This window comes from uncultured Chloroflexus sp. (genome assembly GCF_937129525.1).
Lineage (GTDB): Bacteria > Chloroflexota > Chloroflexia > Chloroflexales > Chloroflexaceae > Chloroflexus.
In genome coordinates this window covers 1-41,320 of record NZ_CAKZNK010000081.1, presented here as the reverse complement: position 1 = coordinate 41,320, position 41,320 = coordinate 1, and the positions used below count along the sequence as shown (strand labels likewise).

Annotated in this window: 29 protein-coding genes and 1 rRNA gene; 18 read left to right on the top strand and 12 right to left on the bottom strand. The window is 56.6% G+C overall.

Annotated elements, in window-relative coordinates; translation table 11 throughout:
- Positions 1–107: 107 nt before the first annotated feature.
- Entirely contained in the window at positions 108–581 is a 474-nt protein-coding gene (locus Q0650_RS10170) for an iron chaperone (protein WP_298818580.1), read from the bottom strand.
- A 246-nt stretch (positions 582–827) separates the two neighbouring features.
- Between Q0650_RS10170 and Q0650_RS10165 the strand changes: the two genes are divergently transcribed.
- The 4 genes from Q0650_RS10165 to phoU all read left to right on the top strand — a co-directional run bounded on the left by Q0650_RS10165 (position 828) and on the right by phoU (position 4,823).
- Complete coding sequence (locus tag Q0650_RS10165; protein ID WP_298818578.1) at positions 828–1,073, top strand: sulfurtransferase TusA family protein; 246 nt, start codon at positions 828–830, stop codon at positions 1,071–1,073.
- 171 nt (positions 1,074–1,244) lie between these two features.
- The gene (locus Q0650_RS10160) at positions 1,245–2,384 is read left to right on the top strand and encodes an NAD(P)/FAD-dependent oxidoreductase (protein WP_298818576.1); all 1,140 of its coding nucleotides are present in this window, start codon (positions 1,245–1,247) and stop codon (positions 2,382–2,384) included.
- A 180-nt stretch (positions 2,385–2,564) separates the two neighbouring features.
- Positions 2,565–3,998 (top strand): tyrosine phenol-lyase, encoded by a 1,434-nt coding sequence (locus Q0650_RS10155; protein WP_298818575.1) that lies wholly within the window; start codon positions 2,565–2,567, stop codon positions 3,996–3,998.
- 174 nt (positions 3,999–4,172) lie between these two features.
- A complete protein-coding gene (phoU, locus tag Q0650_RS10150; RefSeq protein WP_298818572.1) occupies positions 4,173–4,823 on the top strand; it encodes a phosphate signaling complex protein PhoU in 651 nt (216 codons plus the stop codon).
- 58 nt (positions 4,824–4,881) lie between these two features.
- Here phoU and Q0650_RS10145 read toward each other — a convergent pair whose 3' ends face one another.
- Entirely contained in the window at positions 4,882–6,390 is a 1,509-nt protein-coding gene (locus tag Q0650_RS10145; RefSeq protein WP_298818570.1) for a potassium/proton antiporter, read from the bottom strand.
- 896 nt (positions 6,391–7,286) lie between these two features.
- Positions 7,287–7,472, bottom strand: a complete 186-nt coding sequence (locus tag Q0650_RS10140) for a hypothetical protein (RefSeq protein WP_298818568.1) — start codon at positions 7,470–7,472, stop codon at positions 7,287–7,289.
- 123 nt (positions 7,473–7,595) lie between these two features.
- Between Q0650_RS10140 and Q0650_RS10135 the strand changes: the two genes are divergently transcribed.
- From Q0650_RS10135 to Q0650_RS10125, 3 genes are all read left to right on the top strand, one after another.
- A complete protein-coding gene (locus Q0650_RS10135; RefSeq protein WP_298818566.1) occupies positions 7,596–9,248 on the top strand; it encodes an FAD-binding protein in 1,653 nt (550 codons plus the stop codon).
- A 315-nt stretch (positions 9,249–9,563) separates the two neighbouring features.
- Positions 9,564–10,475, top strand: a complete 912-nt coding sequence (locus Q0650_RS10130; protein ID WP_298818564.1) for a restriction endonuclease — start codon at positions 9,564–9,566, stop codon at positions 10,473–10,475.
- 167 nt (positions 10,476–10,642) lie between these two features.
- Positions 10,643–11,563, top strand: a complete 921-nt coding sequence (locus Q0650_RS10125; RefSeq protein WP_298818562.1) for a VOC family protein — start codon at positions 10,643–10,645, stop codon at positions 11,561–11,563.
- Between the two features lie 72 nt (positions 11,564–11,635).
- Here Q0650_RS10125 and Q0650_RS10120 read toward each other — a convergent pair whose 3' ends face one another.
- From Q0650_RS10120 to guaB, 3 genes are all read right to left on the bottom strand, one after another.
- Positions 11,636–12,892 (bottom strand): MFS transporter, encoded by a 1,257-nt coding sequence (locus Q0650_RS10120; protein ID WP_298818560.1) that lies wholly within the window; start codon positions 12,890–12,892, stop codon positions 11,636–11,638.
- 1,084 nt (positions 12,893–13,976) lie between these two features.
- Positions 13,977–15,161 (bottom strand): diphosphomevalonate/mevalonate 3,5-bisphosphate decarboxylase family protein, encoded by a 1,185-nt coding sequence (locus tag Q0650_RS10115; protein ID WP_298818558.1) that lies wholly within the window; start codon positions 15,159–15,161, stop codon positions 13,977–13,979.
- A 30-nt stretch (positions 15,162–15,191) separates the two neighbouring features.
- Positions 15,192–16,673 carry an IMP dehydrogenase gene (gene guaB / locus Q0650_RS10110; RefSeq protein ID WP_298818556.1) on the bottom strand — a complete coding sequence of 494 codons (1,482 nt, stop codon included), beginning with the start codon at positions 16,671–16,673 and terminating at the stop codon, positions 15,192–15,194.
- Between the two features lie 431 nt (positions 16,674–17,104).
- Here guaB and Q0650_RS10105 point away from each other — a divergent pair, with 431 nt between their 5' ends.
- A complete protein-coding gene (locus Q0650_RS10105) occupies positions 17,105–17,542 on the top strand; it encodes a hypothetical protein (RefSeq protein WP_298818553.1) in 438 nt (145 codons plus the stop codon).
- Between the two features lie 50 nt (positions 17,543–17,592).
- On the opposite strand, the gene Q0650_RS10100 is transcribed toward Q0650_RS10105, so the two are convergent.
- A complete protein-coding gene (locus Q0650_RS10100; RefSeq protein WP_298818551.1) occupies positions 17,593–19,797 on the bottom strand; it encodes a serine/threonine protein phosphatase in 2,205 nt (734 codons plus the stop codon).
- Between the two features lie 443 nt (positions 19,798–20,240).
- Between Q0650_RS10100 and pcs the strand changes: the two genes are divergently transcribed.
- Complete coding sequence (pcs, locus tag Q0650_RS10095; protein WP_298818549.1) at positions 20,241–25,715, top strand: propionyl-CoA synthase subunit Pcs; 5,475 nt, start codon at positions 20,241–20,243, stop codon at positions 25,713–25,715.
- Positions 25,716–25,806: 91 nt separating this feature from the next.
- Here pcs and Q0650_RS10090 read toward each other — a convergent pair whose 3' ends face one another.
- The 3 genes from Q0650_RS10090 to recN all read right to left on the bottom strand — a co-directional run bounded on the left by Q0650_RS10090 (position 25,807) and on the right by recN (position 31,949).
- Complete coding sequence (locus Q0650_RS10090; protein ID WP_298818547.1) at positions 25,807–26,829, bottom strand: MraY family glycosyltransferase; 1,023 nt, start codon at positions 26,827–26,829, stop codon at positions 25,807–25,809.
- Between the two features lie 37 nt (positions 26,830–26,866).
- A complete protein-coding gene (locus Q0650_RS10085) occupies positions 26,867–30,040 on the bottom strand; it encodes a hypothetical protein (RefSeq protein ID WP_298818545.1) in 3,174 nt (1,057 codons plus the stop codon).
- 148 nt (positions 30,041–30,188) lie between these two features.
- Entirely contained in the window at positions 30,189–31,949 is a 1,761-nt protein-coding gene (gene recN, locus Q0650_RS10080) for a DNA repair protein RecN (RefSeq protein ID WP_298818543.1), read from the bottom strand.
- Between the two features lie 207 nt (positions 31,950–32,156).
- Here recN and Q0650_RS10075 point away from each other — a divergent pair, with 207 nt between their 5' ends.
- The gene (locus Q0650_RS10075) at positions 32,157–32,684 is read left to right on the top strand and encodes a hypothetical protein (protein ID WP_298818538.1); all 528 of its coding nucleotides are present in this window, start codon (positions 32,157–32,159) and stop codon (positions 32,682–32,684) included.
- A 347-nt stretch (positions 32,685–33,031) separates the two neighbouring features.
- On the opposite strand, the gene Q0650_RS10070 is transcribed toward Q0650_RS10075, so the two are convergent.
- Positions 33,032–34,081, bottom strand: coding sequence for a trans-acting enoyl reductase family protein (locus Q0650_RS10070; RefSeq protein ID WP_298818537.1), 1,050 nt, complete (start codon positions 34,079–34,081; stop codon positions 33,032–33,034).
- 180 nt (positions 34,082–34,261) lie between these two features.
- Here Q0650_RS10070 and Q0650_RS10065 point away from each other — a divergent pair, with 180 nt between their 5' ends.
- The 7 genes from Q0650_RS10065 (at position 34,262) to Q0650_RS10035 (ending at position 39,817) form a co-directional block, all read left to right on the top strand.
- Positions 34,262–35,692, top strand: a complete 1,431-nt coding sequence (locus Q0650_RS10065) for an amidase (protein ID WP_298818535.1) — start codon at positions 34,262–34,264, stop codon at positions 35,690–35,692.
- Between the two features lie 54 nt (positions 35,693–35,746).
- Positions 35,747–36,802 (top strand): hypothetical protein, encoded by a 1,056-nt coding sequence (locus Q0650_RS10060; protein ID WP_298818533.1) that lies wholly within the window; start codon positions 35,747–35,749, stop codon positions 36,800–36,802.
- The gene (locus tag Q0650_RS10055; RefSeq protein WP_298818531.1) at positions 36,780–37,457 is read left to right on the top strand and encodes a class II aldolase/adducin family protein; all 678 of its coding nucleotides are present in this window, start codon (positions 36,780–36,782) and stop codon (positions 37,455–37,457) included. The genes Q0650_RS10060 and Q0650_RS10055 overlap by 23 nt, the downstream gene beginning before the upstream one ends.
- Positions 37,458–37,474: 17 nt before the next feature.
- Positions 37,475–37,756, top strand: a complete 282-nt coding sequence (locus Q0650_RS10050; RefSeq protein WP_298818529.1) for a DUF507 family protein — start codon at positions 37,475–37,477, stop codon at positions 37,754–37,756.
- 12 nt (positions 37,757–37,768) lie between these two features.
- Entirely contained in the window at positions 37,769–38,437 is a 669-nt protein-coding gene (locus Q0650_RS10045) for a DUF6962 family protein (RefSeq protein WP_298818527.1), read from the top strand.
- A gap of 163 nt (positions 38,438–38,600) precedes the next feature.
- Positions 38,601–38,906, top strand: coding sequence for a FixH family protein (locus Q0650_RS10040; protein WP_298818525.1), 306 nt, complete (start codon positions 38,601–38,603; stop codon positions 38,904–38,906).
- Between the two features lie 14 nt (positions 38,907–38,920).
- On the top strand, positions 38,921–39,817 hold the full coding sequence (locus Q0650_RS10035) for a thioredoxin family protein (RefSeq protein WP_298818522.1): 897 nt from the start codon (positions 38,921–38,923) through the stop codon (positions 39,815–39,817).
- Here Q0650_RS10035 and Q0650_RS10030 read toward each other — a convergent pair.
- Positions 39,807–40,802: a CaiB/BaiF CoA-transferase family protein gene (locus Q0650_RS10030; protein ID WP_298818520.1), complete on the bottom strand. Its 996-nt coding sequence runs from the start codon at positions 40,800–40,802 to the stop codon at positions 39,807–39,809. The genes Q0650_RS10035 and Q0650_RS10030 overlap by 11 nt on opposite strands.
- Positions 40,803–41,246: 444 nt before the next feature.
- On the opposite strand from Q0650_RS10030, the gene Q0650_RS10025 reads away from it, so the two are divergent.
- Positions 41,247–41,320 (top strand): 16S ribosomal RNA (locus Q0650_RS10025); the annotation flags it as partial.

The window sequence follows — 41,320 nt, the reverse complement described above, 5'->3', positions numbered from 1 at the left end:
GCCAGCGTCTGTGCCGGGTCGCGCTTGCCCGCATCTCAACGCGCAGCGGGCGGGGGGCGCGCAACCTTGCCGGTCACGGGGCGGCGTGGGGAGTGCGCTGCCAGTGCCTATGATTGCTCACTCGCCACCGCTCGTCGCACCAGCGCAGCGATGTGTTCTTCGACTTCCGGAGTAAGCCCGGTCACGGCGAAAGCGGTGGGCCACATTGCGCCGTCATCGAGCCGGGCGCTATCCGAAAACCCAAGGGTGGCGTAACGGGTCTGAAACTTCTGTGCGCTTTGGAAGAAGCAGATTACCTTGCCCATCAGCGCGTATGCCGGCATTCCGTACCAGAGTCGCGGCGCTAGCATTGGGGCGTTGGTCATGATAATCTCGTGCAGGCGAGTGGCCAGCGTTCGATCTGGTTCCGGCATTTCAGCAATCTTTTCAAGCACTGCGTTCACGTCATCGGCGCCAGAACCCTTTCCGCGTCGGCGCGAGGCTTCCTTCAACTCTTTGGCTCGTTCGCGCATTGCTGCCCGCTCTGCCGCCGAGAATCCGCTCTGATCGTCGTCTTCAGTTGATTGCTTTTCACGCTTCATGTGGCTTTCCTCTTTCATTATTGCTTGAAATTATCGAACAAAAGTTCGTAATTGTCAAGCTGCGTCCCGGTCGATTGTAAAGATTCTCTCCCCCTGGCGTCCTTGTCCAGAACTCAATTACGCGCGCCGGCAATGGTTGCAGTCTGCACAGAATATGTTGTCGCTTCTTTCTGCAGAACGTATAGCATACATGCTATAGTTGTCACGAGGAATCTTAATGGTCAATGTTGACCACAGGAGACAACAATGACAACCCCTCACATTACCATCGACAAAGAGATCGACGCTCGCGGTAGCCATTGTCCTGGTCCGATGATGGAACTGATCCGCGGCATCAAAAGCGTGCCGGTTGGCTCAGTTGTCGCCGTTCTTTCCAGCGATCCCGGTTCGGCAAAAGATATTCCGATCTGGGTGCAGAAAGCGGGGCACGAGTTTATCGGTGCGTTCCCCGAGCAAGGCTATACCCGCTTTGTTGTTCGCAAGACCCGGTAATCGACGGTCTGGCGCGAAGGCACAGTTCGCAGGTTGGAACCTGTTCCTTATGCTGGGCAGCCCCTCTGACCAGCCTCTATGCCTTCGCGTCTGTCTCTAACAGGTTTGCGCTGGCAATGCCTGGCGCAAGGTTTGTGTCGGGTGTTTTCCGATACGCAGAAGGTAAAACGTATGACAGTCAAAAATATTGTCGTTTTAGGCGGTGGCGTTGGCGGCACGCTAGTTGCCAATTTGCTCGCCAGCCAGTTGACGCGCAAGCAAGCGCAGATCACCCTGATCGATCGGACAGGCAAGCACGTCTATCAACCCGGCTGGCTCTACGTGCCGTTCGGCGGCGCGCCACCTGAGCGCTGGGAGCGTAATGAACGCTCGTTGCTGCGCCGTTCAGTTGATCTGATCATTGGCGATGCGGTGAAGATCGATCCCAACGAGCGTTACGTCGAAATGGCCGATGGCGCTCAGTTGCCATTTGATTATCTGGTTATCGCAACCGGCGCCCGACTTGAGCCGGATGCAGTGCCTGGCTACCGCGAAGGCGCCCATCATTTCTACAGCGCCGAAGCGGCGTTGCGCCTGCACGCCGCGCTGCGTGAGTTTACCGGCGGCACTGTCGTCATCGGTGTGGCCGATATTCCTTACAAGTGTCCACCCGCGCCGCTTGAGTTTACGTTTATGCTGGAAGATGAACTGCGCAAGCGCGGGTTGCGCGACAAGACCGAGATTGTCTATCTCTCGCCGATTGGGCGTGTCTTTACCATCGAGAGTGTTGCCGAGTTTGTTACTCCCATGCTAGAGGAACGTGGGATCAAGTACGAACTCTTCTTCAATACCGAAGCGGTCGATCCGGTGGCGCGTACCGTTTCATCGCTCGAAGGCGCCACCCTGGCTTACGATTTGCTGGTGCTGGTGCCACCTCATCGCGGCGCTCGCATCATTACCGACTCTGGTCTGGGTGACGCGCAGGGATGGCTGCCGACCGATCGCGAGACCCTTCAGCACAAGCAGTTTCCGTACATCTACGGCCTGGGCGATGCAACCGATCTACCGGTGAGCAAGAGCGGCGCAGCGGCTCACTTTGAGGCTAAGGTTATCGCTCATCGCATTGCCGGCGAAATCAAAGGTAAACCGAGCGACGAACGCTACCACGGTCAGGTGATGTGCTTCCTTGAAACCGGGCGCGGGCAGGCGACTCAACTGGTGTTTGACTATACCCATCCACCGCATCCACCCAAACCGAGCGCCTACTATCATTACGAGAAGGCGCTCCTCAATCGGGCTTACTGGCATCTGGTGCCGACGGGAATTGTGTAATGTGTAAGTGGGTATGAGGTCAGGCAGATATGCTTTAGTCGAACCTTGATGCGTTCTCGGCAGACAACGTTCTGCCTGATCTGAAACTTTGCGATGTCCCTATCCTGGATAACGTGGTTTCACGGGGCGACAATGGCGTCGCCCCCTTTTTGCATGAGCCGTGTGAAGGAGGTAAGCGCAATGGAAATGGATCAGGATTTCCCGCGCACAATGGGGCAACAATTCGGTCGCCGTTCGTGGGCCGAACCGTGGAAGATCAAGATGGTCGAACCGCTGCGCATCATCAGCCGCGCTGAACGCGAAGCGGCGCTCAAAGCGGCAGGATACAACACCTTTCTGCTTCGTTCAGAGGATGTCTACATCGATCTGCTGACCGATAGCGGCACCAATGCGATGAGCGACCGCCAGTGGGCGGCATTGATGATGGGTGATGAAGCTTATGCCGGCAGTCGCAGCTTTTACCGACTCGAAGCGACGGTGCAGCAGACGTATGGCTATCGCCACGTCATTCCAACTCATCAGGGGCGCGGCGCCGAGCATCTCATCAGTCGGATCGCTATTCAACCCGGCCAGTATGTGCCGGGCAATATGTACTTTACGACGACCCGCCTTCATCAAGAACTGGCTGGCGGCATCTTCGTTGATGTGATTATTGATGAAGCGCACGATCCCCTGAGTCAGCATCCGTTTAAGGGCAATGTCGATCTCGATAAGTTACAGATGTTAATCAATCGGGTAGGCGCTCGCCAGATCGCCTATGTCAGTCTGGCCGGCACTGTCAATATGGCAGGCGGCCAACCGGTGAGCATGGCGAACGCGCGCGCATTGCGCGAACTCTGTGACCGGTACGGCATTCGCATTTTCCTCGATGCGACCCGCCTGGTTGAGAACGCCTTCTTCATCAAAGAGCGCGAGCCTGGCTATGATTCTCGCACTATCGCCGAGATTGTGCGCGAGTTTTGTCGTTATACCGATGGCGCCTGGATGAGCGCTAAAAAAGATAGTCTGGTCAACATTGGTGGCTGGCTGGCGCTCAATGATGATCAACTGGCTGATGAGGCTCGCAATCTGGTGGTGGTGTACGAGGGGTTGCATACCTATGGTGGCATGGCCGGGCGCGATATGGAAGCGTTGGCCGTTGGAATCGAAGAATCGCTGCAAGAGGATTACATCCGGGCGCGAATCGGGCAGGTGCGCTATCTGGGTGAATTGTTGCTTGACTGGAATATCCCGATTGTGGTGCCAATCGGTGGCCATGCTATCTTTCTTGATGCCCGTCGATTCTACCCTCATCTGGCGCAAGACCTCTTTCCGGCGCAGACCCTGGCTGCCGAACTTTATCTCGACTCAGGTGTGCGGGCAATGGAACGCGGTATCGCCAGCGCCGGACGCGATCCAAAGACTGGCCAGCACCACTATCCTAAACTGGAATTGACCCGCCTCACTATTCCCCGTCGCGTCTACACGCAAGCTCATATGGATGTGGTGGCTGAAGCGGTGAAAGCGGTGTACGATCAACGTGAACAAGCGCGGGGATTGCGGATGGTTTACGAGCCGCGTTACCTCCGCTTCTTCCAGGCGCGATTTGAGCCGATCTCCGAGCAGGTTCGCTGATTATGCGCCTCGGCATACCTGCAAGTGCCGATAGCCGATGACCCATTGGACATGTCTGAGTGCGCTATGGAAACAAATCCGGTTGCTATATTCTCGATGATACTGCTAGCATAATGCGCGCAAAACGTGTATCCTGGAGTCACGGGAGCAACATGCAAGTGTAAGGAGCATTCCATGCGACCGCGTGAGCATTTCGATCAGGAATTGAATGCCCTGCGTCAGCAGGTGTCCGAGATGGGGCGGGTGGTCAGCGCGGCGCTCGAACGAGCAATTACGGCGCTAGAACGGGGTGATGTCGAGCTGGCGAAGGAAGTGATAGCCGGTGATGCAGTCGTCAATGAAGCCAAAGATGCAATCGAGCAGCGAGTCGTCAATCTGATCGCCACGCAGCAGCCGGTAGCGCGCGATCTGCGTCGCTTGATCGCGGCACTGTCGATCAGTTACGAATTGGAGCGGATTGCCGACTATGCCAAGGGGACAGCTAAGATGGTGGTCGGTAGCCCTGATCCAAACCGGGGGCCATTGTCTGCTCCGGCAGAGCTGATTGCTCTGGGCCAAACGGCAAAAGCCAATCTCGATCGCGCGCTCGCGGCGCTTGATAATGGTGGCGCCGATGCAATCAAGGACATTGTTTCACACGAAGATGAGATTGATCACGAGTACAAGCGGCTGAAGCGGGCGCTGGTGGCGCAACTCACGCCGCCTGAAACAGCCGATCTGCTCTTCATTGCCCACAACTTTGAGCGGGTGTCTGATCGCGCGCTGAACATGGCCGAAAAGATTATCTATACCACGAGCGGTGATCAGGTTGAGTTAAATGATTAAAGGGTAAAAGGGCAGGCACGGCGCGCTTGCGTGCTTGCGCAGTGTCGCCGTGCCCTGGCTATCGCGCCTGCACTTGTCCCTGGGCGCCAAGCTGGATCGGCCCCAATGGCGAAAGGCTACAGCTCGCGCACAGTTCGGTCACAGCTTGAAGCGCCGTTGGCGCAACGAGCAGCACCAGCCGGTCATTCGGGGCAAAAGTGGTGCTGCCGTTGGGAATGATATAGCCGCCTTCGCGCTGGATCTGTACAACCAGCAGACCCCGCGGCAGATCGAGATCGATCAGCGTTTTACCGATCAAGGCCGAGTCAGGTGGAATGTGCGCTTCCAGGATCTGACTCGCTCCACTCACTTCAGGCACAAAGAGGTGACTATCGACACTTTCCGGCTGCGCGCTCATCACGCCTAACCGGCGGGCAACCCAACTGATCGAAATACCCTGCATCAGCACCGATACCAGCACGATGAAGAAGACCAGGTTAAACAGCAACGGCGCGTCAGGCACGCCGGCCAGGAGCGGAAAGGTTGCCAGCACAATCGGCACGGCGCCGCGCAAACCGGCCCAGGCGATCATCAACAGTTGCGCCAGAGAGCGTCGCTTCCAGCCTAACGCGATGAAGACCGACAACGGTCGCGCCACAAACACCAGCCAGAGCGCCATCGCCAAACCTTGCCAGGCAACTGCCGGCAATTGAGAAGGAAAGACCAGCAAACCCAGAATCAGGAACATTGCGATCTGGCTCAACCAGGCCACACCGTCGTGAAAGCGCAGGATCGAGCGTTTATGCACGATATTGGCGTTGCCGAGCACAATCCCGGCCAGATAGACAGCCAGAAATCCATTCCCGCCGATCAGCGCAGTGAAGCCATACGTGAGCAGCGTCAACGCCATAGTCAAAACGACATACAAACCTTCCTGTTGCAACCGGATCCGGTTGATGACCCAGATCATGAGCCGGCCAAAGGCGTAGCCGCCGGCTGCGCCGAGCATCATCTGAAACACAAAGGCCGGAACAAGCTCAACAATCGATGCATCCGGATTGATGATCAGTTGGGTAAAGCCGATGGTGAGAAAGACGGCGATCGGATCGTTACTACCCGATTCGAGCTCAATCAGCGGTTCGAGACGATGTTTGAGATGAATGCCGCGGGTGCGCATCACACTAAACACCGCCGCTGCGTCAGTCGATGAGACGATTGCGCCCAACAAGAGCGCTAGTGGCCAGTCGAAACCAAGGATCAGGCGAGCGCCGACTGCGGCAACGAGCGTGCTGACCAGCACTCCCACATTGGCCAGAACAAGGCCTTCGACCAGCACCGGTTTGATGATCGGCCAATCCGTATCCAACCCACCTGAGAAGAGAATGTAGATCAGCGCAATCACACCGATGAGTTGAGCCAGGGCAGCGTCGGTGAAAGCAATCCCGCCGGGGCCGTCAGAGCCGGCCAGCATACCAATCGCCATAAATAAGATCAACGCCGGAACGCCAAACCGGTTCGAGGCGCGGGTGGCGGCTACGCTGATTGACAATAGTAGTCCGGTGGCAAGTAACAATGGTTCAATCGTCATATTACATACTCCGTGATGCCAGTATTACTAGCATATCACGGTTAGACAGGATTGCCCGTGAGTTGTCTGATCAAATTGTCGGCCTGAAGTGGCGCGTGCGTTGCTTGTTTCTATGTGTTCTGGAATGAGGCAGTGTTTTACAAGATGCTGTGATTGGGAGCTAGCAACCTGTGGCTCCTATTTGGTGGAATGTGTGGTGGCAGGCAATTCTTAGATCAGCAGGTCATGGCTCTGAGTGATCGGGCGGTTTAACCGGTAATGATGCGTGTCCATTGGCTACACCACGTAGACCTGCTTGCCTGAATAATGGATCATTCATCGTCGATTCTGGTGTATGTTGTCGCAGCAGATGCCTTTTCAGCACTGAGGAAAACGAGCATGTGATAGCGCCTGCGCTACAGATGATTGCCAGATGCCTGATGTAACGTCAGCCAAGCAAATCATCTCGGCAAGACGTGCCTGAGTGAGGGGCTGTTCTGGTAGGAAGGCATCTGTCATATTATCAGCACTGCAAAACCTCCTACCGCGGGCGCGCCGTCATTAGCGCGTAGTGTTCCCGATTACAAACCTGCGCTTCGTGACTTCGTGGCACTGATCACTCTGTGCTTGTCCCGCTGTGTGCCTCTCTGTTTCGCCTGTGCGGGTGAGGCGCAAGCATCTGTTTCATTGCCTTAATGCCGTTGGCGGTCGGCAACCGCGCGCATGCATCAGCGCAAGACGTGTCCGGCCTGTCCAGGTGTGGTATGTTCGCGACAGGCCGGTTCTTTGGCGGCAAGCTACTCCACCAGCTACCTCTCGACATCCACGGGCAGAACATGCCTTACAGTAGGCAGCGCATCACCAGGCGCAGGATCGCGATGAAGGATTACCTGATGCTGCCCGGCGACACGCGGCTTCTACGCCGATGTGCCAGCGCAAAGACCATTATCGACCGGCGCAAACACAGTGCGCAGAGTGCGCGCGCTTGTCATCGCCACGCCAACCGTGTGGGTGGCCTGATCGTTGACTGTCACCAGCGAGAAAGTTATCGCTCGGCCCCGGCGCTGGCTATCCGCCGTTGCTGACTGATCCGTAACTGACATTAAAATATTCTTGTCTGAAACCAGTGACTTGTTAAAGAACATTGCCCGTGGATGTCCCGCTGCACCGGCAGGACATCTACGGCAGCGAAAGGCCATGGATGTTTGCATACAAAGGAGTGGGCGATGAACGACGCATCCAATCGGGTTGTGGTGGTCGGTAGTGGTGCTTCCGGGCTGGTCGCAGCGCTGGCGGCAAAGGAAGCCGGGATGGATCCGGTTGTGGTTGAAAGCATGAGCGTGGTTGGTGGCTCATCGGCAATGTCTGGCGGCGGGATGTGGATTCCGAATAACCCTCTCATGCGGCGAGCGGGAATTCTGGATTCTTACGAGCGCGCGCGGTTGTACATGGATACTGTCATTGGTGATGTAGGTCCGGCTAGCTCGCCTGTCCGTCGTGAGACCTTCTTAAAACAAGGGCCGGTGATGGTGGAATGGCTGGCGAGTCTTGGCTTCCGTTTTTTCTATCGTCCGGGTTATCCAGATTACTATCCTGAGTTGCCGGGAGGGTGCAAAGAAGGTCGCTCGATTGAGCCGGCCCTGTTTGATCTGAATCGATTGGCGCAGCCCTGGCGCAAGAGATTGAATATTCCGCTCCCGATTCCGATGCATACCGTTGATGCAGCGCAAATCTGTGTCGCCTTCCGCGCAGCGCCGGCCTTTTTCCGCGCTGCCGAAGTCTTTGGTCTGCGTCTGATCGGTGGGCGTCTGCTCGGCAAACGATTGGTCGGGTTGGGTGGTTCCCTGATTGCTCAGTTGCTTTCACTCCTGTTGGCGCGGGGTGTGCCGGTATGGACAGACACGCCAATGGTGGAACTGATGCATGAGCAACAGCGGGTAACCGGTGTGATCATTGAAAAAGAGGGGCGCCGGATAGAGCTTGCGGCCAGAGCAGTGATTCTGACGAGTGGCGGTTTTGCCCATAATGAAGCAATGCGGCAGCGTTATCAGCCGCATCCGATTACCACTCGATGGACGGTTGCCTCACCCGGTGATAAAGGGGTAGCAATCGAAGCGGCCATGGCGCTAGGTGCTGCAACGGCGCTTATGGATGATGCCTGGTGGGGCGCTGCGTTTGTTGATCATAACGGCAAGGCCAATTTTATGCTCTGGGAACGGTCGCTGCCATACGGTATCATTGTCGATCAGTCGGGCCAACGATTTGTCAACGAGTCCACTTCATACGTCGATTTTGTCCATCGTCAGTACGAACGGCATCGCGAGGTGCCGGCAATTCCGGCTTTCTTTATCGGTGATGCACGCCATCGCGCGTATTATCCCTTCGGTACCATTCCGCCCCGGTTTACGCCGCGTGCCGCTCTTGAGTCGGGCTTTATCATCCGGGCCAATACCATCACCGATCTGGCGCGGGCCTGTGGAATCGATCCGGGTCGGTTGGAAGCAACGGTCAACCGTTTCAACGATTTTGCTCGCGCCGGCAAAGACCTCGATTTTCATCGTGGTGATAGCGCATACGACCGCTTCTACAGCGATCCCACCGTCAAGCCCAACCCCAATCTTGGGCCGATTGAACGACCGCCGTTCTTTGCCGTGCGGGTCTGGCCGGGCGATCTGGGGACAAAAGGCGGTCTACTGACTGACGAATGCGCGCGCGTCTTGCGCGAAAATGGCAGGCCGATAGAAGGGCTGTACGCCGCCGGTAATACATCAGCTTCAGTCATGGGCCGTACCTATCCGGGGCCGGGTTCGACGCTGGGGCCGGGAATGGTCTTTGGGATGATTGCCGGACGCCACGCGGCCAGGTTGGCGGAGCGGTAACGGTGAGCGGGGATTGGGGCAGGGGCATGTCTCGCTCCTGCCCGTGTGGCCTGGGGAGATGAAGGTACGCTCGTGCTGGTAATGTAGACAAAAGAGTCTGCTTTCTCTACCGAGCTGGCATCGATCCCTGGGCAGCAGCAAGCTGTCTTCGTCCCGGTTACTTTTCGTTTCCGCCTGATGGCACAACATCAGGCGGTCTTTTTACTCTACTTTATGGTCTGCGAATAGAGTCATACAACGATATGATAGTGATGGTAAAATTAGAGCATTCAATCTGTGACCGCAGTCCCCTGAATACCAGAAGCAGAGTGCTTTATGTCGATCCCTGATTTTCAAACGCTGATGCTACCGTTATTGCGCGCGCTGGCTGATGGGCAAGAGCATGCAATTCGCGATCTGGTCAATCATCTCGCTACAGAATTTCAGCTCACCGAAGCAGAATTGAGCCAGTTGATCCCAAGTGGAAAACAGCCGCTCTTCTACAATCGAGTTGGCTGGGCCCGCACATATCTGGTCAAAGCGGGTCTGCTGGAAATGACGCGACGGGCTACTTATCGGATTACAGCACGCGGTCAACAGGTATTGGCAAGCAATCCGCCGCGCATCGATATACAATTCCTGGAACAATTTCCTGAGTATCGCCGGTTTCGTGAAGGTGATCGTGACCAGGAGCGAGAGCGCGAATTTCCACAGAGAGTATCTCCAGATCGAACGCCGCAAGAGTTGCTCGAAGCCGCTTACCAGGAGATACGTGATAGTCTGGCTCAAGAGCTACTCACTCTGGTCAAGCAGTGTTCGCCGGTATTCTTTGAACAATTGGTAGTTGAACTGCTGGTAAAGATGGGTTATGGTGGTTCGCATCGCGACGCAGCGCGCGCAGTAGGCCAGGTAGGCGATGAGGGGATTGATGGAGTTATCGATGAAGATCGGCTTGGGCTTGATAGGATCTACATTCAGGCCAAGCGCTGGGATACCGTTGTTGGCCGTCCAGAGATTCAGAAGTTTGCCGGCGCTTTAATGGGAAAACGAGCGCGCAAAGGTGTTTTCATCACAACAGCGAGTTTTTCAGAAGAAGCCAGACGCTATGCCGAGAGTATTGATTATAATATCGTCTTAATTGATGGTAAGCGATTGGCCGATTTGATGATTGATTATAATGTTGGTGTAACAATTGTCTCAACCTATCACCTGAAACGGATCGACTCCGACTATTTCGGGAATGAATAAGAGCGATCTGGCTCTGCGGCTCATTTCAGGCAGAGCGCATCGGCTGTTATGTGGAGCAGTTGCTGTTGCAGTTACATCCATTGCTGCCTTTTCGCCTCACCATAATCGTAAGCATGAACCGATACCGATTGCGCTGAAACGCAGATTGTTGCCAGCAGGAGCAACCTATGAACCTGTCTCCTCCCCAACCGGTCGCTATTGCCCGGCATCGCATCCATCCCGACACAAGACCCGCTTACGTCCACCTGAACGTTGCCGATCTGGAACAACAACTGCGTTTCTATCAGCAGGTGATCGGCTTACAGATAAATTGGCGAGATGGGCAGCAGGCAGGATTGGGGGTAGACGAACGCGATCTGGTGCGACTGACGCAGCTTGCGCGCGGGAAACGGTACCGTGGCGTCACCGGGATCTACCATTACGCCATCCTCTTCCCCAATCGGCGAGAGCTGGCGCGCGCAGTTGGACGCTTGTTTGCGCTCCGCTGGCCCAACTACCCGACCGATCATGTGATGACCAAAACAACATATCTGGCCGATCCAGAGGGTAATGAAATCGAACTCTACTGCGAGTCACCCGAAGATGGAGTGTTTGGATTCAACGAGCGTGGTGAATTCTACGCGGTATGGGCCGATGGTCGCCTGAGTAATGGCCGTGAGCCGCTCGATCTCGATGCGCTGTTTGCGCATCTCTCTCCCACCGATCGGCTGGATACCCCGGTTCCACCTGACACCCGAATCGGTCACTTTCATCTGTATGTCGCCAGTCTGCCGGCTACTCGTCACTTCTACCACGATCTGCTCGGATTTGACGATATGGGCATGGCGCGCAGCTTTCGGATGGGCATGGTCTCGGCAGGCGGCTACCATCACCACATCGGCTACAACACCTGGCAAGGCGAAGGCGCGCCGCCACCACCATCAGATGCATTGGGTCTAAATCATATCGCTTTTACGCTACCCGATCAGCCAGCCTGGGATAGCCTGCTGAGCCGGATCGAATACCTTCAGCTCCCGTATGAGCAAACCGAAGCGGGCCTGATGCTTACCGATCCGGCGCAGAATCGCGTGTTGTTCAAGTTGTCGTAAGGTAGCCTGACAGGTTTGTCTGCGGACTGCATCGACGCTGACCCAGAGTGCAAACTGCCGCTGGCATGACAACTAATCTGCCGTAGCCGGGACTGGCGCGGGAGCAGGCTGGCGACCATTGGTGTAGGAACGCAGGATGGGTACCTTTGCGGCGACCATGGCTGTCATCGATACGCAGGCCAGGCCACCGAGCGCCACCGAGAGTTGTGTGCCGAGTAACCGTGCCGCTACGCCGGCTTCGATTTCGCCGAGTTGCGGGCCACCCGCGAAGAAGAGCATATTGACCGCTACCATCCGACCACGCAGTTCGTCCGGCGTTTCGAGGTTGCGAATATTGCCACGCACAACCATACTCACCGTGTCAGCGGCGCCATTGATGGCCAGCATGAGCAGGGACAGAGCAAAATTGGTGCTCAAACCAAAAATAGCTGTGCTGAGACCGTAAATAGCGACGGCCCACAACAACAGCGGTCCTTGCCGATTACCGGCTCCCCAAATTGAGCAGATCACGCTGGCGATCACCGCGCCGACCGATGGCGCGGCGTAGAGTAACCCTAAACCTTGCGGCCCGACCTGCAAAATTGACTGGGCATAGATCGGGAGCAGCGTGGTCGCGGCACTGAAAAAAGTGGCGAGAAAATCGAGCAACATCGTGCTCCAGATCAGGGGGGTGCGCCAGACAAATCGCAACCCTTCAATAGCGGCCTGGAGACTGATGTCACGCTTTTCGCCGATCAGAGGGCGCGGACGCATCAAGAGCAAGGCGAGCAGAATCGCCGAAAAACTGACTACATCAACCCAGTAGACGAGGCCAACGCCGCCAGCTTCGATCAGAAGACCGCCGAACGTCGGTCCAACGATGGTTGCCAGTTGCCAGGCAACGATATTGAGACTCAATGCGCCGGCGAGATGTTCGCGTGGCACCAGCGATGGAATGATCGCCTGGCGGGCCGGCAAGCCGAGTGTATGGGCGGCAGCGGCCAGCGCAGTTACGCCGTAGATCAACCAGAGTCCGACGAGGCCAAGATTGGTCGTGAGCGCCAGGGCAAGCGAGCAGAGCATCATCGCAATCTGCGCGCCAATCATCAATCGCCGACGGTCGATAGCATCGGCCAGCACACCGCTCCCGATCGCCAGCAACACCAGCGGAACGAGACGTGCTGCGCCGATGGCGCCGAGCGCCAGTGGGTCGCTGCCGGAAAGTTCAAGGATGTGCCAGCTTACGGCGGCGCGCGTCATTTCGGTGCCGGTCAGCGAGACGATATTCCCAAACCAGAGTAGTCGAAAATCGCGGGAACGAAATGCGGCTAGCGGCAGATGGGTTGTCATGACTGGTCATTGTGCCGGGCAGGTAAACTACCCGCGCGCTGGTGCTTGATGTGATAGTGCTGGTCAGGTAAATATTGGACAATACAGATAAATTATAACCGAAAAATAGAATTTGCTGGCGCTTCATTCACACCTGAGCGGGATTGTTAATCGCAGTGTTCCTGGTTGTCGGCGTGAGGATGTATCTGCTCAACCTCTGGTGGAGTCGTTGAGTTATTCTGCGGAATCGTGGGCGAAATCGCTACCGCACCTGCGCTACTAGCACGGAACCATGTCGGGCGACTGAGATTGCTCTGTTGACCAATCTGTTGATGTACCGACTGATGGAATAGAACCAAACGGGAACGTTGAAGAAGCATGGATTGCGCAGTCTGGCCCGGTCGATCGAATCCAGCGCGATCTGTTCTCACCTGCCCGGCACAACAGATCAGGTATACAATCGAGTGGCAATGTTGCGCCGGGATCAGATTGTCGTCAATGACACTATGGGCAATTTTGTCGATTGGGGTTATCTGAAAAAATATTCGTGAAACTGACAAGAGCGACTGCCGGGATTTGAATTGCTGAAGCTGCGGCACCGATCATTTCGGGTTGTGCTGGCGATAGAAATCATCTGAGGTGCTTTTCACCATCGACATCAGCTCTGCCAGGGGAACTCTCACCGGATACCATCGCTCAGCCTGTGAAAAGAACACAAAAGCATACCGTTCCCCGTCGAGGGCCGGTATGCAGCCGGTCAACAAGAGGGAAGGATTATCCCTCTACCCGTTCACTATCCGGCTTGCGGATACGCTTCGGCAACATCGCCTGCTGTCACTGCCACGCTGCTTAGCTCGAATGGAGGTGTTGTAATGACCAAAGCCGGCGAGTCAATGCAATGCTCTGTCTCTGTTTCGGCAGGGTCCGGCGTTGCACTATCTGCCGCAGCTTTCAGGTGGCGCGGCCTATGAGCGCCGACAGGAGCATACGCTTTTAATTGCCTGACCGCCATGCGGGCTTTGCCACTACACCACCGGGGCGAAGCACCGATATAGCGCAAAGCAGATTCTCCGTCGTTTACAGTAGTGCGATACCGCTTCGTGTTTTATGAAGTAGATTGTTCGGGCGACACCTCCTTCAGCGCTTCTTCAACAGGTATCAGAAGAGCCGGGCCACCGATCGGGGCGACAACGGTTTCGAGCGTAGGAGCGGCGACCGCGATTGCCGTGGTCACTGAAGGCACGTGGTAGCGCTGTGTGATGAAGACCACCGTCGGGCCGGTATCGGTGCTGGCATAAACCGGCACACCACGCGCGCGCAGATCGTTGCACATGCGAAAGAGGGTGATATTTTCCGGCTCCCAGCCGATGATCTTCTGTTCGCGCGATCCAGACATCGTGACGCCGTGGAGTCGCATGCTGTCGAGTTCGGCCAGTTGACCAATCGTCTGCCAGTCGCCACGTTGAACGGCGGCGATACACTCGCGGATCTCGTCGCCGCGCGCCAGCATCCACGAGCGGAAGAAGATGCTATTAGGCGCATCGTGGTGCGCTTGTTCCGTTCTCAGGCCGACTCGCGAGTCGATGGGAACCGTGATCAGCGCAACATCTTCCAGCTCGTGCTGTTGATCGAGGCGTATGGCGTAACTCTCTGCCGGTGGAATGCCAGGGTAACTCAACCAGAGGGCAAGGCCGCCAGCCACGCTGCGGCAGCCAGAGCCGGCCAGGAGGCGGGCAAGGGTCGAGACAAAACGGGTATTGCCGGCAAGTTCCGCTCCAAAGAGGGCGCCGACCGCAGCGCAGGCCAGTGCCGCCGCCGCTGAGGCGCTGGTCCCCAACCCCTTACCGGCTACTCGCGCGCGCAAGACGTTGCGCGACATCACCCGCGCGCGACTGGTGACATTGGCCAGGTCACGGACTGCATCGAGAACACGGACGACGCGCTCGCGTTCACGGCCTTGCGCCGGGACGCCGCCGATAATGATTGTGTCTTCGGGCAATGCCGGATCAAACTCGACCAGCGTTGTGGTGTGGGCAGCAGCGTTGTTGAGCGAAATCGAAGGCAAGAACGCAATCCGCTGTGCCCAATCGCTGAGTCCGTGATATTTGAGCACCCCTTGCATCGGGTAAGCGCGCGCAGCGGCTATCCCCCGACTACGAGCCGGTGGCAACACCGGCGCTGGCGGAAGTTCGAACCGGTGGCGCCGCAAATCGGCCAAAATCCGTTCGTGTGCGGCGCGCATTGGCGCCACAAGGTCGGCAAAGCCTTTGGGAATCAACGACTCGTTCACAGTGCGTCCCTCTACCTGCAACGACTGACGTTATTGGCGACCGCCATAGTTTGGTGCCTGCTTGGTAATGACCACATCGTGCGGATGGCTCTCGATCTGACCGGCAGTAGTGATACGAATGAAACGTGCATCGCGGCGCAAAGCTTCGATATTGGCTGCGCCAACGTACCCCATACCGGCGCGCAAACCGCCCACCAACTGATAGACGGTATCGCTGAGCGGGCCTTTAAACGGTACCATCCCCTCGATGCCTTCAGCTACCAGTTTACGCGCCTCAGTAACGTTCGTCTGAAAGTAGCGATCGCCGCCGCCACGTTGCATTGCGCCGATGCTTCCCATGCCCCGATAGCTCTTGTAACTGCGACCTTCGTAGAGAATCAATTCACCCGGACTCTCTTCGGTGCCGGCAAAGATTGAACCGATCATCACGCTGTGAGCGCCGGCGGCAATCGCTTTGGGAATGTCACCTGAATACTTGATACCACCGTCGGCGATAATTGGGATGCCATACGGTTCGGCAGCGCGCGCGCAATCGAAGATCGCAGTGATCTGAGGCATACCGGCGCCGGTCACAACGCGCGTCGTGCAGATCGAGCCTGGGCCTTGCCCGACCTTGACCCCATCGACGCCACGTTCGATCAGAGCGATAGTGGCTGCTGCGGTGGAGACGTTGCCGCCGATAATCTGCACCCGTGGAAACATTTCACGCAGCTTCACGACAGCATCGAGGACGCCGCGTGAATGGCCGTGCGCTGTATCAATCACCAGCACATCGACGCCAGCCCGTACCAGTTCGCTGGCCCGCTCGATATAGTCGCCGCTAACACCAACGGCTGCGCCGACGCGCAGCCGTCCCATGTCATCTTTGCAAGCGTTCGGATACTCGATCCGTTTCATAATGTCTTTAACCGTAATCATCCCGCTCAACTTGCCCCGTTCGTCAACGACCAGCACCTTCTCGATCCGATGGCGGTGGAGCACCTCTTTCGCTTCTTCGAGAGTGGTGCCTTCTGGCACCGTTACCAGATTGCGCGAGGTCATCAATTCACGGATCGGACGTGAGCGGTCGGTCTCAAACCGCAGATCGCGGTTGGTGATGATACCGATCAGATCGCCATCGGCAGTCGTCACGGGAACGCCAGAGATCTTGTATTCGGCCATCAGATCGAGCGCATCGCCGACAGTGCGGTCAGGCGGGAGAGTGATCGGGTCGGTGATCATGCCGCTCTCGGAACGTTTCACCTTCCGTACCATGTCAGCCTGATTGGCAATCGGCATGTTTTTATGAATGATGCCGATTCCGCCTTCTCGGGCCAGTGCGATTGCCAGTCGGTGTTCGGTAACGGTATCCATCGCGGCGCTAACGATAGGGATGTTGAGCCGGATATTGCGCGTCAACCACGTTGAAACATCAACCGTTGCCGGCAAGACATTAGATTCTGCCGGGATGAGCAGAACATCATCGAACGTCAGACCTTCGCGCGCAAATTTTTCTTCCCAGGCGATACCCATACATTCCTCCGTGCAATTGATGATGTACAAAAAATCCCCCGCAGCCAGCGCAGGGGAGAGAGCATAACTGCCGACACTGAAATGGCACTGCAAAGTGATGCATTGCCCTTTCGCTTGTACTATACTCTGAGCTGCTCGCCTCGTCAAACACGAGTCAGGTCAAGGATTGACCTGGCCGCAGACGGGCAATGAAACGCATACTCGAACGGGCGATCATTGGATTGATAGCTGCGCAGGTTTGCCATGCTGCATATGCCGGCGTGATACAGATGCGCTTCGGTAAGCTAATCGTTAAGCGATACTTCTACGCGCCGTGAATAGTATAAATTCGATAACATATCGGCGTAAACTGGTTGCGAGGTATTTGCGTTGAAGCGCTGAGATGCTATGATAAAGATGACACGGTGCGGCATTGTGAAGGAGGGTTGTGTATGGGTAAGCGCCTGCTGCGAGGACTAAGCTTTGTAGTGGCCAACGTCATCGTGATGATTGTCCTGCACGGCAACTCACGCCAGTTCTGGCCGAAGATTCCCTACCTGAGTCTGCGCAACGAAAGCACCCTTGAGCATACACGGCTGTTGTTTAATACGCTGATGCTTGTGACAATTGGGCAGGCGCTGATCGGCAAGCTGCCGCGCGAACGCTGGTTGCCGCGTGGCATCGTCCTGGCAGCGCTCCCGGCTTCGTTGCCGGCATTGATCTTCTTTGGGCAGCGGGTGTTGCGGTTGCAGGGTGATGCAGCCGAACGGTACAATCTCAGTCTGGTGCCATTACTGCCGATTGCAGCCACTGTGCTGGAAGAGATTTTGGTTGACAGGCTTAACCCGCCGAGCGCCGAGCCGCATGCGGATTATAGCCATCTGGTGTGATCGAGACGTAGAAGAGCGGTTATTGAACCGCTCTTCAATGTTTATTGTCCTCACCGCCATTCGGCAAACATCACATCGCTGCCGCGTGTTGGCACGCCGACTCCTCCCCGCACCGGCGCCCCCTGCTCGTCACGCACCGTAAAAGTAACCTCCTGGCGCGGTCGCAAGCCACAAATGCGAGTATTGCCGGCAGAATCGAAGGCGCCGCTCAGGCGTAAACCGTCAATCGATACCTGCCAGTCGGTTGTGTTAATGCCTCTAATCTGGATCGCAACACAGCGTGGATCTTCACTTTCGCTGAGCTTGACAAACCGCAATCGCGGCGGTTCTGGCGGCGTTGTCGGAGTTGGCGGCGGTGGCACGTTGGTATTATCGACCAGCCAGCGTTCGAGATAGCCGGTCTGTCCAATCAGACTCTGGTCAGTGCTGGCGCGAATCCGCAACCGGTACCAGCCAACCGGTTGATCGCTTAAAATCTCGACCTCATCGCCGTTGCGGATCACAGCCGTCAAAGCGCTGTCAAACGAAGGGGTGGCGTAGAGTTGCGTGAATGTTCCATTGGAGTCTGACGCAATCCGTCCGGTATAACGGTATTCAGCGCGCACACCGGCAACGACTCGCGCGCTGCTAAAATCGCGCAAGGTCAACGCTGCTCCGGGCACTGGCATTCCGTTGAGTTCGAGCGTAAAGGGCACGGCGCCGGTCAGTGATACGCTGGTGTCAGCGATCTGGAGACGCAATTCGGTATCACTACCGCCACTCAGGATTGTCAGCGCAATCGGTTCATAACCGGCAGCGCGTAGCGCCGCCGCGCGCACATTCGAAAGTCCGGTGCCCTGCACGGTAAATTCAAGCGGCGGCGCGCCAGTAAACAACTCAGTCGGAACGATCCGGTCAACGGTAAACGAGACCGCAGGTGATGGTGACGGGCTGATGATCGATGTTGGCATTGGCGTGGGCAATGGCGCTGGGGTTGGACTGGTCACCACTACCATGGTTACCACTGGCTCAATGGTCGGAGTCGGCATGGTCACGCGATTGAGGCCGATTGCGGCCAGCGCCAATAAAAAGACAACAGTGACCGCGCCAATCATCACGGGAAATACCCAGTTAAAGCCGGTTGGTGGTGTCGTGGCAATACCGGTGCGATCAAGTTCGCGTTCGAGTTCATCAATCTTCTGCATCACCACGCTGGTGCGTGAATCTGTGGTCGGCAACTGATCAAGTGCGCTGCGATACTCGTGCAATGCCTGCGCCGGTTGGCCTTGCTGGTGCAATCTCGTTGCATTGTCGATAAGTTGCCCTACCGGATCAATAGTTAATAGCGCCGGTGCAGTGGTTGGTAGTGGCTCACTGGCCGCCATTGCCAGCGGTGGCAGAATCGCCAGCCAATCCTTGAATTGAGGACACTTCATCGGTGTGTCGCTTTGCCAGAGCCGTTCCAGCATCTGTGCCGGGCCGATCCCCCAACGACGCGCGAGCGCGGCATGCAGAAGCTGGTACCGTTCGGTCGGCTTGAGCAGATCGGTCGTGGCAAAAAAACTATCGGGTTCCGCAGCAGCGCGAACATCCTCTTCACACCAACCGAGTAATTCCAGGATCAGGAGCGCGCCGCCGAATCGATCGATTGATAGACCTTGCGCCGCTACTGGATGTTGATATGGGCTTGCCGGAGCTGGTAATGCCAGCCGATGAATGCCGACGCCGTGCATTGTTTCCAGATCAACGAGCGCGACAGGCGCTGCTGCCCCTGGATCGATCAGTCCCGGCAACATCACATGCGCGGCCTGAAGATCACCATGGACGAGGCCGCGCTGTTCGATCTCGGCAAGTAAGTGAGCCAGCGCGCGGGCCAGGGTCAGGCTTTGAATGGGGCTGAGTGGTCGGTGGTGGCGAATCAGTTCCTGCCACGGCGGACCATACACCCATGGCATCAAAATAGCGTAGTTTAGTTCCGGGTGCTTTGCAACCAGTGTTGATTGATTTGCTGCGGTAATTATTATCCGGCGCGCTGCCTGTAAGCCAGGGATGACGCTGATGCTCTGCAATTGCTGTGCGTGATCGATCAGCGCTTGATCGTGAATCTGTGTCTGCACTTTGAGAGCGACAAACCCGCCAGTCGCGCGTAGTTGCACGACGCGACCAGTCTGACCTTCTTGAATGAAGGCTTGACCAGGAAGAGCCGGATGGGCGCAAACCTGATAGTTGACTCCGTCAATTTCGAGTTGCTCATCAATGGCCGGTTGAAAGGGCATAGATGTAACCATACTGTAGGCTGTGATAGGCGGTAAATGCGCCGGTTGCAATGTGTAACTGCGCCTGATATAAGAAGTATATCATCTCGATTACACAGACTGAGCAGTAACTCGTGATAATTGCGCGTGGGATCTGTGCGCGCAGGAGCTTTCGTTGCAAGTGGGCCTGCTTCTGGTCGTTGCGGCGAGGCAATATTTGGCGATGATACCATATCTGAGTATCGGCAATTATGTGCTACGCGCATACATTCGATTGAGATTTGATCTAAATGCGAATGCTCGCTGTCAGGCAATAGACCGATTTTTCACCAACAATAGTGAACAATTCTCAATCATTGAAGTCTTGACGAATTGTGTCATGGGGGTTAGTCTATAGTATGCACCCCTTGTTATCTATATCACAACCGGTAAGTTAGGTAGACAAGCGTCGAGGAGGACTGTCGATGATCGACACTGCGCCACCCGCCCCATCGCGGGCGCCCCGCTCTAATCCGATTCGGGATCGCGTTGATTGGGAAACACAACGCGCCGCTGCGTTGGCTGATCCCGGCGCCTTTCACGGCGCTATCGCGCGGACGGTCATTCACTGGTATGACCCTCAGCATCGTTGCTGGATCCGCTTTGATGAAGCCAGTCAGCGTTGGGAAGGTCTTGATGCCGCTACCGGCGCGCCAGTAGCAGTGGATTACCCACCCGATTATCAGCCGTGGGAAAAGGCGTTTGATGACAGCGAAGCTCCCTTTTATCGCTGGTTTAGCGGTGGTCTAACCAATGCCTGTTTCAACGAGGTTGACCGGCATGTCATGCTGGGTTATGGCGATGAAGTCGCTTACTACTTTGAGGGTGACCGCTGGGATAGCTCGCTGAATAATGGCCGTGGCGGGCCGGTGGTGCAAGAGACTATTACGCGGCGACGGCTGTTGGTGGAAGTAGTAAAAGCGGCGCAGGTGTTGCGCGATCTGGGGTTGAAGAAGGGTGATCGGATTGCGCTCAATATGCCGAATATTATGCCGCAGATCTACTACACTGAGGCAGCCAAGCGTCTGGGTATTATCTACACGCCGGTCTTTGGCGGTTTCTCGGATAAAACGCTGTCCGATCGCATCCACAATGCCGGTGCGCGTGTGGTTATCACGTCCGATGGCGCATATCGCAATGCCCAGGTCGTGCCTTACAAAGAGGCCTACACCGATCAGGCGCTCGATAAGTATGTCCCTGTGGAAACGGTGCGGCAGATTGTCACGGATACACTGGCTACTCTGCCGTTGACCGAAGAGCAGCGCCAGACGATTATCGCCGAGGTAAATGCGGCTTTAGCTGGTGAAATTACTATCGAACGTTCCGACGTGATGCGCGGTGTCGGCGCAGCGCTGGCGAAGATGCGCGATCTTGACGCAGGTGTGCAGGCTGGTGTGCGCACGACGCTGGCTCAGGCGTTGGTCGCGACGCCGCCGCGCGTTGATGCGGTGATCGTTGTCCGTCATACCGGTCAAGAGATTTTATGGAATGAGGGTCGCGACCGCTGGAGCCACGAGCTGCTAGAGGCCGCGCTCGAAAAGATCCTGGCTAATGCGCGCGCTGCCGGTGTTCAGGTTCAGAGCGAAGCGGAACTGCTGAGTCTGCCTGATGACCAGCTTATTCGCGCGTTGTATGCCAGCATTCCTTGCGAGCCGGTTGATGCCGAGTTTCCCATGTTTATCATCTATACCTCGGGAAGCACCGGCAAGCCAAAGGGTGTGATCCATGTCCACGGTGGCTATGTGGCCGGTGTTGTTCATACGTTGCGGGTGAGCTTCGATGCCGAACCGGGCGATACGATCTACGTGATTGCCGATCCGGGTTGGATTACCGGTCAAAGCTACATGCTTACTGCGACGATGGCTGGTCGCCTTACCGGCGTGATCGCTGAAGGATCGCCGCTCTTCCCGCAGGCCGGGCGCTATGCCAGCATTATCGAGCGCTACGATGTCCAGATTTTCAAGGCCGGTGTCACCTTCCTCAAGACGGTTATGTCTAACCCGCAGAATATCGAAGACGTGCGGCTCTACGATATGTCAACGTTGCGGGTGGCTACCTTCTGCGCCGAGCCGGTTAGCCCGGCAGTGCAGCAGTTCGGTATGCAGATCATGACGCCGCAGTACATCAATTCGTACTGGGCAACCGAGCACGGTGGCATCGTCTGGACGCACTTCTACGGTAATCAAGATTTTCCGCTCCGCCCCGATGCGCACACCTATCCGTTGCCGTGGGTGGCCGGTGATGTGTGGGTGGCCGAGACCGATGAGAGCGGGAATGTGCGCTATCGGGTGGCCGACTACGAAGAGAAGGGCGAGATTGTCATTACTGCTCCCTATCCCTATCTGACGCGCACTATTTGGGGCGATGTTCCCGGTTTCGAGGCATATCTGCGCGGGGAAATTCCGCTCACGGCGTGGAAGGGTGATGCTGAACGCTTCTTGAAGACCTATTGGCGGCGTGGGCCGAATGGTGAGTGGGGCTATATCCAGGGTGATTTCGCGATGAAGTACCCTGATGGTAGCTTTACCCTCCATGGCCGATCCGACGACGTGATCAACGTGTCGGGTCACCGTATGGGTACCGAAGAGATCGAAGGCGCGATTTTACGCGACCGTCAGATTACCCCCGATTCGCCGGTCGGTAACTGCATTGTAGTTGGCGCTCCGCACCGCGAGAAGGGTCTGACCCCGGTCGCTTTCATCCAGCCCGCGCCCGGTCGCCATCTGACTGCCGCCGATCGCCGTCGGCTCGATGAGCTGGTGCGCACCGAGAAGGGTGCCGTGAGTGTGCCGGAAGACTATATCGAAGTGAGCGCCTTCCCCGAGACGCGCAGTGGCAAGTATATGCGTCGATTCTTGCGCAATATGATGCTCGATGAGCCGCTGGGTGATACGACGACGCTGCGCAATCCCGAAGTGCTCGAAGAGATTGCTGCGAAGATTGCCGAGTGGAAGCGCAAGCAGCGCCTGGCCGAAGAACAGCAGATTATCGAACGCTATCGCTACTTCCGTATCGAGTACCATCCGCCAACGGCTAGCGCCGGCAAGCTGGCGGTGGTGACCGTTACCAATCCGCCGGTTAATGCGCTGAACGAGCGCGCGCTCGATGAGCTGAATACGATTGTCGATCACCTTAGCCGGCGCAATGACGTGGCCGCCGTGGTCTTCACCGGTCAGGGCGCCAAGAGCTTTATTGCCGGCGCTGACATCCGTCAGTTGCTAGAGGAGATCCATACCGTCGAAGAGGCGATGGCGTTGCCGAACAACGCCCACCTTGCTTTCCGCAAGATCGAGCGCATGAACAAGCCGTGCATCGCCGCGATCAATGGTGTGGCGCTCGGTGGCGGCCTTGAGTTTGCTTTGGCCTGTCATTATCGAGTTGCAGATGTCTACGCTGAGTTTGGTCAGCCTGAGATCAATCTACGCCTGCTACCCGGTTACGGCGGTACCCAGCGCCTGCCGCGATTGCTCTACAAGCGGAACAATGGCACCGGTTTGCTACGCGCGCTCGAGATGATCCTTGGCGGGCGGAGTGTGCCGGCTGATGAAGCGTTGGAGCTAGGCTTGATCGACGCGATTGCTTCCGGTGATGCTGATGCATTGGCGTTGGCCTGCGCGCTAGCGCGCGAAGCAATCGGGCCAAATGGTGAGTTGCGGCCCGAAGCCGCGGTGACGAAGGCTTTCCGCCAGCGCCACGAGCAGCTCGAAGAGTGGCGGCGTCCCGATCCGCATTTTGCCGATGATCAGTTGCGTTCGATTATCGCCCATCCGCGTATCGAGCGGATCATCAAACAGGCGCATACGGTTGGGCGCGATGTAGCTGTGCATCGCGCGCTCGAGGCCGTTCGTTACGGTTTCATTCACGGCTTCGAAGCCGGTCTCGAACACGAGGCGAAGCTGTTTGCCGAGGCGGTTGTCGATCCGAATGGCGGCAAGCGCGGTATCCGCGAGTTTCTTGATCGCAAGAGCGCGCCGCTGCCGACTCGTCGCCCATTGATTAGCCCTGAACAGGAGCAGCTCTTGCTCGAACAGAAAGAACTGTTGCCGATCGGTTCGCCCTTCTTCCCCGGTGTTGACCGGATTCCGAAGTGGCAGTATGCGCAGGCTTTCCTCCGCGATCCTGAAACCGGCGCAGCAATGCACGGCGATCCGATTGTGGCCGAAAAGCAGATTATCATTCCGGTCGAACGGCCTCGCGCTAATCAGGCTCTGATCTATGTGCTGGCGTCCGAAGTCAACTTCAACGATATTTGGGCGATTACCGGTATTCCAGTGTCACGGTTCGACGAACACGACCGTGACTGGCACGTGACCGGTTCGGGTGGTATCGGCCTCGTGGTCGCGTTGGGTGAGGAGGCGCGTCGCGAGGGCCGCTTGAAGATCGGTGATCTGGTGGCGATTTACTCTGGTCAGACTGACCTGCTCTCGCCGCTAATGGGGCTCGACCCGATGGCCGCCGATTTCGTCATTCAGGGCAATGATACGCCTGATGGTTCGCACCAGCAATTTATGGTCGCGCAGGCGCCACAATGCATGCCGATCTTGCCCGATATGACCCTTGAGGCGGCTGGTAGCTACATCCTCAATCTGGGTACCATTTACCGCGCTCTGTTCACTACCCTGCGAGTACAGCCCGGTCGCACTATCTTTATCGAGGGTGCCGCTACCGGTACCGGTCTCGACGCGGCCCGCACTGCGGCTCGCAATGGGTTAAACGTGATCGGTATGGTCAGTTCGTCAGAACGGGCTGCCACGCTGCTTGCCGCAGGCGGTAAGGGCGCAATCAACCGCAAAGACCCGGCCATTGCCGGTTGCTTCACCCGGGTGCCTGCCGATCCGTCCGAATGGGCAGCATGGGAGGCAGCCGGTCAACCGCTGCTTGAGATGTTCCGCGCTCAGAATAATGGCCGGCTGGCCGATTATGTGATTTCGCACGCTGGCGAGACGGCTTTCCCGCGGAGCTTCCAACTGCTCGGTGAGCCACGTGATGGTCACATTCCGACCTTGACATTCTATGGCGCCAGCAGCGGCTATCATTTCACCTTCCTCGGTAAACCCGGCGCAGCGTCGCCAACCGAGATGTTGCGACGGGCAGGTCTGCGCGCTGGCGAAGGGGTGTTGATCTACTACGGCGTGAGCAATGATGAGCTGATCGATAGCGCCGGTCTGGAAGCAGTTGAAGCGGCGCGGCAGATGGGGGCGCGGATCGTGGTGGTTACAGCCAGCGACGCGCAGCGCGAGTTTGTGCTGTCACTCGGCTTCGGCGCGGCGTTGCGTGGCGTGGTCAGCATTGCGGAACTCAAGCGGCGTTTCGGTGATGACTTTGATTGGCCGGAAACAATGCCGCCACTGCCCGATGCGCGCAAGGATCCGCAAGGGTTGAAAGAGGCGGTGCGCCGCTTCAATGACCTCACCTTCAAGCCCATCGGTACCGCCGTCGGTGGCTTCCTGCGCACACCTGACAACCCGCGCGGCTATCCCGACTTGATCATCGAACGCGCCGGACACGATGCGCTGGCTGTTAGCGCCATGTTGATCAAGCCCTTCACCGGACGCATCGTCTACTTCGAGGACATCGGTGGACGGCGCTTCTCGTTCTTTGCACCCCAGATCTGGGTGCGCCAGCGCCGCATCTACATGCCGACGGCTCAGATCTTCGGTACGCACCTCTCGAACGCCTATGAGATTGTGCGTATGAACGAAGAGATCAGCGCCGGCCTGATCACGATCACCGAACCGGCGGTTGTGCCGTGGGATCAGTTACCCGAAGCGCACCAGGCAATGTGGGAGAACCGTCATACGGCAGCTACCTACGTCGTCAACCATGCCTTGCCGCGGCTTGGTCTGAAGAGTAAAGACGAGCTGTACGAGGCATGGGCTTCAGGTGAGCGTGAGCTGTAGTGTCACATAGGGGCACAGCATCGCTGCGCCCTGAACCAGGTGAAGTTGTAAGGGCGCAGCATTGCTGCGCCCTCCGTGTTTCTGAGCGCGTTTATTGTTGTCGTACCTGTCCCGCTGGACAAACCCGCTCAAACCAGACGATCCCGCCAATGGCAACCGTTAGCAGCCCTGCCAAGACCAGGTACGCTTCTGATGGTCGAGCCTGGGTTACGTAGACCCCGATCAGGCCACTGGCGCCAGCCAGCAAGTAACAGGTCAGCACCGCTTCACGTTTCGTCATGCCCAGCGCATGGAGCCGATGTGAGACGTGATCCTTGCCGGCAGTAGTGAATGGGTTGACACCCCGGCGCAGACGAGAGACGATAACGAGCGCGGTGTCAAAGAGCGGCAATCCGAGTACGCATACCGGCACCATCCATGTCACGATGGGTGTGTTCTCCATAAAGCGGAGCTTAATTGCCAGCGCAGCCAGAATAAAGCCGATAAACAGACTGCCGGTGTCACCCATAAAGATACTGGCCGGGTTGAAGTTGTAGCGGAGAAAGCCTACACATGCGCCAATCAGAGCAGCGGCCATAGCGCCGACCAGCACCTGTCGCGGTTGATTCATCGCTGCCAATAGCAGAAAAAAGGCGGCGGCAATGGTGGCAACCCCACCTGATAACCCATCCATATTGTCGAGAAAGTTGATTGCGTTGGTGATGATCACTAACCAGAGCAGGGTAATTGCCCAGTTGACCATGGGCCATGGAAAGAGTTGCACCTGCGTGCCGCCGAGCAACAAGACGGTTGCGGCAAGCATCTGCCCGCCTAACTTGATCAGGGCCGGCATGCCCCACTGGTCATCGGCCAGCCCAAAGAGCGAGACGATCGTCGCGCCGAGCAAAATGCCGACCAGCTCGCGGATGTGAGCGAGATCGCCGAATAAGAGCAGCGCAGCGACAAAGGCGGCATAGATTGCGGCCCCGCCAAGCAGGGGTATCGGGGTAGCATGGCTGTCGCGCGCTCGCGGCACGGCGATGAAGCCGCTGCGCAGGGCGGCCCGCCGGGCAATCGGTGTCGCCAGAATGGAAAATGTCAGCGCAGCGATCAGAATGAGGGCGATATTGGACATAGTGTTAATGATAAAGTTGGTAAGCGTTTAAAACCCATCACTGGCGGGCGCGCTCAACAGCCGTGATCAATTGCTCAACGCGCGCGATGTCGTTGACGCGACCTGCTGCGCGCAACACTGTCAGCAACCGCTGCGCCTCGGCAATAGCCGCATCGTACTGAAGCGTTTCGCTCAGGACGAGCGTATATTGCTGACTGAGCGCCACGCTGGTCGGTTGCAATTCGGTAGCGCGGGCATAAGCGGTCAATGCGCCATCGAAGTCGCCGGTTTGCACGGCCAGTCGCGCGACGGCAGCGTATAACTCTACCGTCCGTGCCTCGAGAGATGATAGCTCAAAGGCGCGTTCCGGTTTGCCTCGCGCCGCCGCCAATTCCTGGTCAGCGCGTTCAGCCTGTGCGGCAAAAGCAGCCCGTAGTTGTTGCAGCAGATCGGGCCGACTGTTCAACGCGCGGGCGATCCGGTCGAGATTTTCCACCATCTGTTGGGGTGAAAGCTCGACGGCTTGCGCGTACAGTGTCGCCGCAGCATCGAGGTCACCGGTGCGGAAGCGGATCAGATCGCCAAGGCGTAATGCAGTATCACCGTAGCGCGGATCGAACCGCGCCGACGTTTGTAACAGCTCTTCGGCTTGCTGGAAGAATGCCCCGGCTTGCTGAGGTTCCCCGTTGATTGTGGCATATTCAGCTAACTGCATCAAGACCCCGGCGCGTTCGTTGATCAGCGCAACATCGCGGGGCGCAATCTCGGCAACCCGCTCATACCAGTTCAACGCCACGTACAGCCGTTGCACGTCACCTGTCCAGCCATACCAGAACGTATTGATCCGGCCAAGATTCGCATAGTGATCTTTGTTGAGCGGGCTGAGCTGATGCGCCCGTTGCAAGGCTGCTTCAGCATAGGCCAGCAAACTTAGTGGCGATGATCGTTGCGCGAAGGCTGTAACTTCTTCAACGCCGTTTAGTCTAAGCAGCGCATCGAGATCAGGCGTTCCCGCTTCGCCAATCGCTGCTCCCTGCGCGCGCAGCAGGTCGGCCAGCGTCATCAATGTGCGGGCAAGGTGAAGATAATAGAAGTCTTCACCGGGATTTGTGCGAATGGTGGCAATGTATTCATTGAGCGCTGTCAGGAGTGCGCGGCTTGAAGTCTGTCCCTGTTCGTTGTAGCTTTGCGCCTGTTGAAAGCGCATGTCGGCGTATACCGGCTGTACATTGAGCCACCAGATCAGACCGGCGGTCGTCAGGCTGATCAGTCCAACGATACCCGCCATACCGACGCCCGGTTGCCGCGCAGCCGATCGGCGTGTCGGTGAGCGTGTTGGTGGCCGACGGTTACCCTGGCGAGCGGCTGGACGCGCTTCAACCGGCGTAGCCTCCAATGTCGTTGTCTGCTCGGCGGCGCGTTCTATGCGTTCTGCCGCAACACTCAAGCCCAGCATCATCCAGAACAGCATGAGCGTAGCCACAATCGGGATACCGGTCAGTCCTTCCACCAGATGAGCGGTAATGGCGCTGAGCAGGGCAATGATCAACACTTGATGTCGCCAGCTCGCCGATTGACGTAACTGACGCACACAGAACCACCCGAAACTACCGATCAACCAGAGGTACGCGGCCAAACCGATCAGACCTTTGGTGACAATCTCGTCGAGGAATGCCTGATGCGAGCGGTCGGGCGAAGCGCCGCGCGCCTCAACGTTGGCCAGCGATGGCGGATAAAAACGGTTGAAGGCGACAAACATGCTCTCAGGCCCCCAACCGATAAACAGCCGTACCGGATCGCTGGTAATCAGACCGATAGTTCCACGGGCGTGCTGATCGCCCACCCAAATCAGGCGACGCACCAGACCGGTACCGCTCTCCACCTCTAACAGGCGGCCCATTCGACCGATATAAGGCACTTCGCGCAGGCGGGCAAAGAGCGGCGCATCAGAAAGATTGAATGCGATCAGAAACCCGCCACTGATGAACGTCACCAAAATCCAGATTGCAAGCGCGCGCGCCATCCAGCGACTACCACGCTGATAACCGCTCGCCTGGAGATGTTTGCGCCCATACCAGAGCGCAAGTGATCCAAACAGAAACAGACCGGCGCCAAGACCGATCCAGGGGCCGCGGCTCTGGCTGAAAAAGATTGTGATCAAAATAAGCGCAAGCACAGCAGCGCTGGTTGCCGCGTGTAGCGACCATCCCAGTCGTGACGGCCCGGCGGGTGGATTGCCGAAAAACGACAGCCCATACCCGCTGAGAAGGGCGAGAATTGCCAGTGCTAACCAAAGCCACCAGTCCTGGGCATTGGTGGCAACATCCACGGGGGCGAATTGTTGCACACCGGCAGTTGCATTGAATGCAAAGGCTAATCCGAATCCGAGCAGGTAGGCAAGGGTCAAGAATAAGGGCCAGTGGGGCCGGCGCTGGTGACGAGGCACAGTCAGCAACCACCAGATTGCAGTCGCACAGATGATAGCGCCGGGAAAGACCCACCAGTAGCGGAAGTCGATGGTGCGAATGGCGACGCTAAACTTCAATGTCGCGATAATCAGAAACGTTCCGGCCAGCCAGAGTATGCCGGCGCCGAACGCATGGCGCCATTCGGCTAGCGGTTGGGTTGCAGGTGGCGCTGAGCGAGCGGCTGCCAGCGCTACAACCAGTCGGTAAAGCGCCAGCGGCACGATCATTATTAGATACGCGGCCACGAAGATTGAATTGCCCAGGGTGGAAGCCACTCGCGCAATCACATCGCCTCGCCACGGCAAGGGATCAAGCTGATAATGCTGCATAATCCCGTAGATGGCCACGACTGCGCTGGCGGCCAGACTCAACGAGATGAAACGTTCGCGCTGGTCAGGCGCGCGCAGTGCTACCGCAATCAGTCCGCCCAGCATCAGGTAAGAAAGATAGGTGTACAACCCCTGCATGCGCTGGTACGAACCCCACAGACTGGCGGCTGGCGTAATTGAAGTGATCGTTGTGACTGCAAAGATACCGGTATACGCCACAACCGGCCAAAAGAGTGGGTGATTGCGCAGCGTTGTCCACCACGAACCGGTCAATTGTGTGGCGCCAGTGGTACGATGGCTTGAACGATCGATGAACCAGACCAGCCCGGCAGCGATACCGATCAAAGCCAGTGAACGCAAGACGACTGCTTTGTCAGGCTCGAAATGGCGAGCGGAGTAGAGATTGAAGTAGATCGGCACGAGAGTTAATGCCAACAGCCAGCTCGCCTCTACAATGCGCGCACTCCAGCGACTTATCGTGCTCTGAGCTGACATACCAAATTGAGGCCTCTCTATGATTTACACACAAGCTGCGACCAAAACGGCACAGCGGCGACCATCCTGATGGTCGGTATGCCGCCGGTCAATCTTTTGCGGCTAGCTCGATCTGTCGGTGCAACTTCCAGGCCTGCGCTCGTTCGAGGATCTGACGCGCGTTGGCTCGACTGTGATCATTGGGAATGCCATCAAGCATTGCGGCAATTTCTTCAACCCGCTGGTCTGGCGACAGGAGCGTTACACTGGTGCGTGTGCGTTCTGCAACCACTTCTTTGCGGATGTGAAAGTGGGCATTTGCAAACGCAGCGACTTGTGGCAGGTGAGTAATGCACAGCACCTGATGACGCTGACTGATCGCCCAGAGTTTCTGCCCAACCACATGCCCGGCGCGACCGCCGACACCGACATCGATCTCATCGAAAACCAGGGTGGGCACTTCATCGACCTGCGATAAAATCGATTTCAACGCTAACAGCAGGCGCGCGCTTTCGCCGCCTGAAGCGATGCGGGCCAACGGTTTAAGCGGCTCGCCGAGGTTAGGCGAAATCAAAAACTCAACCCGATCAATGCCGGTACGGTCGCATACCAGCCGCCGATCGTGAATCGGCAGACCATTGGGATCTTCGACGTGTTCGATCTGTACCGCGAAGCGCACATTCGGCATCGCCAGATCGTGCATAGCCTCGCTGATCAGACGACTCAGCTCATCGCCTACCTGTCGTCGGCGTCGCGATAGTTCGGCAGTATGGCGAGCCAGTTCGGCTATTAATACCTGCGCCTGCTCTTCCAGACGAGCAATTTGCTCGGCGCTGTTGCTGAGCTGCTCGATCTCAGCTTCGGCATTAGCCGCCTGCTTGATTAACGTTTCCAGATCAACGCCATACTTGCGTTGGAGATCGCGCAGTGCGGTCAGGCGGTCTTCGATCGCGTCGAGTCGTCGCGGATCGACATCAAGATCGGCGCGATAGCGACGCAAGGCAATCACCAGCTCTTCAAGCTGATAATGCAATTCGGTCGCTTGCTGCGCCAGCAGCCCGGCCCGATCATCGAGTCGGGCAAGTTCGTTCAATGCATCAACCGCCAGCGCCATCGCCTCGATAGCCGCCCGGCCACTACGCCCGTCACTGCCGGTATACAGCGCTCGATACGCTTCATCGGCCAGTGTCGCGATTCTGGTCGCGTTCTGCGCAATGGCCCGTTCGCGCAACAAGGCTTCCTCTTCGCCTGGTTTGAGTTTAGCAGCCGCCACATCGGCGCGCAGCATCTTGAGTTCTTCGATCCGGGCCTGACGGCGCGCTTCGCCTGCGCGGAGGTCGGCCAACTGCGCCTGTACAACCCGTAACGCTGTTAACTGATCGGCTACTTGCTGACGCAACGGTAACAATTCACCGAAGCGATCAAGCAGGTCGATATGCGTGCGTGTGTTGAACAATGATTGACCTTCGTGTTGGCCGTGGATGTCGATGAGGCAGCTACCAATCTCGCGCAGCTTGGCACTATTCACAGCGCGCCCGTTCACACGGGCTACACTGCGGCCCGATTCGGCTGAAATCTCGCGAGTCAGAATCACCTGATCGTCGCCTTCATCAAGCAAGTCAAGCTCGGCCAGCAGTGGAAGAATCTGAGGGCAGTCATCCAGGCTAAAAATGCCTTCGATGCGGGCGCGCGCACATCCGGCGCGCACGAAGGTGGGATCAACCCGCTCGCCGCGTAGCGTGCCGAGGGCGTCGATAATGATCGACTTCCCGGCACCGGTCTCACCGGTCAGCACATTAAAGCCCTGCTCAAAGCGCAGATGCAGCCGGTCAATAATGGCAAAATCCTGAATCTGCAACTCAATCAGCATACCGCAGGCGCTACGCAAATCTGAGCTTTGATACCACTATGCAGCATTGTACCACAATCGTTTCGGCTCTGTTCGTTACTGTGCGGTAACGCCACGAGAAAAGTAGTACAAAAGTTCTTGACAGTTGACGACACCTCTGCTATACTTTCGAACAAGTGAGCTAAAGAACTTTTGTTCTACTTCTATGTTTCACAGAGGAGGACTGTGATGGCTGTGACGAGTCGCGAAATCCGCTCGCCGCGCCGGGTCTCTTCAATTGCCGTGCCTGCGTCAACGTTCAGCAACACGGCGTATCTCGTAACCGGTTTGCTGGCAATACTTGCGCTATACGTACTGGTAAGCGCTGTGATTAGCTGGGGGCAGGTGATTGTTGACGACTGGCGGTATGGGCGACCACGCACTTTTCATCTGACGGCGGAAGTTGGTCGCGCTGAAGAGAAGGTTGGGCCAACACGCTTGATTGCAATGAATCTTGATCGGCAGGTGCTGATCCTCGAAATTCCCGGCGGTGACGTGAGCAAGACGCGCGCGCTAGTTGGGCCGTATCTGGTTGGCGCAAACGAGGATTTGACCCCGATCGTTATGCGATTGGCCGATCTGAATAGCGATGCTTTGCCGGATCTGATCGTTGGAATCAAGAATGAGGAAATTGTCTATCTCAATCGTGGCGATAGTTTTGGCCTGGTCACTGCTGAAGAGCGACAGCAGATTGCTCGCCAGATGAGTGGTCAGTAGCAGGACAGGAAATTCATGACTGCAACTTGTCATCGTTTGCCGGAATCGCTCAAGTCTTGGATTATGGGGATGTGCCCGTCTGCAATCAGGCGGGCACGCCGTATATCTGGTGTGCGATCGATGCCTGCCCCGACGAAGCACGTGATTCTGGCGCGCCGGCCACACGCTGTATAGCGTGGTATGCGATGGATACTACCGCTTTACCTGTCTACTACCGAAAATAAGAACAGGTAATTCTGTTACCAGCAGAGGCTGACAATTTTTTTTCGCCTTACTGTATGAGAATGAAACCCCACTCCTCTGCAGTCTGACCGAATAAAGCGAGCCTTCTCCGCCCATTTTTACGGCTATCGTTCATCGCTGCGTATAACCCCCGGTATTTCACAGATCAGATCAGGTCCGTACAGACCGGCAGGGGTGTGAAAACCCGGCGCGCTGGAGCCGTTCAAGACTCGCTTGACAATAAGCAGGGCTGTCTGTACGGTGAGAGCATATCCCTCTGGTCCCGTCAACCGGCTAACCACACGCTCGCCAGTCTCGTTGATGGCTTCACCAACGATCATGCTGCGCCCGGTTGCGCGCATTTTTGCATCTGGGCCGACAATAGCGCGAGTAATTAAATGGCGTAATCCGGCCTGAGCGACTCGGGTTTGGATAAGTGGAAGAAGTGAACGGGTCAGGCCGATCCAGGTTTGGGCCTGGCGGGGAATGGCGACATAGACCTTGATGTTGGGAATGCCGGTAGTGTAATATGCCGTCGCTACATCGCCCCAGGGTATACTGACACACGGTCGTGGCCCATTGCCAAAATCGAACGATCGCACCTCTTGAAATGGTGGTGTCGTGATCAAACGACCATTGCAACGTTCACATCCTTGACCAGCCATTGTTAGCATTGTAATGGCAGTGCCGCGCGAAATACTACCGAGCGCTCTGAAAGCCAGCGCAAGTGTGGTTGCGTCTGGTAGCCGACGGGCGAGATGGGCTGCCAGGCAATCAGATGGCACAACATCGAAGCCCACTCCTGGCATCATCATAATTCCTGCCTTCCGAGCGGCACTGTCCTGACGCGCTGCTGCTTCAAAGACGCCAATCTCGCCAGTGATGTCGAGATAGTGAACCCCCGTTTGCAAGCAGGCTTCCCGCATCGGTGCGCTTGTTTCCTGGAATGGGCCGGCGCAGTGTAAGACGAGCTGCGCGCCTTGCAGCATTGCGCGTAGACCACTCTGATCTTCAAGCCGGCAGATGGTAAACGGCAACCGCAACTCGTCGGCGAGTGATGCAATAGCCGCTGCGTTACGTCCTGCTAGTCGTGGCCGCATACCAGCCGCTACTGCCGCGCGCGCAATCAGCTCGCCAGTGTATCCATTAGCGCCGTAGATAATCCAGTCTGACATCGTTATATCCTTTAACAATCCGTCTGTAAACACCATCATACCTGAACCCTTGATTTGTTGACAGGTATTTGCACGCTTCTACATCGTCTCACCTTCCGACGTTTGTTACAATGTGCATCGCAAGCATCTCTATTCGTTGTCAAGCTCCCCTGGTTGTTTTCGTATCAATGGGATAGCGTCATGTTTAAGGATACTGAACTCTGCCTCCAGCCGGCCACAACCATCGCCCGTATGATCCGTCAGCGCGTTGTCTCTGCTGTTGAAGTGCTCGAAGCCCATCTCTCCCAGATTGAAGCGATCAACCCACTGGTTAACGCTATTGTGACTCTCGATGTCGAGGGTGCCCGCCACCGCGCTCACGAGATTGATATGCAATTAGCGCGTGGCGAGGACCCGGGTCCACTTGCCGGGCTGCCGGTAGCCCACAAAGATCTGGCTGAGACCAAAGGGATGCGCACGACCTACGGTTCACCAATTTTCACCGACTTCGTTCCCGATTTTGATGCTCTGATCGTCGCTCGTCTCAAGGCCGCCGGCGCGGTGACGATTGGCAAAACAAATACGCCTGAATTCGGCGCTGGCTCGCAGACGTTTAATCCCGTCTTCGGCGTTACTCGCAATCCCTACGATTTGAGCAAGACATGTGGTGGTAGCAGTGGTGGCGCTGCCGTTGCCCTGGCATGTGGCATGATTCCGATTGCCGACGGGAGCGATCTGGGCGGTTCACTGCGCAACCCGGCTGGTTACTGCAATGTAGTAGGGTTTCGCTCTTCGCCGGGTCGGGTGCCGATCTGGCCCGATCCGACGCCATACCTTCCCTTTGCGATTGATGGCCCTATGGCGCGCACTGTTGGCGATATTGCCCTGATGATGCAGGCCATTGCCGGCCCAGATCCGCGGGCGCCGCTCTCGATCAGCGAGCCGGCAACCATCTTTGCCCGGCCACTCGAGCGCGATCTGCGTGGCGTCCGAATTGCATGGAGTTCTGATCTAGGCGGATTGCCGGTCGATCCGCGCGTCAGTGACGTGATTGCCGCTCAACGTTCCGTCTTCACGCAACTGGGTTGTATTGTCGAGGATGCAACGCCCGATCTGGCTGACGCTGATGAGATTTTTCAAGTCATGCGCGCGTTTCGCTATGAACTGACCCTCGGCACCTTGCTCGACCGCGAGCGAGCGCGGATCAAGGATACTGTGATCTGGAATATCGAAGCCGGACGCGCGCTGAGTGGGCCACAGGTGGGGCGGGCAATGCGATTGCATGCAGAATTGCTTGCCCGGTTGCATGAGTTTATGCAGGACTATGAATTCATTATTGCGCCGGTTAGCCAGGTGCCGCCTTTTCCGGTGGAACAGCCGTATGTCACCGAGATCAACGGCGTGCCAATGAGCAACTACATCGAGTGGATGCGCTCGTGTTACTACATCTCGGTATGCAATCTCCCGGCTATTTCGGTGCCAGCCGGATTTACTCGCGACATGCTACCGGTGGGATTACAAATTATCGGTCGACCGCGGGCCGATCTGAGCGTATTGCAACTGGCACATGCATTTGAGCAGGTGACTCAGCACTGGCGATACCATCCGCAAGTGGCAACCGCGCGCGGTTGACGGTGTTATAATGCAGATGTGCAAACGACATCTTCGCCAGTTGAAATACCGCTGATGTCAGGCCGGCCACAGATCATCTTCTTTTGTGAGCTGGAAGGGTCGGCTTTGCTTGGCTTGCTCGCCGATCCGAAGCTGCTCTCCTTCCTGACTACCGGCGATTATGGTATCGCGGTTGCCCTTCACAATCTCTCAGCCGAAACGGCACAGGCTATTGCCATTCTCAATCAGCATCGTATTCCCGTCATCGCCTGGCTGCTCTTATCGGCTGAAGAAGGGTTTTGGTTCAACCTCCAGAACTATCCTCAGGCAATCGAACGATACCGTTCGGCGCGACAGTGGATCAGATCACACAATCTGCGCATTCAGGCGATCGGTCTTGATATCGAGCCACCGTTGGGTGAAGTGATTGCCAGCCGGCGGCGTGGCATTCGTGATATTGCCCGCCGCATCTGGCTCGCCCACGAAAATGTTCTCTACGAGAGCGCGCGTTCCGCCTACATTGATCTGATCGCCGAAATTCATCATGATGGTTATGAAGTTCATACCTATCAACTACCCCTGATCGTTGATGATCGGCGGGCCGCAACCACTACAATTCAGCGCGCGCTCGATATTGTTGATTTGCCAGCCGATGTCGAAGTTTTGCTCTGTTTCAGCAGTATTCCGATCGAGCAATTTGGCAACGATCTTGGCGGCGCCCTGATTGATATCTATGGCTCCGCAGCCGATGCGATCGGTGTTGGATGTATCGTCGGCAGCGCAGTGCGTTCGAGCAGTGTTGAAGACCTGCCACCGTTAACCTGGGATGCGCTCGAACGCGATTTGCAGCTTGCTGCCCACTACACCGATACCATCTATCTCTTTTCACTGGAAGGATGTGTCGAGCGCGGGTTGTTGCCTCGGCTGGCTCAGATCGACTGGACGGTTGTGCCACGACCTGAGCTAACCAAACGTCTGTTGGTGCGTGGGTTGCGCGCGCTCTTACTCGTTGTGATGCTGGCGATGCGGTTTAGTCGACCGTTGCTGGCATGGTCTGGTTGGATTGTAGCACTCATTCTGTTTGTTCGCCTTCGCCAACAGAAACGTTATGACAACGACTTCTCACGCTGATGTCGAAATGACGCTGCGCGCCGAAATGGTACACTGCGGTCGCTTACTTTACGAACGTGGCCTGATTGTGGCCGGTGATGGCAATTTGTCGGCGCGCTTACCCGACGGCTCAATCCTGATGACTCCGGCAGGTCTCGCCAAAGGGATGTTGCAGGTTGATGATCTGGTGGTCGTTGATCTCGATGGTCATCTATTGCGTGGCGCGCCAGGTCGTCAACCTTCATCCGAACGCTATCTCCATCTCTTCGTCTATCGGCAGCGATCTGACATCATGGCCTGTGTTCACGCCCATCCACCCACAGCGGTGGGCGCAACTCTAGCCGGAGTCAGTCTGGCCGAGCCATTGTTGCCCGAAGCGCTGATTGCACTGGGGCCGATTCCAACCGCGCCGTATGCCCTCACCGGCACTCCTGAGATGGGTGAGGCAATTGCGCCATTCGTTGCCGATCATGAGGCGATCTTGCTTGCTTATCACGGCGCGCTCACATATGGAGTGACTCTCATGCAAGCGTTTCACCGGATGGAACAGATCGAACACTGTGCGCGCGCGTTGCTGGCGGCCCACTTGTTTGGCGGCGCGCGCCCTCTGCCATCCGAACGGCTCGCCGAGCTGGCTGAAGTACGGCGCGCGTTTCGCGCTGCTGGCCGAATTTGATCGGAAAGGGGAAAACAATGAAACTTTCTCCGGCTAAAATTGATCAACTGGCGACAATGTTAGTCGATGTCCTGGCTGAGACCGATGGTGTGCTGTTTCAGACCAGTGATCCGATATTGCGCGCGGCAATTGTCGAAATAATGACTGATGAGCTTGAGGTGGAAGACCGTCTGAATGCTGAAGTGCATCGCATGTTGCAGGCGTATAAATATGAAATTACCCACGAACGGCTTGATTACGACACGCTGTTTCGTCGTCTGCGTCAGCGCCTGATTGCCGAGCGCAAAATCGTGCTCTAGAGAGGCTATTTCGTGAAGCAGTGGCTATCACATCACATCATCACGGATCGACGCGAGCAAACCACTGCTGCTACCGATTTGTTACTGGCATTGGCGGCGTTAGCAGCAATTCAGCGTCTGCACGTCGGCACATCGTGGCGGCGACCAGTGTGGCAGGCAGCCTTTGCTCTTCTGGCTGCAAGTGGCCTGCTAGGAGCCGTCATCCATGGTTTACGTTTGTCACCTGCTCTGCGTGAGCGCCTGTGGCAGCCACTCAATTTACTGCTTGCGCTTATCATTGCGCTTTTCACCACCGGCGCAGTCAGCGATCGCTGGGGAGCGCGCGCTGGTCAGCGCGTCTTGCCGGTGCTCGTTGGCGTCGCGCCTGGTTTTGTCTGGATCAGTCGGCGCATCCAACGCGGTTTTCTGGCTTTCATCGCCTACGAGCTAATTGCTATGATCGCCGCGCTGGCTATCTACGCCGATCTGGCTCAACGCCATCAGCTACCCGGCGCCAAACGGATCACGGTCGGCATCCTCATCACAATGCTGGCTGCCGGTGTGCAAACGAGTTCGCTAGAGCTGGTTGTTGGCGATGTTCCGTTTGATCACAACGGTCTATTCCATATTGTGCAACTGGCAGCTTTACCGTTACTGGTTGAAGGAGTGCGGGCCGGTTTGCTGACTGATGACGAGAGGTGATGGTATGGCGAGGGCGTGCAAGTGCCCACAGCGGTGCCTCTCAATCACAACAAGAGGCGTCTTTTCCGGGATCACAGCTTTAATCCGGTCACATTGTCTCATTGTCATACTGATACTGTTAGCCGCATGCAGCAGTGGTGCCATTCCGCTTCGAGAGACTCAAGTGGTCGATGGACTATCGATCACCCTTGATACACCCGATCGTCCACGTATGAACACGGCTATCGATTTTGTCGTCCTGCTTCAGGATGCGAAAGGGCAGCCAATTGATGACGCCAGTGTCTATCTTGATCTCGATATGCCGGCGATGCCAATGGGAGTAACACAGCCGGTGGCATTGCCCGATGGGCCGGGTCGTTATTGGGCGCGTACTGCATATACGATGGAAGGATTGTGGGAAATTACCGTTGTGGTGGAACGGGCAGAGGAGACATATCGGGCCACGTTTCGCCGCGACGTGCTCAAATAGATGGAGAAAACCGTATGCAACCACATTTTAGAATCTTGTTGGTATTGCTCGTCGTAGGGTTGATGACCGGGTGTGGTAATCAAACAACGGTCAACACGCCAGAAGCAGCGCCTGTTGCGCCGGTGATTGCCGCGTCAGAGCTGGTTATCGGTCTGAATCGATTACCCTTTGGTCTGTTGCAAGGTGGTGTGCCGCTTAACGATCCTAACCTTCAGCTTGATATTAAACTGTACTATGTTGGCCCCGGTGGTGATCGCTCGACTCCGGTTGCGACCACGCAGGCTATCTATCGTGGGCAAGGGCTGCCGGTTGGTCTCTACGTTGCCTATGCAAACCTTGATCGGGCTGGTGGTTGGGAGGCCGAAATTACCATTCCACAGGCAAGTGGGCCACAAGTCAGTCGGATTCGGCTGGATGTCAGCGAGCGGGCTTTTGCGCCGATGGTCGGTGATAAAGCGATTCCTAGCCGAAACCTGACTGCTGGTGATGTTCCCTCGCTCGATCAACTAACCTCGGATCCCAGGCCTGACCCCGATTTTTATCGGATGACGATCGCTGATGCACTGGCCAGCGGGAAACCATTTGTCGTTTCGTTTGCCACCCCTGGCTATTGCCAGACAGCGGTCTGCGCGCCGAATATGGCCGTCTTGAAACAACTCAAAAACGAATTTGGGGATCGGGTCAACTTCATTCATGTCGAAGTCTATCCGTATCCATTCGGAGAGTCATTTCAGCAGGCCAGACTGGTGCCGGCAATGCAAGAGTGGAATTTGCGCACTGAGCCATGGACATTTCTGGTCGATGGCAATGGTGTAATTCAGGCCCGCTACGAAGGTGGTATCACCTTTGATGAGCTGCGACCGGCCATTGCTCAACTTGCCACCGGCCAGACGGTCAATCCTATGCCGTAGTTCGAGACTCGATAGCCAGCTCAACGCCTACCTGTCCGTCTTGCGCCGCCTCGGTCGGCAGCAAGACGGGCGAAACACAGGCGTCAAGTGGGGCGAAAACTGATAACCATTCGGCAAGCGAGCGCTGGCGAAATATCGTTGCCAGTACAGCGATCAATGTGGGCTGCGCGGATTGTTCGTATTGCAAAGGTATCAAATCAGGTCGATTGATTGCTATGCATATACGCTGCCAGAAGTGACTCTCTAGAGCAGCTACCGCTAGAAAACGTCCATCAGCAGTTTGATAAAGTCGGTAACAGGCCAGACTCCCGTTCAACGTATCAGCAGTATGCAATCCGGCCAGTGCCAGAGCAAGGGCCGGCGCATTGAGCCAGCGCGCTGCTGCTAGCATTGAAGTCTCGATCCGTCCACCACGTCCTGTAGTATTCCGGGTCAGCAATCCGGCCAAAGTAGCGCTGGCTGCCATCAAGCCGCTGACCATATCAGAGGCGTGAACACCAGGCACACGTGGTGGCAATTCGCCGGTAGAGAGCAATCCACTCAAAGCCTGGGCATTTAAGTCATGCAAGGCCTGATCACGCTCGGCATGGGTAGAGGGAAAGCCGCCAATAGAGACAATCAGCAATCGTGGATTGGTATGCCACAGGCTGTCATCGGTCAATCCAAGCCGGGCGAGTGCGCCGGGTCGCAAACCGTCGATCAGTACATCAGCAGACTGTAGCATATCGCGTAAGTTGGCAATGTCGGTTGCCTGGCGCAAGTTGAGCGCGCGACACTGCTTTGAGCGATTGAGTAAAGCAAACAGAGGGTTTTCACCGCTCTGGTCAAGCGGCGGGAGCGATCGCATCGGGTCACCACCTGGACGTTCGATTTTAATCACGGTTGCTCCCAACCCGGCCAGGATCGCAGCGCATAACGGTCCCGGAATGTAGCTGGCCACTTCAACTACCAATACCCCGTGAAGAGTCTGGGAAAGGTTCAACATACTGCCTCGCGGGTCGTTCAGAAGGGTGTATGTACATCCATCGTAGCACAGGTCACGGATAAAGTTCGTCGCGAAAGTGGTCAAAAATTCCCGACATCGTCTGTTTAAGAGAATAAGCGATTATGGCTTACTAAAGCGGAAAACGTTTCAAAAAAACTACCTCTTGACAAGCTTCGACCGACATGCTATACTACGCGAGCTGGAACGAACGAGGTCTCACTCGCGGAACGGCGAGGTAGACCAAACAAGTGGAGAGCAAACCGAGCGAAACGCGCTGAAGACAATTCAGAGACGTCGCCAGGAAACTTCAGTACTGCTGAATTTTCCTGGTTTTGTTTTCCCTCGTTCCGCAAAGCACCTTCACAACTGAATGACGAGTGTTATTAGAATCAACGCCACGTCAATTCGGTGAAGGGAGACGGCGAAAGCTGTTACTCGACACCAAGCATGTAGAGTTTGATCCTGGCTCAGGACGAACGCTGGCGGCGTGCCTAATGCATGCAAGTCGAACGCAGCGA

Bases quoted from the DNA above. Each gene is read 5' to 3' on its own strand.
- Q0650_RS10170 (WP_298818580.1), bottom strand. From the start codon at position 581: ATGAAGCGTGAAAAGCAATCAACTGAAGACGACGATCAGAGCGGATTC.
- Q0650_RS10065 (WP_298818535.1), top strand. From the start codon at position 34,262: ATGTTTAAGGATACTGAACTCTGCCTCCAGCCGGCCACAACCATCGCC.
- Q0650_RS10070 (WP_298818537.1), bottom strand. From the start codon at position 34,081: ATGTCAGACTGGATTATCTACGGCGCTAATGGATACACTGGCGAGCTG.
- Q0650_RS10130 (WP_298818564.1), top strand. From the start codon at position 9,564: ATGTCGATCCCTGATTTTCAAACGCTGATGCTACCGTTATTGCGCGCG.
- pcs (WP_298818549.1), top strand. From the start codon at position 20,241: ATGATCGACACTGCGCCACCCGCCCCATCGCGGGCGCCCCGCTCTAAT.
- Q0650_RS10050 (WP_298818529.1), top strand. From the start codon at position 37,475: ATGAAACTTTCTCCGGCTAAAATTGATCAACTGGCGACAATGTTAGTC.
- Q0650_RS10135 (WP_298818566.1), top strand. From the start codon at position 7,596: ATGAACGACGCATCCAATCGGGTTGTGGTGGTCGGTAGTGGTGCTTCC.
- Q0650_RS10035 (WP_298818522.1), top strand. From the start codon at position 38,921: ATGCAACCACATTTTAGAATCTTGTTGGTATTGCTCGTCGTAGGGTTG.
- Q0650_RS10160 (WP_298818576.1), top strand. From the start codon at position 1,245: ATGACAGTCAAAAATATTGTCGTTTTAGGCGGTGGCGTTGGCGGCACG.
- Q0650_RS10055 (WP_298818531.1), top strand. From the start codon at position 36,780: ATGACAACGACTTCTCACGCTGATGTCGAAATGACGCTGCGCGCCGAA.
- recN (WP_298818543.1), bottom strand. From the start codon at position 31,949: ATGCTGATTGAGTTGCAGATTCAGGATTTTGCCATTATTGACCGGCTG.
- guaB (WP_298818556.1), bottom strand. From the start codon at position 16,673: ATGGGTATCGCCTGGGAAGAAAAATTTGCGCGCGAAGGTCTGACGTTC.
- phoU (WP_298818572.1), top strand. From the start codon at position 4,173: ATGCGACCGCGTGAGCATTTCGATCAGGAATTGAATGCCCTGCGTCAG.
- Q0650_RS10100 (WP_298818551.1), bottom strand. From the start codon at position 19,797: ATGCCCTTTCAACCGGCCATTGATGAGCAACTCGAAATTGACGGAGTC.
- Q0650_RS10120 (WP_298818560.1), bottom strand. From the start codon at position 12,892: ATGACAACCCATCTGCCGCTAGCCGCATTTCGTTCCCGCGATTTTCGA.
- Q0650_RS10145 (WP_298818570.1), bottom strand. From the start codon at position 6,390: ATGACGATTGAACCATTGTTACTTGCCACCGGACTACTATTGTCAATC.
- Q0650_RS10030 (WP_298818520.1), bottom strand. From the start codon at position 40,802: ATGTTGAACCTTTCCCAGACTCTTCACGGGGTATTGGTAGTTGAAGTG.
- Q0650_RS10125 (WP_298818562.1), top strand. From the start codon at position 10,643: ATGAACCTGTCTCCTCCCCAACCGGTCGCTATTGCCCGGCATCGCATC.
- Q0650_RS10165 (WP_298818578.1), top strand. From the start codon at position 828: ATGACAACCCCTCACATTACCATCGACAAAGAGATCGACGCTCGCGGT.
- Q0650_RS10155 (WP_298818575.1), top strand. From the start codon at position 2,565: ATGGAAATGGATCAGGATTTCCCGCGCACAATGGGGCAACAATTCGGT.
- Q0650_RS10105 (WP_298818553.1), top strand. From the start codon at position 17,105: ATGGGTAAGCGCCTGCTGCGAGGACTAAGCTTTGTAGTGGCCAACGTC.
- Q0650_RS10075 (WP_298818538.1), top strand. From the start codon at position 32,157: ATGGCTGTGACGAGTCGCGAAATCCGCTCGCCGCGCCGGGTCTCTTCA.
- Q0650_RS10060 (WP_298818533.1), top strand. From the start codon at position 35,747: ATGTCAGGCCGGCCACAGATCATCTTCTTTTGTGAGCTGGAAGGGTCG.
- Q0650_RS10090 (WP_298818547.1), bottom strand. From the start codon at position 26,829: ATGTCCAATATCGCCCTCATTCTGATCGCTGCGCTGACATTTTCCATT.
- Q0650_RS10140 (WP_298818568.1), bottom strand. From the start codon at position 7,472: ATGTCAGTTACGGATCAGTCAGCAACGGCGGATAGCCAGCGCCGGGGC.